The sequence below is a fragment of the Granulicella sp. S156 genome (genome assembly GCF_009766105.1).
Classification (GTDB): Bacteria; Acidobacteriota; Terriglobia; order Terriglobales; family Acidobacteriaceae; genus Granulicella.
Map to the genome: position 1 here is coordinate 191,999 of NZ_LMUH01000007.1, position 57,671 is coordinate 249,669.

General features: G+C 56.1%; 45 protein-coding genes (1 of these 45 cut by a window edge). 24 read left to right on the forward strand and 21 right to left on the reverse strand.

The window, feature by feature from the left end; genetic code table 11:
* From GSQ91_RS06575 to GSQ91_RS06585, 3 genes are all read right to left on the reverse strand, one after another.
* Positions 1-505, reverse strand: a 505-nt coding sequence (locus tag GSQ91_RS06575) for a TIGR03435 family protein (protein WP_158820460.1), incomplete at its 3' end; no start/stop codon positions are given.
* Between the two features lie 267 nt (positions 506-772).
* On the reverse strand, positions 773-1,714 hold the full coding sequence (locus tag GSQ91_RS06580) for a hypothetical protein (RefSeq protein ID WP_216845111.1): 942 nt from the start codon (positions 1,712-1,714) through the stop codon (positions 773-775).
* A 112-nt stretch (positions 1,715-1,826) separates the two neighbouring features.
* Positions 1,827-2,354, reverse strand: a complete 528-nt coding sequence (locus GSQ91_RS06585; protein ID WP_158820462.1) for an RNA polymerase sigma factor — start codon at positions 2,352-2,354, stop codon at positions 1,827-1,829.
* 351 nt (positions 2,355-2,705) lie between these two features.
* On the opposite strand from GSQ91_RS06585, the gene GSQ91_RS06590 reads away from it, so the two are divergent.
* Both GSQ91_RS06590 and GSQ91_RS06595 read left to right on the forward strand, forming a co-directional pair.
* Entirely contained in the window at positions 2,706-3,500 is a 795-nt protein-coding gene (locus GSQ91_RS06590; protein ID WP_158820463.1) for a helix-turn-helix domain-containing protein, read from the forward strand.
* A 192-nt stretch (positions 3,501-3,692) separates the two neighbouring features.
* Positions 3,693-4,040 carry a hypothetical protein gene (locus GSQ91_RS06595; protein WP_158820464.1) on the forward strand — a complete coding sequence of 116 codons (348 nt, stop codon included), beginning with the start codon at positions 3,693-3,695 and terminating at the stop codon, positions 4,038-4,040.
* Positions 4,041-4,130: 90 nt separating this feature from the next.
* On the opposite strand, the gene GSQ91_RS06600 is transcribed toward GSQ91_RS06595, so the two are convergent.
* The 5 genes from GSQ91_RS06600 to GSQ91_RS06620 form a co-directional block, all read right to left on the reverse strand.
* The gene (locus GSQ91_RS06600; RefSeq protein ID WP_158820465.1) at positions 4,131-7,793 is read right to left on the reverse strand and encodes a carboxypeptidase-like regulatory domain-containing protein; all 3,663 of its coding nucleotides are present in this window, start codon (positions 7,791-7,793) and stop codon (positions 4,131-4,133) included.
* 369 nt (positions 7,794-8,162) lie between these two features.
* A complete protein-coding gene (locus tag GSQ91_RS06605; protein WP_158820466.1) occupies positions 8,163-9,239 on the reverse strand; it encodes an Ig-like domain repeat protein in 1,077 nt (358 codons plus the stop codon).
* Positions 9,240-9,531: 292 nt separating this feature from the next.
* A complete protein-coding gene (locus tag GSQ91_RS06610; protein WP_158820467.1) occupies positions 9,532-12,897 on the reverse strand; it encodes a malectin domain-containing carbohydrate-binding protein in 3,366 nt (1,121 codons plus the stop codon).
* Positions 12,898-13,382: 485 nt separating this feature from the next.
* Complete coding sequence (locus tag GSQ91_RS06615; RefSeq protein ID WP_158820468.1) at positions 13,383-14,216, reverse strand: MIP/aquaporin family protein; 834 nt, start codon at positions 14,214-14,216, stop codon at positions 13,383-13,385.
* 61 nt (positions 14,217-14,277) lie between these two features.
* The gene (locus tag GSQ91_RS06620) at positions 14,278-15,732 is read right to left on the reverse strand and encodes a carbohydrate porin (RefSeq protein WP_158820469.1); all 1,455 of its coding nucleotides are present in this window, start codon (positions 15,730-15,732) and stop codon (positions 14,278-14,280) included.
* A 228-nt stretch (positions 15,733-15,960) separates the two neighbouring features.
* On the opposite strand from GSQ91_RS06620, the gene glpK reads away from it, so the two are divergent.
* The 7 genes from glpK (at position 15,961) to GSQ91_RS06655 (ending at position 24,418) form a co-directional block, all read left to right on the forward strand.
* On the forward strand, positions 15,961-17,451 hold the full coding sequence (glpK, locus tag GSQ91_RS06625; RefSeq protein ID WP_158820470.1) for a glycerol kinase GlpK: 1,491 nt from the start codon (positions 15,961-15,963) through the stop codon (positions 17,449-17,451).
* 8 nt (positions 17,452-17,459) lie between these two features.
* Positions 17,460-19,067, forward strand: a complete 1,608-nt coding sequence (locus GSQ91_RS06630; RefSeq protein ID WP_158820471.1) for a glycerol-3-phosphate dehydrogenase/oxidase — start codon at positions 17,460-17,462, stop codon at positions 19,065-19,067.
* Positions 19,068-19,115: 48 nt separating this feature from the next.
* Positions 19,116-19,862, forward strand: a complete 747-nt coding sequence (locus GSQ91_RS06635; RefSeq protein WP_158820472.1) for an SDR family oxidoreductase — start codon at positions 19,116-19,118, stop codon at positions 19,860-19,862.
* A 194-nt stretch (positions 19,863-20,056) separates the two neighbouring features.
* Positions 20,057-20,566, forward strand: a complete 510-nt coding sequence (locus GSQ91_RS06640) for a helix-turn-helix domain-containing protein (RefSeq protein ID WP_158820473.1) — start codon at positions 20,057-20,059, stop codon at positions 20,564-20,566.
* A 68-nt stretch (positions 20,567-20,634) separates the two neighbouring features.
* Positions 20,635-21,777: a S41 family peptidase gene (locus GSQ91_RS06645; protein WP_158820474.1), complete on the forward strand. Its 1,143-nt coding sequence runs from the start codon at positions 20,635-20,637 to the stop codon at positions 21,775-21,777.
* Between the two features lie 252 nt (positions 21,778-22,029).
* Positions 22,030-23,157, forward strand: coding sequence for an aspartyl protease family protein (locus GSQ91_RS06650; protein ID WP_158820475.1), 1,128 nt, complete (start codon positions 22,030-22,032; stop codon positions 23,155-23,157).
* Positions 23,158-23,722: 565 nt separating this feature from the next.
* Positions 23,723-24,418, forward strand: a complete 696-nt coding sequence (locus tag GSQ91_RS06655) for a hypothetical protein (RefSeq protein ID WP_158820476.1) — start codon at positions 23,723-23,725, stop codon at positions 24,416-24,418.
* A gap of 88 nt (positions 24,419-24,506) precedes the next feature.
* On the opposite strand, the gene GSQ91_RS06660 is transcribed toward GSQ91_RS06655, so the two are convergent.
* The 3 genes from GSQ91_RS06660 to GSQ91_RS06670 form a co-directional block, all read right to left on the reverse strand.
* Entirely contained in the window at positions 24,507-27,353 is a 2,847-nt protein-coding gene (locus tag GSQ91_RS06660) for an ABC transporter permease (RefSeq protein ID WP_158820477.1), read from the reverse strand.
* A 1-nt stretch (position 27,354) separates the two neighbouring features.
* The gene (locus tag GSQ91_RS06665; RefSeq protein ID WP_158820478.1) at positions 27,355-27,711 is read right to left on the reverse strand and encodes a PadR family transcriptional regulator; all 357 of its coding nucleotides are present in this window, start codon (positions 27,709-27,711) and stop codon (positions 27,355-27,357) included.
* Between the two features lie 156 nt (positions 27,712-27,867).
* Positions 27,868-28,392: a hypothetical protein gene (locus tag GSQ91_RS06670; RefSeq protein ID WP_158820479.1), complete on the reverse strand. Its 525-nt coding sequence runs from the start codon at positions 28,390-28,392 to the stop codon at positions 27,868-27,870.
* Between the two features lie 323 nt (positions 28,393-28,715).
* Between GSQ91_RS06670 and GSQ91_RS06675 the strand changes: the two genes are divergently transcribed.
* The 3 genes from GSQ91_RS06675 (at position 28,716) to GSQ91_RS06685 (ending at position 31,746) form a co-directional block, all read left to right on the forward strand.
* Positions 28,716-29,615: a VWA domain-containing protein gene (locus GSQ91_RS06675; protein WP_158820480.1), complete on the forward strand. Its 900-nt coding sequence runs from the start codon at positions 28,716-28,718 to the stop codon at positions 29,613-29,615.
* Between the two features lie 350 nt (positions 29,616-29,965).
* Positions 29,966-30,361 (forward strand): BlaI/MecI/CopY family transcriptional regulator, encoded by a 396-nt coding sequence (locus GSQ91_RS06680; protein WP_158820481.1) that lies wholly within the window; start codon positions 29,966-29,968, stop codon positions 30,359-30,361.
* On the forward strand, positions 30,358-31,746 hold the full coding sequence (locus tag GSQ91_RS06685) for a M56 family metallopeptidase (protein WP_158820482.1): 1,389 nt from the start codon (positions 30,358-30,360) through the stop codon (positions 31,744-31,746). The genes GSQ91_RS06680 and GSQ91_RS06685 overlap by 4 nt, the downstream gene beginning before the upstream one ends.
* A 344-nt stretch (positions 31,747-32,090) precedes the next feature.
* Here GSQ91_RS06685 and GSQ91_RS06690 read toward each other — a convergent pair whose 3' ends face one another.
* Positions 32,091-33,140 carry a glycosyl hydrolase family 18 protein gene (locus GSQ91_RS06690; RefSeq protein ID WP_158820483.1) on the reverse strand — a complete coding sequence of 350 codons (1,050 nt, stop codon included), beginning with the start codon at positions 33,138-33,140 and terminating at the stop codon, positions 32,091-32,093.
* Positions 33,141-33,289: 149 nt separating this feature from the next.
* Entirely contained in the window at positions 33,290-33,757 is a 468-nt protein-coding gene (locus GSQ91_RS06695; RefSeq protein WP_158820484.1) for an MEKHLA domain-containing protein, read from the reverse strand.
* A 247-nt stretch (positions 33,758-34,004) separates the two neighbouring features.
* On the opposite strand from GSQ91_RS06695, the gene GSQ91_RS06700 reads away from it, so the two are divergent.
* The gene (locus tag GSQ91_RS06700) at positions 34,005-35,771 is read left to right on the forward strand and encodes a thiamine pyrophosphate-dependent enzyme (protein ID WP_158820485.1); all 1,767 of its coding nucleotides are present in this window, start codon (positions 34,005-34,007) and stop codon (positions 35,769-35,771) included.
* 122 nt (positions 35,772-35,893) lie between these two features.
* Here GSQ91_RS06700 and GSQ91_RS06705 read toward each other — a convergent pair whose 3' ends face one another.
* A complete protein-coding gene (locus tag GSQ91_RS06705; RefSeq protein ID WP_158820486.1) occupies positions 35,894-37,033 on the reverse strand; it encodes a serine hydrolase in 1,140 nt (379 codons plus the stop codon).
* A 155-nt stretch (positions 37,034-37,188) separates the two neighbouring features.
* Positions 37,189-37,629 carry a MarR family winged helix-turn-helix transcriptional regulator gene (locus GSQ91_RS06710; protein ID WP_158820487.1) on the reverse strand — a complete coding sequence of 147 codons (441 nt, stop codon included), beginning with the start codon at positions 37,627-37,629 and terminating at the stop codon, positions 37,189-37,191.
* A gap of 174 nt (positions 37,630-37,803) precedes the next feature.
* Here GSQ91_RS06710 and GSQ91_RS06715 point away from each other — a divergent pair, with 174 nt between their 5' ends.
* From GSQ91_RS06715 to GSQ91_RS06730, 4 genes are all read left to right on the forward strand, one after another.
* Complete coding sequence (locus GSQ91_RS06715; protein WP_158820488.1) at positions 37,804-38,607, forward strand: class I SAM-dependent methyltransferase; 804 nt, start codon at positions 37,804-37,806, stop codon at positions 38,605-38,607.
* A gap of 80 nt (positions 38,608-38,687) precedes the next feature.
* Complete coding sequence (locus GSQ91_RS06720; protein ID WP_158820489.1) at positions 38,688-39,602, forward strand: carotenoid biosynthesis protein; 915 nt, start codon at positions 38,688-38,690, stop codon at positions 39,600-39,602.
* A 377-nt stretch (positions 39,603-39,979) separates the two neighbouring features.
* Positions 39,980-41,113 carry a hypothetical protein gene (locus GSQ91_RS06725; RefSeq protein ID WP_158820490.1) on the forward strand — a complete coding sequence of 378 codons (1,134 nt, stop codon included), beginning with the start codon at positions 39,980-39,982 and terminating at the stop codon, positions 41,111-41,113.
* 119 nt (positions 41,114-41,232) lie between these two features.
* Positions 41,233-42,594 (forward strand): cytochrome-c peroxidase, encoded by a 1,362-nt coding sequence (locus tag GSQ91_RS06730; protein ID WP_158820491.1) that lies wholly within the window; start codon positions 41,233-41,235, stop codon positions 42,592-42,594.
* Positions 42,595-42,693: 99 nt separating this feature from the next.
* Here the strand turns inward: GSQ91_RS06730 and GSQ91_RS06735 are convergent, their stop codons facing one another.
* Entirely contained in the window at positions 42,694-43,617 is a 924-nt protein-coding gene (locus tag GSQ91_RS06735; RefSeq protein WP_158820492.1) for a LysR family transcriptional regulator, read from the reverse strand.
* An 83-nt stretch (positions 43,618-43,700) separates the two neighbouring features.
* Here GSQ91_RS06735 and GSQ91_RS06740 point away from each other — a divergent pair, with 83 nt between their 5' ends.
* The 6 genes from GSQ91_RS06740 to GSQ91_RS06765 all read left to right on the forward strand — a co-directional run bounded on the left by GSQ91_RS06740 (position 43,701) and on the right by GSQ91_RS06765 (position 49,650).
* A complete protein-coding gene (locus GSQ91_RS06740; RefSeq protein ID WP_158820493.1) occupies positions 43,701-44,888 on the forward strand; it encodes an MFS transporter in 1,188 nt (395 codons plus the stop codon).
* A 46-nt stretch (positions 44,889-44,934) separates the two neighbouring features.
* Positions 44,935-45,543, forward strand: coding sequence for a 5'-3'-deoxyribonucleotidase (locus GSQ91_RS06745; protein WP_158820494.1), 609 nt, complete (start codon positions 44,935-44,937; stop codon positions 45,541-45,543).
* A 79-nt stretch (positions 45,544-45,622) separates the two neighbouring features.
* The gene (locus GSQ91_RS06750; protein WP_158820495.1) at positions 45,623-46,000 is read left to right on the forward strand and encodes a cupin domain-containing protein; all 378 of its coding nucleotides are present in this window, start codon (positions 45,623-45,625) and stop codon (positions 45,998-46,000) included.
* 226 nt (positions 46,001-46,226) lie between these two features.
* Entirely contained in the window at positions 46,227-48,266 is a 2,040-nt protein-coding gene (locus GSQ91_RS06755; protein ID WP_158820496.1) for a glycosyltransferase family 39 protein, read from the forward strand.
* 89 nt (positions 48,267-48,355) lie between these two features.
* Entirely contained in the window at positions 48,356-48,907 is a 552-nt protein-coding gene (locus GSQ91_RS06760; RefSeq protein ID WP_254064391.1) for a cupin domain-containing protein, read from the forward strand.
* A 122-nt stretch (positions 48,908-49,029) separates the two neighbouring features.
* Positions 49,030-49,650, forward strand: a complete 621-nt coding sequence (locus tag GSQ91_RS06765) for an NAD(P)-dependent oxidoreductase (protein ID WP_158820497.1) — start codon at positions 49,030-49,032, stop codon at positions 49,648-49,650.
* A 53-nt stretch (positions 49,651-49,703) separates the two neighbouring features.
* On the opposite strand, the gene GSQ91_RS06770 is transcribed toward GSQ91_RS06765, so the two are convergent.
* Together GSQ91_RS06770 and GSQ91_RS06775 are read right to left on the reverse strand one after the other, a co-directional pair.
* On the reverse strand, positions 49,704-50,474 hold the full coding sequence (locus GSQ91_RS06770; RefSeq protein ID WP_158820498.1) for a LytTR family DNA-binding domain-containing protein: 771 nt from the start codon (positions 50,472-50,474) through the stop codon (positions 49,704-49,706).
* Positions 50,471-51,613: a sensor histidine kinase gene (locus tag GSQ91_RS06775; protein ID WP_158820499.1), complete on the reverse strand. Its 1,143-nt coding sequence runs from the start codon at positions 51,611-51,613 to the stop codon at positions 50,471-50,473. The genes GSQ91_RS06770 and GSQ91_RS06775 overlap by 4 nt, the downstream gene beginning before the upstream one ends.
* A 190-nt stretch (positions 51,614-51,803) precedes the next feature.
* Between GSQ91_RS06775 and GSQ91_RS06780 the strand changes: the two genes are divergently transcribed.
* Positions 51,804-54,590, forward strand: a complete 2,787-nt coding sequence (locus tag GSQ91_RS06780) for a TonB-dependent receptor (RefSeq protein ID WP_158820500.1) — start codon at positions 51,804-51,806, stop codon at positions 54,588-54,590.
* A gap of 309 nt (positions 54,591-54,899) precedes the next feature.
* Here the strand turns inward: GSQ91_RS06780 and GSQ91_RS06785 are convergent, their stop codons facing one another.
* From GSQ91_RS06785 to GSQ91_RS06795, 3 genes are all read right to left on the reverse strand, one after another.
* Complete coding sequence (locus GSQ91_RS06785; protein WP_158820501.1) at positions 54,900-55,280, reverse strand: hypothetical protein; 381 nt, start codon at positions 55,278-55,280, stop codon at positions 54,900-54,902.
* A 96-nt stretch (positions 55,281-55,376) separates the two neighbouring features.
* Positions 55,377-56,210, reverse strand: coding sequence for a hypothetical protein (locus GSQ91_RS06790; RefSeq protein WP_254064392.1), 834 nt, complete (start codon positions 56,208-56,210; stop codon positions 55,377-55,379).
* Between the two features lie 234 nt (positions 56,211-56,444).
* On the reverse strand, positions 56,445-57,671 hold the 3' portion of the coding sequence (locus GSQ91_RS06795; protein ID WP_216845113.1) for an MATE family efflux transporter. 102 nt of this gene lie beyond the right edge of the window; only the last 1,227 of its 1,329 coding nucleotides appear in the window; the start codon falls outside the window, past its right edge; its stop codon occupies positions 56,445-56,447.

Here is a 57,671-nt window from a genome sequence, read left to right on the forward strand (position 1 = left end):
GACGGGAGGGATCGTCGATGGCGGGCTTCGAGGTGGTGTCGCGCGGGCACTTGAGACCGCTCTTCGCGATCTCGAGGTTGTAGACGGGAAGGTCCCGCGTCTCAAAGTGGTACGTAAGGTGGAAGCGCTCGATGAGCATGGATTGCACCATCAGGCGCATCTGCTCCTCGCGATCGTCGCGGCTTAGCTGGCGAAAGCTGGCAACCTGCCCGTCATCGATCTTGCCCTGGATGTCGAAGTGGTCATTGGTAACCCATGAAGGTGCATTGATAAGCTCGTGTTCGTAGCCAAGGCCGAAGGCGTAGGAGAGAACATCCTTGATGGTGGTACGCTCGGCGCGATAACTGTCGGGGCTAACGCCGCCGTGCGAGAGCTCCTCGCTGGGATCGGTGGGGCGCACACTTGCGACAGCGAAACTGGGCATGGGAGACGCCGGATGCAGAAGCTGCGCGGAGGCCACGCTACACAGGAGGATACCGGGGAGAAGAAGTCTGCTCAGAGTCATGGCCGAAGGGCCTCCGCACAGATAAAGCTAGATGGACGAAGAGCAGCGTGCAAGCTGGGCAATCCAGAAAGTTGACTGCAACATGACCTCAACTGCCGTTGTCACGGGGCCCGGTAACAGTTGTGTGGCTCCGATCGGTCTAGACAGAATGAAGGGCCTCATCGTGCTGAGGCCCTTCATGCGTGCAGAACGACCTGAGGAGGAAGCTCCATTTGGCAGGAAGCGAAGAAGAGGAAGTCAGCACTTCCTCCATTCGCTTTCGCCCAATTAGAGAAGCTTTTTGACGGGTCCGGCGGAGATGCTTGCACCTTGCCCAGGATCTGGTAATGGGTTATGTCCGGCATCGTGAAGGACCCAGATCTGCTCTGAACGGCTTACAGGCATCCCGGTGACGATGATGTACTTTTGGCCCTCACTCTCAAAGGAGATACGATTTTCCTGGACCTTCGCCGGCACCGCGCCGGTAACCTCGGTTGCCGAGAGCAGGAAACGCCCCTCGCCGGGTACGAAGAGGAGAACACCCTCACCAGGCTGGTCGGTATCTGCGCTGAGGTGGGTCAGATCCCCTGCTACCTTACTGTTTTTTAACAGTAAGGGTGAGTTAAGCCTGATTTCATTTGGCCCTGGGTCAAGTAGCTGACTATCAGCAAACTTCACTGGAATGTGGTCAGACCAATCTCCGGTGAGCGCAAGTTTGAGTTCTCCCGTATTGGGCAGCGAAAGAGACTGTCCTGGCGTAAACCAGACCTGCGTCTCAGGCAAACTGGCTTCTACATCGGGACCCCAACTGGCTGGTCCCAGTGGTGAGACCTTCGCCCTGACCGATAGCAGCGCGCGGTTACCGTCTTTACGCAACGCCTTCAGGGCAAACATCAGGTTTGTTTTATCGATCTGTGTAAGTCCTCCGCAGCCATTGTGGTTGGGGTCAGACATCGATATGTCACAAGAGATGGTGTCGCCCTGTGCAGGTGTGAGCTTCAACAGCAGCACCGAGCCATCATCATGTGCGCGAACTTCGACTACCGCCAGCCGTGAGCCTAAAACAACAAGCAATAGGACCAGACAAGCGAACGCAATTCTTGGGATACGCATCATTTCCAACCCTTTCTTCCATAGCGTGATTCTGTCTTGCTTTGTTGTGAGCCATGTGCGATCCGGGACCGGTTCTGCGATCAGGACGCCGCCATAACTACGCAATGCGGCTCCCATCTGGGCATACTCCTTCAACAACTCCTGGCAATGCGCACAGCAGGCCGTGTGTTCTGCCGCTTCAAACGGCATCGTTTCTCCGTCATACAATGCCGATACATACTCCTGGACCTCATCGCACCTCATGCAAATCTCCTTTGGCTGCTCCGAGCCAGATCTCCCGCAATCCCTGCCGCGCCATGAATAATCTCGACCGCACTGTCCCTACCGGGATGTCGAAGATGACTGCAAGCTCGGCGTACGATTGGCCCTCGACTTCCCGCAACCAGAGCAACGTCCGTTGCTCTTCAGGAAGACGTCGCAAAGCGTCCGCGATCAGAGATTCACCCTCTGGATCGGAAGCCGCACACCTGTCGTCCGCCAACGGGGATTGGGGTTTACTCCGCCGCCACCACTCCGCAGCCCGATGCCGTCCTATGCCGAAGAGGTAGGCACGAACGGTTCCGCGTGCGGGATCGAACCCGTCCGGATGGCTCCAAAGATGCGTAAAGATCTCCTGTGTCAGGTCTTCAGCGGCTTCGGACGATCCGACCATCTGCCGCAGGAAGGCACGCAGCCTCGATGCGTTCTCGCGATACACCGCTGCGAAAGTGTCAGCTTCACGCGCCCACTCCTTCGCAGCCTTGGGTTCAAAGATCAATGTCCGTCTCCACCTTGATATTCGTGCCGAACGACCCAAAAGTTCATCGAGGAACGAAAGAAAATGATTCTCGCAGCAGTTGAGTCACTTCGCACAGAGGAAACTATGCCCCATCCGGCAAGGAGCTTCCCTAGGCCAGATGGCCCATTTTATAAGCGAAGATGTTCCTGATCGGCGTCCGTTGCCCTATGAAATCACCTCTAGCTGGGTCGGCATTGCTAGACACTTTTGTCGTCACGAAACTCCCTAATAACCAATAGTTCGGAAGTTAGAGTGAAACCCTCCTTCCGGGAATGAGCTGCCGAGAGTTCTTAGCGAATCTTCTGACGAAGCCGCTCATCCAAGATCGCAATGGGTTCCGTGCGCCATTTCGTTCACCAGCCAGGAGGCGACCTTCGCCGCTATGTGCGCGAGATTCTATGGGTCCGTTCGGAGCATTCCCGGGTACAGGTATTGCTGCCCGAGACTACACTCACCCTTGTGCTGCGGCAGTCTGGCTCGGCATCGTTGCACCAGGAGACTCTTCCCAACGCAGTCGTCTCCGGCTTGCAACAGCGAACCCGCAGAGTTGAGCACGCGCCGGGATCCTCGATCGTGATTGTTCGGTTCACTGAGGTCGGAGCTCCCGCCATACTGCACGACCGTGCGGACCTGCTCTACAACCGGACGCTGCCACTCGACAATCTCCTGCCATGCCAGGAGATCGACCGCATACAGAATGTGCTCGTCGATAACAGCGACATGCCACAACAGGTTCTTGCGATGGAACGCTTTCTCACTCGCCGGATTCAGGCATCGAATGAAATCTCTCCGCAGATTGAGGCGGCTGTACAGATGATCCGAAGCTCCAAGGGCCAGTCTTCCATTGCAGCGATTGCGCGTCATTCCGCTATGAGCCAAAGCGCCCTGGAAAGACACTTTCGCTCCGCAGTGGGCGCGACGCCGAAAAGCCTCTCGCGTTTAACCAGACTGCAGCATGTTTGCCGTCTATGGGATACCGGAAAGACCCTTACGGAGATCGCCTTTGAGGCCGGCTACAGCGATCAACCGCATATGGTGCACGACTTCCGGCTCTTCACGGATACCTCTCCTGAAGAGTTCTTTCGCAGTGCCGGCCCTCGCAATCTGCCGACTTTTTACAAGTAGCCTTTGCGTTGCGTTCGCTACCTTGGGGGCATGAGAGATCCCCTTCGCAGCATCCGCCTCTCCACTCCACGCAAACTCCCACGGCACCACTCGAGCAGGTTGTTCGTTTTCATGCTGCTCGTCTGCTTCGTTGTCCTTTGCCAGCCCATCCAGGCCAAGACCATCATTTCCCAAGACAAAAAGGAACAAGCCATGAAGCACTACATCCTGATCTTCCATTCCACACGCACGCTCAGTCCCGAAGAAGTAAAACAGCGTGGGGTTGATATTGCCGCCTGGGTCAAACAGGTCACGGAGATGGGAGTCGCGCTCGATCCGCGAGCTCTTGGGGAGACGCTGGCGAATTTCTCCGCGGACGGAAACCAGATTGTCTCCCGTGAAGGATCAAGCGATCCCACATTCCGCAACCTCGTCTTCTTCGACTCCCCAAGCAGTGAACAAGCCGTGACGATTGCGCGAATACATCCTGGTCTTCGTTATGGCGCCACTGTCGAGGTGCACGAGTGGACCTCTCCTCGGGGCCTCGCGGCCACTCGATAATCAGTATCTGACTTTCTAGAGGCAAGATGAGCTGAGTCACTCGCGCTGGAACCCCTGCCACAAAAGGCCAGAGATTCCAGCGCATGAGCTTTAGAACGTTAGTTTGAGAGCCAGTTGAATAAGGCGAGGATTGTTGACAGTGGAATTGACCGCGCCGAACGGAGACGTATTGGGTATTGAAGCACCGGCAGCTAATGCAGAACCAGCGCTAATATCGTTCACCGGCATACCGTACTGCGGATGGTTGAAGAGATTGAAGAACTCGGCGCGGAATTGCAAACCCATATCTCTACGAGGCAGCGCGAACTGCTTGATAAGGGAGAAGTCCGAGTTGACGAAATCTGGTCCTGAAACCGGAACTCGTGCAGCATTCCCCAGCTCGTCAAGTTTGGGAGAAGTAAAGCAGGCCTGGTTGAGCCACTGATGCTTGCTATGGTCCGCGCTATAGACATTGCAACCCGCAACCTCGTCAGGACGGTTCCAGTTGTTACTATTGCCGCCATTGTTGAAGTAGACGCCTGAGTTGTTCGAGCTGTCGATCAAGGGGACGGGGAATCCCGAAGAGATTCTTTCGATCAGCGTCACCTGGAAGCCGCCCAGAACAGTATTGGTCAAGGGACTCCAATTGGTGCCGGACTGCTTTCCGCGTCCGAAGGGCAGATCGTAAATAACGCTGGCCGTGAAGCTGTTATCGAGGTTGATCTGCGACAGGGACCAATCCAGGTTTTGCCAGTTGGGGAGCGGGAAGTAGGGGGCGCTCAGGACGGAACCCAGGCCATCGGTCAGCCCGTTGTCATAAGTGCGGGAGTAGGTATAAGCCACCAGAGCGTAGAGACCGTACTTCGGGGTCTTGGTCTCTGCCTTGATCTGAAGCGAGTCATAGTTGGTCTTGCCTACATCGCCTATCAGCAAAATAGCATTGCTCGTCTTGTAGGACGGGATGTAGGGCGCTCCGCTGGAAAGACAACCAAGCGTGTAGCCAGTTATGGTGCCGCATCCGGACGGACTGGATGTATTGAGATCGTTGCCGAGCACCAGGATGTGGGTACCGCGGGAACCGGCATAGCCGGCGGTCAGCACAAGGTTGCCGATCAACTGGCGCTCAACGTTGACGTTGAATTGCTGGACGCGGCCCAGCTTGAGGTTGGTGGGCTCATAGTTGAACGAACCCTGATAGTTGGAGACGGTGGGCGGTGTAGGAAGGAGCTGAAATCCGCTGGAGAGACTGATTCCAGAGGGGGTTTGGCTTCCTCCTGCCGCAGAGGCGCAGTAGGAAGTTGCAAAGGCGCAGCCAGCGCCCGTGAAGTTGTCAGATTCACCCAGGAAGGGCGGGTTCTGCCAAAGCCCCTGTGCACCCTGGCTCCAGGCAGAGTCGTGGTAGAGCGAGTAGCCCGCACGAAGCACCGTCTTCTCGCTGCCAAGAACCTTCCAAGCGGCGCCGATGCGCGGCTCGAGCGCCGTCCAATCCATGTTGATGCCAGCCGACGAGCTCACGCCATTCTGATTGGCGACGAGCAGTTGGCCTGTGGAGGGAATATAGTCGGCCATGCGCCCATGCTCTTCGGTGATCGGAGTGGTCATCTCCCAAGCCAGGCTGAGGTTGAGCGTGAGAGACGGAATGATCCTCCAATCGTCCGCGACGAAGGGGCGATACATCTTCCAACGACGGCCAGTGACGGCTCCATCGTATGTCTGATCATGAATGCCCCCGCCCGTGAGACCGAGCAGGAAGTCGGCCTCCGAATTGCCAGGGATGGTGACATTACCGCTGCTAACGCCGGTGAAGTTGCCGCCGTTGCCGATAAGCCAGAAGCCATCCTGGAAGGCCTCCGAGCCGATGTTCATCTGATTGGCGCGGAAATCGATGCCCATTCTCAGTTCATGCTTGTGCAGGATGAGATCGAACGAGTCTTTGAACGAGAAGATGTTCGTCCCACCCTGGAAGGGCGAGTAGCCGCGATCGCCGAGAGCCCAATAACCGCCGTTTGTGAACTCTGTTGAGACCAGACCGCAGCTATAGGCACCGGCAGCACAGGTGGAACCGCTGCCGCATCCCAGATTGGCGCCCGGAATGCCGCCGGGGACGATGGTGTTTGAGGCGCAGGTTCCAGTGCCTTGCGACTTGATGTAGTCGAAGATGCGGTTGTAGCCGAAGCTGACCTGGTTGAACATCGTGGACGAGAACACATGCGTCGCACCGAGAGCGACGTTGCGGGCGTGATTAGCGATGAACTGATTGCTGCCGAAGGCACCTGCTTCGGCAAAAGATCCCGTCGGCCCACCGCCCGGCACATAAGAGGCCGCCTGGTCGTAGCTGAAACGACCGAAGAGGTTGTCCTTGGGGGTGAGCGTATGGTCCAAACGGACGTCGAACTTGGTTTCGTTCAGGCTGCGTACAGGCTCGTTAACATAGTTGATGTTTTCACCGGCGTTGTTGGCATTCGGTGTGGGATACAGGTTGATCATTGCCTGCCCAATATTGTTGAACAGGCCGGCTGGAATCTTGCCACAGGGAACGCCCTGGCCCTGACTTCCATTGGCAGCAACCGGAAGAGGGGCCCCAGCGGTATTGCACTGGAAATAAACATTGGGGAAAATGTTCGGATTTGTGGATGCGCCTATCATGTTCGGGTTGATGATCCCAGGAACGGGGTTTGTTATCCCAGGAATGGTGACGGTTGCGGGGTTGCCAAAAGCATCGTTGGAGAAATCGCCGGAGCGCATAGCCAGCGAAGGCACCAGGCCTGTAAAGATGATGCCGTGGCGCTGATATTTTTGTTCGCCATCGACGAAGAAGAAGGTCTTGTCCTTGTGAATAGGACCGCCAACGGAACCGCCGAACTGGTTCAGGTTGAACTTCTCTGTGGAGGTGGCAAAGTAGCTCCTGGCATCGAGATCGGTATTGCGCACAAACTCGAAGAGCGACCCGTGAAAGTTGTTGGTACCGGACTTTGTGGTCACGAGCACGGTCGGGCCCGCCCGAGTACCGTATTCGGCGGAGTAGGTGTAAGTCAGTACCTTAAACTCCTGGATGTCGTCGATCGAGGAGTAGATGCCGATGCCGCCTGAGGTCAGTTCGTTATTGTCGACACCATCCAGAAGCCAGTCCGTGCTGTTGGGGCGGGAGCCGCCGACGGAGAGCGAGAGGGGACCGCGTGCCGCCACTTCGCTGTCAGCGCCAGAGGTGAAAAAGCTGTTGGGGTTCGTCTCGGACGTAGCCCCGGCGGTTAGTGTAGCGAGTTGAACGAAGTTGCGGCCATTCAAGGGGAGCTGCGACACCTCTTGCCCGGTGATGACCTGGCCAAGAGAGGGGTTGCCGGTCTCGACGGCGACTGCATCACCGGTGACAACCACCGTAGTGTTTACAGTAGCGGGCGCGAGAGAAAAATTGAGTTCGCGGGCTTCCTGAACCTGGAGAATCAGATCTTTGGAGGCAGCACTTTGAAAGCCCGCCGCATCGATGCGCACGGTGTAGGTTCCGGCAGAGAGCAGCGGAATCAGGTAGTGTCCGACACTGTCCGTCTTGCTGTCTCGAGTCAGGCCGGTTGCCTGCGCGACAACGGTGACAGTGGCTCCAGGGATGCTTGACCCCGATTTATCGAGAACATTGCCTGAGAAACTTCCGGCGGCTTGTCCGTGCATGGCCGCGGAGGTCATAAGCGCGAGAACGCAGAGGATCAGGGAAAGCAGTACTTTGTGGGATTTGGTACCGGCTGAGTGTTCCATCGATCCCGGACACTTAAAATCAAACATGATACGTTTCATAATCAAAACCCCTTTTCAGCAAATCGGCGAAGGTGGCTCTTGTATCGACTGCACTGTGCTGGACCCAGTTGGATAGATAGACTGTATGAATTGGCGGGTCGAAAGTCAACGCAAGTTTTGATCAACCCAGATACAACGGGATTTCGAGAGCTTCTGCCGTAAAGACCTCGCTGAACTGGCCGGTTGGACCGAATTCTGAATCGCTATCACTCCTGGGCGCATCTTTAAACTCTCGCTCGTAGCTGCAAATACTCCGCTGTGACAACGAACCGTAATCCTTCCGGCTCGTTGTCACAGCGGAGTATTTGTACGCTGCGTTCCTATAGTTGACGACACTTCCGAGGCTAATCGAAAGGATTACGCGATTGGGAGGTATACCTTGGCCGTAGCAGTATATCCAGCGGACGTACTGCCCGAGAGAGTCATCAGAGTTGTACCGTCCTCCTCCCCCGTATAGACGTGATCCGAAGCGTTCGTTGTTGGGTTGGTCCCTTCACTCGAGTACGGGCTGACGGACGTAGCCAACGTATCAATCAGCGTCTGGTCGAAGAAGAATTGCATCGTGTTCGTTCCACCCGTGCTGGAAGAGTCATACGTAGAACGGAGCCGGAGATGGATGTGAGTAGTCCGGCCTGCATACCAACCGGGAATGATCGTGACGAACTGCACCATGCCATTCAAGTCGGTCAACTGATATCCACGCAGCCAACTCTCGCTGCTGGTCGATTCAACGCTTTCGGCAGAATAGATACCACTCGCATTGCAGTGCCAGATGTCTACCTGAACCCCCTGCATCGCAGCGCAGCTGTTCTTGGTGTCGTACACATAGAGCGTCACAGTGAAGGCCACGCCTGTCTGTGTGTCGGTGCCATCCAGATTCGAAAGAATGTTGCTGCGGTTATAGCCTGTGGCGCTGTCGTCCACGAAGTAAGGTCCTTCTTCGCCTTCCAGCGTTTCACTGCATGCGGTGGTTGAGCCGGTCACGGTCACAGTAACTGCGCTCGATGTACTTCCGGCGTAGGTACTACTTCCCCCATACACCGCCGTCAGCGATTCGGTGCCAGCGCTGCTGAAGCTCACAGAGAGGCTGGCCGTTCCCGAACTTAAGGTGGCACTGCCCAGTGATGTCGTACCGTTATAGAAGGTTACCGTTCCAGTTGCGGCAGAGGGCGAGACAGTCGCAACGAGAGTAATGCTGGTTCCCGTGGTCGTAGAGGTTGCAGATGGCGTGAGAGTAGTCGTAGTCGCTGTTGTTCCAGTTGAGCTGGTTGAAGTAGTTCCTGATTTGTTCACACAACCCACAGCGGCAGCAATCGCACTCATGCCCAGCATGCGTACTGCGGCACGCCGATCGAGCGGTGGAAACCAATCGTGAGGATCGAACTCGTCATCACGATCTACGATTAACTTAAAGAAATGTTTCCCTTCACTCACCCCGTGCACCCCCTCAGCTTCACTTACTCAGGCAAGTAGACGCGCACGATTTTTTTTGAGGTTACAGAGCAGCTAGTCTCATTTCTGATGAGTGTAAGTCTCTGTCCACACTGCGCACGCAAGGGATCTCATGATCACGAAGCGAACGTAGCAAGCTGCTTGGAATGGCGGTAACGGGTCCTTTCCGGACCTACCTAAAATCTGTCATCTCGACCAGAGCATGGTGGTTCTATCGTCATGACACGGTATGGGTGGGATCGAAAGAGGCATGTCGCACTATTCGTGAAATGCCCTAGTTCGTTCCAACTTCAATTCCGTTGATCTGCGGATTATCCGCAGCGCCCACTACGAACTGAATCGTGATGGTTCCTGTGCTGTCCGCAGTCACTGCGAACGACTGCACCGCAGCGATGAACTCACCATTAGCCGACGCGAAGATGTCGTAGTTCGTCAGCACCTGATTGCCATTGATGAGAACGTTGAACTGCCGTTGCCCTGGCGCTGTCCAGTAGGTCTCGGCGAAGTGCAGGTCCACAATGTACTTCCCTCCTGGAGTGAACCCAGGAATCGTGTACGTCATCGGACCATAGCGATTCGTCTGATAGACCGCCTCGGGCGCAGGATTGGGAATCTTCGAGGTGTTGACCGAGGCGCTGGTGCTTGTCGCTGTGCCGCCAGAGAAATCTTCATCGGCAACCCAGGCACCTGCTGCAGCGCCACCGGCGTTGATATCCAGAACGTCCGAGGCAATTGCGCCACCTGCAGTTGGAGTCGTGATGCTGGCCTCATTCGTAGCTGCCGAAAGACCTGCATTGTTCAGGGCCGCGACGGCGTAGTAGTAGGTTGTCGCCGGGTTCGCACTCGTATCCGAGTAGGTCGTGCCCGTTATTCCTGAGACCAGCTCAGTGGCAGCCGTAGTGGCAAATCCAGCCTGCTGGCTGCGGAACACGCTGTAGGTAACTCCCGGAGTCGCACTTGCGGTCCACGCCAGGTTGACCTGGTTCGTCGACACTTCGGTTGCGGTCAGCTTCTTCGGAGCGCCAGGAATCGCCGGGCAGTTCGTCGTGCACGCAAGTCCGATCTCGATGCCGTTGATCTGCGGATTATCCGCCGCCCCCACGGTGAACTGGATCGTAATAGTGCCAGTGGAGTCGGCAATCGCAGACAACGACTGGACGACCGCGGCGTCGATCTTGCCGGCGTACGCGATGATATCGAAGTTCTTGAGCACTTCCTTGCCGTTGATGAGCACGTTGAATTCGCGCTGCCCCGGCGAGGTCCAGTAGCTCTCTGCAAAGTGCAGGTCCACGATGTACTTCCCATTCGGCGTGAGACCCGGAATCGTATACGTCATTGGACCGTAACGATTGCTCTGATACACAGCCTGTGGCGCTGGGTTCGGGACGAGCGAGGTGTTGATCGCTGCTCCGGTGCTGGTCGCTGTGCCGCCGGTAAAGTCTTCGTCCGCAACCCAGCTTCCTGTGGCGTTGCCGCCGGCGTTGATGTCGATAACGTCCTGGCTGACGGGTCCTCCGGTGCCCGGTATCGTGGCGTTCGCCTCGTTGGAGACGCCCGACGCGGCACTATCGTTCACCGCCTCGACCACGTAGTAATAAGTTGTTCCAGGATTCACCTCGTTATCCGAGTACGACGTTCCAATCACGCCCGAGTACACCAGATCGCTGGGCGAAGGCGCGAAGCCCGAAGCCATACTGCGGAAGACACTGTAACGAACACCCGGGCTGAAGCTCGGTCTCCAGGACAGATTGATCTGATTGGAAGATTCCACGACCGCCTTCAGATCAGTGGGCGCTGCGGGAGCCTCCGGGCAACCGTAGACGCACGGCGCGCCTTGATAGAACGGCAGAAAGCTCGTCTGGATTCCACTCTCGACCGGTCCACCGGCATCGTCCACCACATGCGTGATGGAGCCGCTTCCGCTCAGGAAGACGGAGACGGCATGCGTCACCGAAACGCCGGGCGTGTTCGGGACTGAGATCGCGCTGTCTTCGACGATGGGAACTCCCTGGTCGAAGTACGAGTAAACGCCCATGCCATAGGCTGCATGATTTGTGACCTGCGGGGCCACAACGTACGAGGGATAACCATTGGCGCTGCCATCCATCCATGCGCTCTGACTAGGCGGATCATAAGGCAGCTCGCTCTGATAGAAGATCGTCTCGCCGCGTTCACCGTTCCACTGAACCTGGGTCTGCTCGTAGTGTTCTACTGCAAGGCCCAACGCGGTGACGTTGTCGCCGTTGACGATCAGGCCGTGCTCGGCCACGTTGTCGGTCCAGCCAACTCCGTTTCCGTGGTCCGCGCGCCAGGCCCAGATGTTGTCCAGGATGACATCGTTGCTATCGATCTGGAGGGTGGTGGTCGCAGTACCGGGAGTGCCTCCACCGATGCGGAAGAAGACGTCGTTGAGCGATGTTGGATTCCCATGGTGAGAGAGTCTCCAGCCGTTCTGATTGCCAAACCAGTTATGCGAGCCACCAATCTGCACGAGCACAGGCGAGTTCACTGGGCCTGCATCAATCAACAGACCCGCAAGCTGTACACCATCGACATCCTCAACCGTGATGGCGGAAGTTCCCGTCTGCGGAACCAGCGTGGCGTAGCCCAGACCAAGCACGATCGTGTTTGGCCGGATGACGTTGATCGATCCTTTGAGTGGATAGATGCCGGGCGTCAGGATCAGATTCTTGCCCTCTGCCAACGCGATGTTGATCTGCGCAACCGGAGTGGAAGGCTGCGCGATGAAGAAGTCATCGATCGAGAGTGAGTATCCATGACCAAGCCCGTGTGACCACGTAATGCCGGACGAGCCTTCCTGCACCGTCGGCACGAAGACCTTGAATCTGTTCTGCTTGTCCACGTAGAGGAACGGCTTCTCACGACTTACCGGAGTCGTTGGCAGAACCGTGAACGCATTGCTCGGGTAGTTCGAAAACGGCGCACCCTCCACACCCGCAAAGACCTGGTTCCAGACACTGCCGCTCCAGCTCCCAATCTTGCTATTGCGAGTGAACCACTGCTGCTGCGAGCAGGAGTTGAGCGTGCCAGTAACGACGGTATCCGAGATGAAGCCGCCGCTTGAATAGTTGCAGGCAGCGTTGGTCAACTCCAGTGCGCCATTGACCTGCATACGCCGGAAGGAAATGCCCTGCGAGACGCCCCACTGCAGCGTTGACGGCGAGTTCTCTGTCATGTTCTCAATCGAACGCCAGAAGATGGTGGTCAGCGCTCCATACTGGTCCACCTCATTCTGTTCGATGTATCCGTTGATGTTTACATCGTTCGGCGACTCTCCCAGACCGGCGACGGACTCGTAGTAGCCCACCTGTGCCTGGACATCGTAGGTTCCTGGCATGAACAGCACCGCATGACGGTTGGTACTGAACTGGGCCTCTTGCGACAGCGAAGCCAGCTTGGCCTGAATCGTCGCGCTCGACATGCTGGGATCGACGATATAGACGTTCGGCCCAAAGTCCGGCGTCGTCTGCGACCGGGCTTGGTTCACCGCAGGAACAAACAACCCGAGAAGAAGCGCTGAGGTGTAACTCCAACGCTTTCCAAGCTTGAAGTTCGTCACGTTTACAAAGGAAGAGCGAGAAGCCTTGCGAGGAGTGTGCGTGCGATCCAGGTCTGCCATGAGAGTCCCCAGTGAATCGAATCGTGTGACTTGTTTGCCATCGTTTGCGATTCCTCAAGAGGGCCTGACAGTCTTCAGACCAGAGCTTCTGATCGTGAACTTTCGGCATCATGCGGGAGATCGGGAAAACGACGTACACAAGATCGCACGATCACGCTTTGGCTGTCCAGTACGATCCATTTAGAAGAGATAAACGATAATCTCGAGGCCAAATAGCGTCTGACTGGTCGGTGTATTTGTCTTCGTTGTTGCTTCTGAGATAGGCCCAGGCTGAAGCCTGGGCATTATGAACATAATCTGAACGGGCCTCAGCCCCTGGGACATGCTTTCTTTTCCTGCGGCATATGTGCCTAGTGAAGAGAAAACATGTCCCAGGGGCTGAAGCCCGTTCTGTGGCTGCCCTTTTATGTCCGGACTAAAAGTCCGGACCTATCTCAGAAGCAACGGCAGATATCCCACGTCTCTGGAAGTCGCAGCTATAAAAACTATAGTCGCGATGGTTGTGACGGCGTTTGTGCGTCGAGAGCGCGCAGCCTGGCTGGCAGGAAGGGATGAATAAGCAACTGATAGGCCAGGCCACCCACAACGCCGCCAATCAGTGGAGCGACGATGGGGATCCACCAGTAATTGTCTGGCGAAGGAAGTGCTGAAGATCCCCATCCGGTAAAGAAGCAGAACAGCCGAGGGCCGAAGTCGCGGGCGGGATTGATGGCCCACGCTTCGAGGTATCCCATGGAGGCGCCGATGACAGCGACGATGAGACCGATGATGACGGCGCCAAAGTTCGCGCCGGGAGCTTGCTCGTTGTACTGCTCGGTAACGGCAAAGATGCCGAAGATGAGGAAGGCCGTAAGAATGATCTGATCGCTAAACGCGTGCATGGGTGTGATGGCAAGACCCGGATGCGTGAAGAAGACACCGGCAGCGCCGCCGCCAGCGCGCGTGAGGTGATTGATGTCATTGAAGTGATCGATGACCGGGGAGTAGAGAAGATAGACGACGCCTGCGCCGAAAAATCCTCCGACGGTCTGCGCGATGCAATAGGGCACAACCTTCTTCCAGGAGAACTTGCGGTAGATGGCCAGTGCCAGAGTCACCGCAGGGTTGGCGTGGCATCCGCTGACGGACGCCGTGGTGTAGATGGCGATAGTAACCGCCAACCCCCACGCGATACAGACGCCCCAATATGCCTGCTGATACGGGCTCGGGGCGTAGAGGGTATACATCGCAGCGACCGAATCGCCAAACGCAATAATGATGAATACCGCGACGGCCTCGGATACCAGCTCGCCTATCGACACAAAGAGTGGTAATTTCATAAAGCGGTCCTCACTGAAGAGCACGATTCTATGCAACGGGAGAAGAAAGACGCAACCAGCCTCAAAAGGTGACCTTTGTTCTGAAGCCAATGACGAAGACATCAGGGCGTGTCGCGTCTCCCTGAGGTTTGACGAACCACTGCATAACCGGCTGGAAGACCAGCCAGGGCGTGACGTTCGCGAGGTAATTGACTTCGACCAGGTTCTCCGCGCCGAGGTTCTTGCCGGTCTTGGCAAGCATCATCTCCCGGTAGTGGCTTCCGTTCGTAGTCCGAACGTAGCCGAGCCCGATCATATCCTTACTCCAGCGTCCTCCGGCAGGGCCGATCCAACGGGCGCCCGCCGCGATCTGGTCGCTATATTGCGTTACATTGCCCGGCGCGTAGTCCTGCGAATAGGTGAGGTCGAGACCGCGGTTCTTGTCAGGACCGGTGTTGCTGAGGCGGTAGACGGCCTGGTCGATCTGTCCGTAGATCACGTAGTTGCCGGAGACCGTGGCATTGGTAAGGAGATCGGTGAAGTTGTGCGGATCGTAACCGGCGCCGAACCGATAGATGCCGGGATGGTTACCGGTCTCGCTGTCGGTAATAAAAGGCTCAGCTCCCATGGTGTTGGTCGCATTGGCAGGCTTGGGAGGATCGACCATGTAGCCGGTCTCACCGGCGAATACTGGGCCGCCCAGATGAAAGCTGAAGCCGCTGGGATCCTGCACATAGGGGTTGCGCTCTTCGGAGAGAACCATCGCTTTCACGTAGAAGTGATCTGTGGGCAGTACCTTTACCTCAAGCGCGGGCACGCCTGCCGGGTTGAACGAGAGATACGCCGCTGAATTGAGATTGGTGTGCGCATACCCGAGCGCAAGGTTGATAAACGAAGCGCCGTACTCCGCGTCGCCATAGGTGTCATAGGCGGCAATCTGGCCGGTGCGAATCGCGAGCTTGTGGTCGAAGAGGTATTGCTGGAGGTAATAGGAGTCGAGACGAAGAGTATGAGCACTGGGCAGGTCGGAGGAGGTGACCGCAGTGTTCGTGTACTGGGAAGTTATGTTGGTGCCGTACTGCCATAGGCCGGTGGCGTGGAAGGTGAGCCCTTTGTCCGGTGTGAATTTACTGAAGTCCACGTCCATGCTGGCTCGAATGCGCCCCCACACACCGAAGTCCTCCGGAGCTCCATAGGGATCATCGAGAGCATCGGCGATGTAATAGAGATCGAAGGTGAGTCCTTTAGCCTCAAGCTTGCTACGAACGCCGCCCTCATCCCCTAACAGGTACTTTCGCTTCCAGAGGTTTCCGGATTCCTGAGTAGCCGGAGAGGCATCCAGTTTGACCGGAGGATTTGCGGGATTGGAGGAGGTCTGCGAGTTGCTTTGCGTCTGCCCTGAATCCTGTTCCGCAACCGTGCTGGTATCTGTTTGAGCCAGGGCAGCCTGACTGGCCAGCAGACAGACAAGCAAGAACGGAAGTAAGGCTGGAAATATTACGGAATGAACGCGATCGATGGTCTTGAGTGGACTCACAGCATGGCCCCTGCTACACCACGCCGAAAGATGCTCTGCAAGAGATGCTAGAGCTCGGGCAGATGGCATAGAATTGCTAGTCTGCTGCGACATGCATGCAGATACCTCAATGGATGCAGCCTATCCCCAAAAGGAAGCATCACTATTGCGTTGGCCATCGTCACATGGATAACCAGACGCTCCGATAGAGCATCTGGATAACTTGTAAGTAGGCAATGGAAGGCGATCATGAAATATGTTCTCGCTCTAGACCAAGGCACGACAAGCTCCAGGGCAATTCTCTTCGGGCATGATGGCGGTATCGTCGGGGTAGCGCAACATGAATTCGAGCAGCACTATCCGGATGTAGGCTGGGTTGAGCACGATCCCTATGACATTCTGACCTCGCAGTTAACCTCCGCGGTTGAGGTCCTCGGAAAAGCGCAGGTCAGGCCGCGCGATGTCGTCGCGCTTGGCATCACCAACCAGCGCGAAACCACCATCGTCTGGGACCGCGAGTCGGGAAAGCCGATCCACAACGCTATCGTCTGGCAAGACCGACGCGGTGCGCCTCTCTGCAAGAAGCTTGCCGATGACGGCGCGGAAGATACGATCCGCCAGAAGACCGGGCTGCTGATCGATCCTTACTTCTCGGCCACCAAGATCGCGTGGATTCTGGACAACGTGAAGGGAGCCCGCGCGCAGGCAGAAAAGGGCAAGCTCGCCTTCGGCACCGTCGACTCGTGGCTGGTCTGGAATCTCACCAGCGGCAAGCGGCACATCACCGACCGCACCAACGCCAGCCGGACCATGCTGTACAACATCGTTGAAGATCGCTGGGATCAGGACCTGCTGAAGCTGCTCAAGATACCCGAGAGCATGATGCCGGAGGTTTGCTGGTCCAGTGAGACGGTGGGGCATGTGACCACCTCACTAGGACTCGGCGATGTCGAGATCGCAGGTATCGCAGGCGATCAACAATCCGCGCTCTTCGGTCAACTCTGCGTCGCCCCTGGAGATGCGAAGAACACCTACGGCACGGGTTGTTTCCTGCTGCAAAACATCGGCAACAAATTCACACTCTCCGATCATCGGCTTATCACTACGCTGACCTGCAGTCTTACGAAGAAGCTCGAGTACGCGCTGGAAGGCAGCATCTTTGTCGGCGGTGCGGTGGTGCAATGGCTGCGCGACAATATGCATTTCTTCCCGACATCGTCCGATGTAGAACATGTCGCGGCCTCGGTCAAGGACTCTGGCAGCGTCGTCTTCGTACCGGCCTTCACCGGCCTCGGTGCACCGCATTGGGACCCCTATGCCAGCGGCCTCATCATTGGCCTTCAGCGCAGTACAGAGATCGGCCACATCTCGCGCGCTGCGCTGGAAAGCATCGCCTTCCAGGTCACCGATGTTATCCAGGCTATGAATAAAGATACCAAGCAGCCATTCCGCGAGTTGCGTGTGGATGGCGGCGCCGCCGCCAACGATCTGCTGATGCAGTTCCAGGCTGACCTCCTGCAACTCCCCGTGCGACGTCCTGCAGTCCTTGAAACCACGGCTCTTGGCGCGGCGTATCTCGCCGGTCTCGCCGTGAACTTCTGGAGCAGCCCCGAAGAGATCGCAAAACTCCGTGGGGCCGACACTGTCTTCGAGCCCAAGGCCGACAAAAAAGAGATGGACGCTCGGCAAGCAAAGTGGCAGGACGCTGTGAAGCGCGCCGGCGGCTGGAATAAAGGATAAGAAAAGATATGAACCGCGAACAGATGCTCGCACGCATTCACGAAAAACAGGGTCCCTGGGACGTCATCGTCATCGGTGGCGGTGCTACCGGGGCAGGCGTAGCTGTCGACGCTGCAACGCGCGGCTTTTCCGTCTTATTGCTGGAACGCGAAGACTTTGCCAAGGGTACCTCCAGCCGCAGCACCAAGCTGGTGCATGGCGGTGTTCGTTACCTGGAACAAGGCAATGTCTCGCTGGTGATGGAGGCGCTCAAGGAGCGCGGCATCCTTCGCCAGAATGCTCCGCACCTGGTTCACGACCTGCGCTTCGTCGTCCCCAACTACTCCTGGTGGGAGGCGCCGTTCTACGGTATCGGGCTCAAGATCTACGACGTGCTCGCCGGCAAATATGGCTTTGGCAAGTCGAAGGTTCTGTCCCGCGAGGAGACGCTCGAACAGCTGCCCACGCTGAAGCCGGAAGAACTGCGTGGCGGCGTCATCTATCACGATGGCCAGTTCGACGATTCGCGTCTGCTGATTCATCTTATGCAGACGGCCGTCGATCACGGTGCTACCGTGCTCAACTATGCTCCAGCCGTTGAACTCCTCAAAGACGATGAGGGTTTCATCAACGGCGTCGTTGCCGTCGACAGCGAAACAGGCGAGCGGCTTCCGCTCAAGGCCAGCGTCGTCGTCAACGCCACCGGAATCTTCACCGATGAGATTCGGCATCTGGATGACGCCAACGCCAGCACGATGGTCGCGCCTAGCCAGGGTATTCACCTGGTGCTCGATCGCTCCTTCCTGCGCGGAGACACCGCCGTCATGGTGCCACATACCAGCGACGGCCGCGTACTCTTCGCTATCCCGTGGCACGAACACACCGTTATCGGCACCACCGATACTCCCATCGAACAGCCTTCCTACGAACCGCTTCCCTACGAAGAAGAGATCGCCTTCATCCTCGAGACCGCAAGTGAGTACCTCAGTCACCCGCCTACACGAGCGGATGTTCTGAGTGTCTACGTTGGTATACGACCGCTGGTAAAGGCTGCGCACGCAGAGGCAGGAAAGACGTCTTCCCTCTCGCGCGACCATACGATTCACATCGATCAGTCGGGTCTGTTGACCATCGTCGGCGGCAAGTGGACGACCTATCGGCATATGGCGGAAGACACCATGAACCATGCCATCACGATCGGCAAACTGGAAGATCGTCCCTGCGTGACGCACGACCTCCACATCCACGGATACCTTGAGAATGTCGATCCCCATGGAGACCTCTGGGTCTACGGTTCGGACGCGGAGAAGATCAAGGCTCTGGCTGCAGCGTCCCCAGAGCTGGCCAAGCAACTGCATCCCGATCTGCCCTATATCGCAGCGGAGGTAGTCTGGGCCGCTCGTGAAGAGATGGCTCGCAGCATCGAAGATGTACTGGCACGCCGCACCCGCGCGCTCTTTCTCAACGCGCACGCTGCGATCCAGATGGCTCCCGAAGCAGGACGGCTCCTGGGTCGTGAGTTGGGTAAGGATCAGGCCTGGGTGACAGCACAGATCGCAGCATTCAATGAACTAGCTAGACAGTACACACTGGAGAAGATCGCTCCCGGGAGTCCTCCGGACTTGAAAAACGAATAAGAGAAGATCCAGGTGCTCTGCAGATTCAGTCATTCGTACAATAGACGAATGACTGAACCTACATCGACTCCTCTACTTGGCAAAACGGCTCTTGTGACGGGAGCTTCACGCGGGATTGGAGCGAGTGTTGCTCGCCAACTGGCTCAGATTGGCGCGGATGTTGCCATTAACTACCGCAGCAAAGGCCCCAGAGCGGAAGACGTAGCAGGCGAAGTCGAAGCTCTGGGACGGCGTTCCCTGCTGTTGCAGGCAGACATCACGGACCCGAAAGATATTGCATCGACGTTCGACCAGATAAAGACGGCGTGGACTCAACTCGATATATTGGTGCTCAATGCGAGCGGTGGCCTTGAAAAAGATAAGGCCGCCGATTATGCGATGACTCTGAACCTCGATGCTCAGATCAACCTCGTCAACGGCGCCCTGCCCCTTATGGGACGTGGGGGCAGGATCGTCTTTGTCACAAGCCACCTGGCACACTTTTCAGAGACAAAGCCGGTCTATGACTACTATGCCCCTGTCGCGAAGAGTAAGAAGGCTGGAGAAGATGCCATTCGCGGCATGATGCCAAAGTTTGCTGCGCTTGGGATTCGACTCGTTGTCGTCAGTGGCGATTTGATTGAGGGGACGATTACTCCCAAGCTCTTGCAACGACAGAGTCCAGGCCTTATCGAGGCGCGCCGGATAGAGGCAGGTTCTCTGCCGGATATAGAAGAGTTTGCCGCCGCAATCGTCGATGCCGCCAGCTCGGAACATGAGAGCGGAGCCACGCTCTATGTCGGAAGCACCGAATAGTGGCTGTCTTCCCAGGTGTTGGGAAGTGACGTAAAACTGAATTTTCCAGCTAGCCAAAAGGCCTGAACGATATTGTTATCAGTTGTTTGCGTTTCAAAGACGATCTTTCGGGCAGACCTATGTCTCTTTACAGCAAGTTTCTTGACTAAGGCTTACATGTATGTTTTATTTAACATGTAACACGAGGGGGACATATGGCAAATCGCGTCGCCGAACTTCGTAACTTGCAGGGCTGGTCTCAGGCACAGCTTGCGGAACGACTCTCCATTACTCGTCAGACAGTGATTGCGATCGAGCAAGCGAAGACAGATCCAAGCCTTTCAACGGCCATGCGCGTGAGCTGGCTTTTTCGCAAGCCGGTGGAGAGTATCTTCCTCTCTGACATCGACGAACAGATGACAGCTCTCAATGAGACATGGGAGTACAAGAAGAGGATCGCAACCGCGTTCGACGAGATGGGTGTCCTCCAGCAGATGGGCGAAGACGGCTGGGAGATGGTCGGCTTCGGTGCGGCCGCACTGCACTTCCGCCGTCCCGAGAACACCGAGCTGCATCGCAAATGGGAGTACGAGCGCGTCAATGGATTGCTGACGCACGCCTACCGCACGGAACTCGAGAAGCAGTCCTGGAGTTACCTCGGCAACTGGATGTTCACCTTCTACTACTTCAAGCGTGAGGTTCGCCCTCAATTCCCCACGGATTAGTTTTCGCTAAAACACCGTAGTGATCCTGCATTATGTTTCATAGACCCCGATCGGAGGGGGATGAAGAGATGCTTCTGACACTGGTTCTTACGTCAACGCTATGGCAGGCCCCACAACCGCACCAGAGATCTCTCGCGCCTGATGTCGTAGAAGCCATCGACAACAACTATCTGTATGCCGAGAAAGATTCCTGGAAGCAGTTGCGTCCCAAACTGCTGGCAGAGAGACAAGCGACTGTCGCATCGCTGGATCGGCAGCTAGCCTCTCTGAATGACGGGGACCTTCGCATTGTCACTTCGGAGCAGATGAAGACGATGCAGGCTGAGACTGCCGGGCACGAACGAGGCATTGGCCTGGTCGATTTTGCGGTTACCGTCGAACCGGCTACAGACGAAGCCAAAGTCGTAACGGCACTCGTGGACTCCCCTGCCTTTCAATCCGGCTTGTTGCCCGGGGATGTGATCGTAGCCGTCAATGGAAGACCGACGCGCGGACTGATTCATGAAGAGGTACTTTCTCTGCTGCGAGGAGATGCCAGAACCTTGCGACTTATGATCCGCCGTAACGGCAAACAGCTTCAAATAGCAGTGCCCAAGAGAGCGTGGAATGAACCAGACGTAGTGTTCCATCGCATCGAAGGCCATCCGCATCTGGGGTACTTAGCCATTCACCTCTTCACTCCAGAAGCAGGAAACAAAGTGCGCGAAGCCGTTACCCAGTTAGCCGCGAATGAGGTTACTGGGTGCATCGTAGACCTCCGCAATAACCCTGGTGGATATCTCGATGCGATGGCAGTTGCAGGAAGTGCCTTTACGAAGGAAGCCCTGGGATGGAAGGTACGTCGGAATGGGACAAGAGAGGCGATTGATTCCAAAGCAGCCCCCTCCACAAAGATGCGGCTTGTTGTACTGGTCAATGAAGGCACTGCAAGTGCCGCAGAGGAACTTGCGGCGGCGCTCCGAGATACTACAGGGGCTCCTCTCGTTGGAAGAAAGACCTATGGGCGAGGTCAGATACAGACCTACGTGAAGCTGAACGATACGGCAGGAGTTGTTATACCAGCAGCCAATATCGAGAGTCCGCATGGTTTCCACTTCAACGGCAGGACTGGACTCTCACCGGATGTCGTTGTTTCTATGCCAGCAGCAGCCAACGCGAAAGAGGGCGACGCGATCTATCGAGCGGGCCTGGCGTTGCTGACGCATGGGTGACCGGAGACTCGAAACCAGTGGTAGAGTCATTACCGGCTGATTTCCAGACGGGTCACGAACATGCGGGAGGAAGGGCGTCGAAGCGTCCCGCCGGGTGGGAGCTCTTGTTCTTGTCTGGCCGAGCGAAGATACTTGGAAATACTCATTGCTACACGATCCTTGGCAGTATGTGCCGGCAGGGCGAGGTCCTTATCATTGCGATTTGATGTGTTTCTGCTCATCTTTCTAACGAGCTGTCCTGTTGTAGCCGGAATGGCACAAACGCCAGCGAAACAGCCCCTTTACAGCGATTACACGATGCCGCCCTCAGGCCAAGTCACGGTACCGGCTGAGGGTGGGTTGACCTTTCAAATGAAGGTCAACGGCAATGGGCCGTTCTCCACGGTTTTCGATACTGGCGCAGTGAACGTAATCAGTGCTGACTTTGCGAAGCAGCTTGGATTGAAGGTCGAGGAGAAGTCTACCGATTTTGGAGCGATTGGCGGTGCGATTAAGGTACGCACCACACTGGTGGACAAGCTGACCATCGGCGATCTCGTGGTCAGAAACCAAATGTTTTATGTGTTGGATATCCCTGCGGACGCGGGCACTCCCCAGATGCTTGTGGGCTGGGAGCTTATGCAGCGCTTCGCAGTGCGAATGGACTTCAAACACAATCAGCTAACCTTTTTCAACGGGCAGACCTTTCATTATGTGGGACGCGGCACTTCACTACCACTGCTTCTGCACAAGAACGGCAATGGCATAGACGTCGAGGCAAAGGTCGACGGCATCCCCGGCCGTTTTCTGCTCGACTCAGGAAACCAGACCGGGCTTTTCCTGAACTCAGGATTCGTCAACAATAACCACTTGGTAGAGTCGCTAGGGGCACGCTATCGAGGTTATAACGGCAGGGGTCTCGGCGGCCCATCGCCTGAAGCGTGGTTTGTGCGTCTGCACACGTTCCAGCTTGGACATCTGAAGATCAGTGGGCCGATCGCGCGGCTACAGACGGCGAATGACAGCTTCAACGAAGTACTCGCCGGCAACATTGGGCAGGACATCCTGAGTCGCTTTGTCGTAACCGTGGATTGCTCGCGTGCCGTAATGTACCTCGAAAAGACTGCTGCCTGGAATAAGCCCCAGCCGTTCAATCGCACCGGCATGCTCGTCGATTACAACGAGGGATCCGACGAGGTGAAAACCGTCTTTCCGGGAAGTCCGGCAGAGGCTGCTGGGCTCAAGGTGGGCGATCGAATCGTCGGGATAAACGGGAATAAGCCGTCTGATGATCCGAATGATCCAATCTTCATGCAGCCGATTGGAACGGTGCTCCACCTACAAGTCCAGCGTAACGACACATCGCAGAGCTACGAAGTGAAGCTGCGCGACGTGCTCTGAGTGCCACTTAGTTTTTGGCGCATACTCTGCGCGATACATCATGAATTGATCTATTAGTAGCGAGAAATGCGCTAGTAGTCAGAGGAACAGCCGATGGCCCACGTCTGGGTACAAACAAAAGTGGGTGAGCGGATTCAAAGACCAAGTGCAACAACGCAACATCAATGACAACTTAGAGATGAGTGGAAGTAGCCATGGAAAAGATGGAAAACAAAGAGCGTTTCCCACTTCCCACGGCACGACTACGACGATCTATATCAATCCATTGAACATATTTGGGTAACAAAGTACTTAACTCAGCAGCTTTGACCTTGCCAAGGATTCTCTGAGGTCTCCAAACCACCAAGGAAACCAAAATGGCCATAGAAAATAGTGCATATCAATGTTCTTTTGACTGTATAGCGGACAACCTGCGACCATTTGGTTCATGTGGAGAGTTGCTCGTTACAGTTCGGCTATCGGCGCCTTCGTGCTAGCCGCCTTCATAGGGGTTGGTTCGTCAGCGTGGCCGGAGTACATCCGTCCGCATCCCTACGCTGTTATGAGTCTTGGGCTACTAGGAGTAATGCTGTTGCTTCTTCCACTCTTCATGAGAGATGCAAAGGCAGATGGCGCTGTTCATTCCTTTGCACCAAGTCTGAATACAGCGGTCAGCCCCGTAATCACTAACTCACCTGTCTTTACAAACAATCCGACGATTAATGTTCATGTGGAAGCAACGCCTTCCGTACCTTATCCGGCTGCTAATGCACTTGAACAGGCCACTAAGAGGGATCTTGATTTAACCCTCACTCCTCACGGGAAGAACAGTCCAGAGTTGTTCTTGGAGGCATTGAACTCGAACGGCGGAATGAAAGTAGTTGTGCAATTAACGGTTGTGGCAGCAAGTCCGGGTGTTGCGTTCAAAACGTTTTCTTATGACGGCTTGTGGGTAGATTCGCTGTCTTGGTCGGCTTTCAGGCAGGGCGTTACCAAAAAGTCCAAGAGGTCGGTATTTCTTGCATCTCATATTCCCCAAAGACTACGCATAGCAAGTGTGGAGATGCCGGAGAAACCGGAAGGTATGGGGTATATGTACCTTGAAGGCTCCGATGATCACGTTTCATGGGACATAGAGAAAACAAAATTGAGCGATCTGCCCTACTTTGAATTAAAACTCATGTTTGTAGCAAACGAGCATTATGAGCCGATTACTCGCTTATATAGAGTGGGGCCGGAAACACCGCTAGGGCCACTACAAATGACTCAGCTGATGGCATGACAGAGAAGCCCTCACCTGAGCTCGAGAAGTTCGACAAGGCTATGGACAAGATCATGTCCGTGCTAAGGCTTGTCTCATCCCTGTCAGCTTATTCACTGCGCAGCGCTTGCATTGGATCTACAGATGCTGCGCGCCGGGCGGGCAAGTAGCTTGCTATCGTGGCCACTCCAACCATCAGTACACACGCTGCCAAAAGCGTGACAGGATCGCCAGGCTTTAATCCGAAGAGCTGATTTGCGATCAGACGCGATGCGAAGGCGGCTGCGGGAACGCCGACCAGGAGGCCACAAAGAACCAGCAACAACGACTCACGCAATACCATACCCGCGATTCGGCTACGTTCCGCACCGAGCGCCATGCGAATGCCTATCTCACTGGTTCTTCGAGTCACGGTGTAGGACATCAAGCCGTAGAGACCTATACACGCCAGCAACAGAGCCAGAAGCGCAAAGAAGCTCGACAGGCGTGAGGTAATGCGCTCCCGAAAGAGCGTTTGCTCGATCTGCTCGGTTTGAGTGCGCACATCGAAGAGAGGTAATTTGTTGTCGATGGCGGAGACGATGCCGCGCACAGGTTTGACGAGTTCGTTGGGGTCTATAGCAGATCGCAACTCGAAGTGCGCGCTGTTGCCGACGAGCGGCAGAAACATCATGGGCCGAACTTCACCGCGCAGGTCGCGATATTTGGTGTCGCCGACGATGCCCACAATGAGAAATCCCGGTTGGGGTCCCTTCGCGGGTTCATCCTCCTGGGCGTCGCCAATGTGAAGCCCAAGAGGATTCCGGTTGGGGAAGAAACGGAGCGCGAAGGCTTGATTGATCATCACCGGCACAGGCGCAAGCTGTAGCGGGTGAGCGGAGACTGGAGCAGTTGGGCTAATGAGATTGGCAGAACTGGCGGAGCCTACAGGCAGTTTGCGAGCCGACTCTTCGGCTGCGGTGACGGCGGCATTGGTCGCGAAAGCTGAGGAAAAATCGGCAGACGAAAATACGCGGCCTGAGAGCACGGGAATGTGCATGGTGGAGAAGAAGCCGGGACCGACTGCAAGAGAGTACGTATTGATATTCGATTTGGGCGCAGCGCCGTCCAGGTGGACGTCAAGGCCTGAAATACTTTGGCTCACTAAGGCATCCTCGGAGTAGCTTGCCGATACGACGCCGGGCAATGCAGCCAGGCGCTGCTGTACGTTGCGATAGAGCTCGACCGTCTGTGCATCCGTGTATCCCGCAATCTTTGGATTGAGGCCGAAGAGCAGAACGTTCTGCGTGTCGAAGCCTGGGTGCAGTTGGTGAAGATTGGTCAAGGTGCGGACCAGCAATCCCGCTCCGGCCAGTACAACAAGGGAGAGCGCGACCTGTACGATGACAAACGTGTCACCGAGACGAATGCCTCGCCCACGCTGAGGTCCGCCGAGAGTGGAGGACGCACTCTCTTTGAGGAAAGGCGTCAGGTCTACTCGAGCGTCACGGAAGATGGGTGCAAGGCCCGAGAGAACTCCCGTGGCGAGAGTGACTGCAGTTGTGAAAGCCAACACACGCCAGTCCGGTGCGATAACAAAGGCGAAGGGCTGGGTAGTTCCCTGCGATAAGAGTTGAACGAGAGCGTGTACTCCCCAGATGGAAACCAACACGCCGGAGACACCGCCAGCCAACGACAGCACAACGCTTTCCGTGAGAAGTTGGCGTGCGATGCGAGCGCGGCTTGCGCCGAGCGCCTGGCGCGTTGCCATCTCCTTCTGCCTGCGCGCAGAGCGTGCGAGCATAAGGCCCGCGACATTTGCGCAGGCAACGAGCAGGACAAGGCCTACAGCCACCATGATCAGGTTCAGCATGGGTCCATACTCAACGCTCTCGCCGTTGAGGCCTTGCCGTGCGGGTAGAAGCCGGATAGCTGGACTATCCGCCGGAGAAGACAAGGGAGTGGCTCCATGGAGCACCTGATTGCGGAATATGTTCGATACCTCAACCTGGGCTTGGCCGATGGAGACCTCCGGCTTGAGCCTGCCAACCATGCTGACCCAGAAAATAGCGGGATCGGAGAGCCTGTCCCGGTCATTCCACCACTCGTTCCGCACACGGTCTACGAGCGATAACGGCATGAAGAAGTCCTGGGTTTTGCCGGGGGTTAGATGTCTAAAGCGCGGGCCGACGACACCGACGATAGCGACTTGTGTGCTGTTTACGCGGACAACACGGCCAACGACCGAGGGGTCCGCGCCAAAGGCGCGCTGCCAATAGCCGTAGTCCAGAACGATGACTGGAGGTGCAGAGGGCGAGTCATCGGAGAGACCGAGCTGCCGGCCAAGAATTGTCTTGATACCCAGGGTTGAGAAAAAATCGCCGGAGACATATTCGCCGTGCGCAATGACAGCGGAGCCCTCGCCCAGGAAGTTGACTTCAAGTGGACCTGCAAACGCCGCGACACTGGAGAAGGAGTTAGCCTGGGCCCTCACCGCACGAAAGAAAGGTACGGAGAGAGAACAGTCCGAACTGGTCGAGTCGCAATCACCGAAGTCGCTGTGACCGTGGAGTTTAAGTTGCTGACGGGACGTCCAGGTGAAGAGCACCAGTTGTTGCGGATTCTCAACCGGCAACGCACGGAACATTACGGCATCGATGACGCTAAAGATCGCAGTATTGGCGCCAATACCAAGCGCAAGAATCAGAACGATGGTCAGCGCAAACCCTGGGAACCTTCGGAGCTGCCGCAGAGCATAACGAAAGTCCTGCAGGAAACGTTCGACCGGCCCCCAGCCCCATGCCTCGTGGGTCTGTTCTTTGATCAGTGTCGTATTACCGAAGGCACGTCGAGCGGCGGAACGAGCCTCTTCCGGCGGCAGACCGCGTTCCTGTTGCTCTTCTTCTTCCAGCTCCAGATCGGAGAGAAGCTCTCGCTCGAGGTCGGCGCGTCTTTTCTTTATCTGCCACCATTTCATCTCAGCTCTCCTCAGCGGTGGGCCACATCACGCGCGCTACAGCTTCGGACATCTGCTTCCACTGCGACTCTTCGACGACCAACTGTTTCTTGCCTTTGTCCGTCAATCGGTAGTACTTGAATTCCCTGTTTCGGTCGGGAGCTGTCTCCCATTTGGCACTTACCCATCCTCTTTCCTCCAGACGATGCAATGCGGGATAGAGCGAACCGTGCTGCATCTGCAGGAAGTCGTTCGTGGTCCGCTGAATATGCTTTCCGATCTGGTGGCCATGGGCAGGACCATAAAGAAGCGTCCGTAAGATGAGCATGTCAAGCGTGCCCTGGAGAAGGCCTGTCCGTTGTTGTGCCGGTTTATCCATAGAAGACAATCTACCCTCAACTTGAGGCTGATGGTAGACATTCGACTATCGAATGTCAAGGGACGCAGGAAATTGGTAGTGTCTCCGTTTGATCTTGGTCCCGAGTGGGATTGTCAAAGGTTCTGGCTAGCAGAATGGAACTCTCGTGGCCCGAGCCTAGCGACTATGAGCGCGCACGAAACTTGCGGCCGGACGGCCTAACCACTGAGGAATCATCATCACTCTGGGAAAGCCAATCAATGGACCCGTTGCAAGGTTGGTGAGCATGCTCTCACTGAAGCCTGGCAGCTCATCGGCAACCTGCTTCCACTTCATTCCACGCTTGAGACGTTCCGCGTCGAGTGCAGCGTGCATGGCTCGCGTGTCGAAGCGAAGGATACGAGCCGGTCCGGGCTCAGGCAGGAGTTCGCTCGGCTGCGAAGGAGTGTCGATTTCAGACAGGAAGCTCTCGGGTGCCCGGCCCATCCATCTGAGAATCTGAAGTACGACCGCACTCGTTACAGAACGTTTGTCCTGCATCCCCCTCACCGTGGAGAGGCTGATTGGGATGGAGGGCGTACCTTCAAAAGGTTTGTTGATCTCGGACACTAATGCGGCCCAGCTTAACTCCTGAGCACGCCGCGCAGCATCCAAAGCTGCATACAGTCCTTGCATGTCAAAGTTGCGGAGCGGCATCTTCACCCACCAATCCTAGTGCAGACATGTTATGAAAACCGGGGTAGAAGTTCAAACTGAGATACTACCCATTTTTCGCTATTCGAATCTATGGCTCGTTATAATCTTCGCGGACTAAAATCTATTGATTCTTAATGGTCCAAGTCGCGCGCCACCTGGCGAAGATCAAGCTATAGAGGCCCAGGCAAGATATGTTTACGCAACGCCGTCTATCCATAGTTCTATTTTTTCTCTTTTGCGGAATCTACGCTGACGCCCTCTTTGCTCAACAGAACACATCGCTGTCTGACGACCCGAAACTGTTACGCCGCCCGGACTCGTTACAAATCATGCTTGATGTAGTCGCCGCTAATGCCGACGGTCCGGTCAATAATCTGGCACAGCAGAATTTCACGGTTCTTATCGACAAAAAGCCAGTTCCGATCTCCGACTTTCATTCCGTAACGCTCCAGACCGAACAGGCGGAGCCGGTAGAGATAGTGCTTGTAGTCGACGAGGTTAACACCCCTTTCGCTAGCTTGAACTATGCGCGAGGCCAGATTCGGCGCTTCCTGGAACAAAATGCCGGTAAGCTCAAACATCCCGTGCGGTTGGCATTCTTGTCCCGGAGCGGATGCGAGATTCAGGCAGATTCCTCCAGCGATGGCAACGCAGTACTTGCAGCCTTCGATCAACACGCACCCGGCCTCCAGACCATTCACAGCTCATCGGTCCATCTCACCCTGGTCTCGCTACGAAAGATCGCCGCTGAAGAGGCGAAGAGACCTGGCAGAAAGCTGGTGGTCTGGATCGGCTCTGGATGGCCCATATCCGCTGACGTTGGTGGCGTTGAAATATCCGCCAAGGAGCGCCATCGCGTCTTTGAGGGGATCATCTTTATCTCCACGGCTTTGCGGCAGGCGCGCATCACGCTGTACTGCGTCAGCGCCGGGGGCGCCGATTCCAGTGGAACGCACTATGAAGCTTTTCTAAAGCCCGTTACTACCGTGGGCGATACCGAGGAAGGGAATGTGAACATGCAGGTGCTGGCGGTGCAGAGTGGAGGGCTTGTCTTGAAGGCCTCGAACGATGTCTCTGCCATGCTTGAGCAATGTATGGCAGACGCTGACTCTTTTTATACTTTGACGATCATGGCACCACTCACTGGCCCCGAGAAGTTTCACAAGATCGAAGTCAAGACGAATACCTCGGGGACGCAGGTACGGACCCGTTACGGGTATTACGGTTAAGGGTGATGTCTTGATAGCGTGCTTGTTTCGCCGTCACCAAAGAAGACAATTCAGTCGTTGCGCCCTTCGGGCTTCACTCCGGCCTGCGGCAGAGAGGTGTGGTTTGGGGGGGATGCGGCCTTTTACGGCAGGGTTGAAACCCTGCCCTTCCGTTCCGTGCCTCAACAATTTGTTTGTACGGTTCGACCTGCCGCCAAGAGCAGTTTGATCACAAACTTCAGGACAACACAGTCTCTGCAGCCACGCTGCAGAAGCGACGTGCAGCCGCCACCAAAATTATCTCCTATACATATAGTTGACAAAAACAGAATTCGCGAGATAGTCTCCTATGCGTATAGGAGGAGTTGTCAATGCCTAAACCTGTTAAGGTCCTGACGCCGCTGGAGCGGCGAATCATGCGCGTGCTCTGGGAGGATGGCGCGGGGAATGTCCAGAAGGTTCTGCAGGGACTGGAGGGGGAGCCTCCACTTGCCTACACGACCATACAGACGACGCTGAATGTCCTGCATCGCAAAGGAAGAGTGAAGAGGAAGCTCGTTGGGCGGGCTTATGAGTACAGTGCCGCCGTCTCTCAGGAGGCAGCCGACTCCCACGCGATCAAGGACGTTCTGCGCAAGGTATTTCAGGGGTCAGTGGATGACCTCCTCCTTTCTCTGGTGAAGTCCAAACACCTCAACGCGCAAAAACTTGCTGAACTACAGGCGAAGCTGGAAGCCGCCGGGGACGCCGAGGAGGAAGCGAAATGAGCACGATTCGAGAGCTTGTATTCGACTGGCTGTTCAATGCGTCGGTGCAGATTGGAGTGTTTGCGATTTTGGCGCTGGTACTCTCACCCTTCATCGCGAAAGCCAAAGCGAAGTATCAACATTACTTTTATCTCGCCATATTCGCCCTCTGTATGGCTGCACCTGCTTGCAATACCTTCTGGCAAACCCGTCCGAGTGTGGTCGTAAAGAGATCTCAGCAGCAGCTGATACAGGGGACGGAGGCCCCTGCCCATCCCTTCTGGATCTGGAACGGGCACTCCCAGGTGCACGAACCGACCCTCCTGGTTCCAGGTGCGAAGACTGCGCTCCTTGTTATCTGGCAGGTGCTTTTTCTTTATCAGTTGATCCAATTTGGCCGCGGCATCTATCGAGTTCATCGCCTGCGCAGGAACGCTTCGTTGATCTCTCTCGGCCAAATAGGAATGGCTGATTCCGGAATGACTGGCTTAGGGATCGAGCCTCCGCAGCGTGTTGCCCTTCTTCAATCGACAGCCATTGACGATCCGGTCACGGTTGGCGTGTTTCATCCCGCGATCATTTTGCCCAGCAAAGTGATCCCAGCTCTTGACGGGCAGGATCTCACGGCGATCCTTGCGCACGAATACGGACACATTCGCAGGAAAGACTTTCTGGTGCTCCTTTTGTGTCAGTTGATCACGCTGCCTGTGGCCTGGCACCCCGGCATTCGGTACCTGATGTCGAAGATTTCGCAGACGCGTGAACTTGCCTGCGATGAGTACGCCGCGGTTCGCCTTGGACAGCGAATCGTATATGCCCGCACACTCTTACGCCTGGCGTCATTGTGCTTGCAACTACCTCGTAGCAACGCAGTGGGGCTAGGTATTTTCGATGGTGACAACCTGGAGGATCGAATCATGATGCTGACTGAGAAGAGAACTTCGCTATCCCGCGCCGGTCTGATTGGACTGGCTTTGGCAACAAGCTTTCTATTTGGCTCGAGCACGGTACTCGCGCGCGCAGTGAGCCTGCAAGAAGCTTCTGCATCCACCAATAACGCGAAGATCTTCGCCGGAACCTGGCACTGGATGTTCCAGGGGCGAAGTTTCTCCACGATGGTTCTGGTTCAGAATGGCTCAGTGATCACCGGAACACTTACTTCATCGAGGATTGCGCTGGACGATGATGGAGAACTGAGCATGGCGGACCCCGGCGAAGACACCACGCCCTCACCGATTACAACGAAGCTGGAGGGCAATGTGCTACGCGTCACACTTGGGGATGGGGGTGGGGACCATCCCTTCGGGTTCCTTGTAACCCTGAAGGACGCTACCCATGCGGAGATACTTCCTATCGCCCCCCCAGCAAAAAATATGAAGCCAATACAGGCTGTGAGGGTTAACTAGAAGCCACCTAACCTGCGAAGGGGCCCTTGGCCCTAAAGATCAAGGGCCCGTTCACATCCAGCGATTTTCTTTTCATCTTCCCCAAGTGAATGGCGTTGGCATTGGCCTCGGGCTTTTTTGCGTGCATTGGCAAACAGCCCGGGGCTAAAGCCCAGTTCTTGCGTGGCTTTATTCCGTAGCCTAAAGGCTACGGCTCCCTCCGTCTCCCTGACGCTGAAGCGTCAGGGAACGCGCTTCGCACTGTAGTGAACGGGCCATCATTATTCAATGAGCTAACGACCCAGGACCCTAGACGTTGAGAAGGGAGGCGAACGTGAGTTCCCTCCCTTCTGCAGTCACAGCGATCATCGCTTGGTGGGAATGGCTGCCCAAATTGTTGGGTCCTCTTCACCAAGCACCCAGGAGCAAACGCCTTGAATCCCTGACTGCTTCGCCAGATCGTAGCGATCCATGAACGCTCGCTTGTCGGTATAGAAGACCCACTCGCGCATCTGGTCGCGGTTGAAATAGAACCATGGCGTGTGCTCTTCCTCGTCCCACTGCGTCTTGCCGCCGTAGGTATCGCGCAGGTAGATGGCGTTGGGTTCGGAGATATATTCTGCTGTCGGGTTCGGTGTCTTCTCTGCCTTATTCAAGCCAGGATCGCCCGTGTACCAGTGGTATCCATAGACGGCAATTCCAAGCGACAGTTTTTCTTTGGGCACGACCTTTAGCGCGTAGTCCAGATTCTGCTTCGTCCATACCCATCCGCCCACGGGTCCGGGCATGGTCCAGTGGGTGTTCTGGTCGTAGGTCATCAGGCAGATCAGATCCACCGATTCACTCAGTGCCTTCAGGTCGAATGCGCCTCTCCACTCCTGAAAGATCCACTTTCCAAAGGCTGTCTCGCCTGCGTGTCCCGGTGCGTTGGGCACAACATCGATCTGTACCTGTAGATGTTCTCTATGCAATACGTCGGACGTTTTCTTTACCAGTGCCGATAGGCCATCGCGGTCGGTCCACATGACATCTTCAATATCCAGGTTGACGCCGTCGTACCCATTCTCTTTACACTCGCGCACGAAGGCCTGGTTCATCTCATCCTGCGCCTTCTGGTCTCCGATGAGAGTGTGAATCTTCTCGTGGTTGAAGAGCGCAAACAACGGGATGATCGTCAGGTGCGCGTCATGCGCGGCCTTGAGGACCGTGGGTTGAGGCTCACCTGTCACCATGCCCGCTTCATCGAACTGATACCACGTGGGAGAGATGATATCGATCTTGTCTTTGTGCTGCAGAAACGAGTTCACCGATGCGGCGCCATTGCCCATCCAGAACTCGACCTTTTGTGCCTGCGCTACTATACCGCCAAACAGCGTGGCCGCTGCCACAATCGACACTGAAACAAATCTCGTCATCTCAATCCTCATCTTTGAATCTTTATAGAAAAGGCCGGAAATTCTTCTCCGGCCTTCCTGCTACTGTTGCGCTTCACAGATTCAAATTGTAGCGTCCGGAACGATAGGACATGCGAAGAAGTTACGCAACAAAGGACTTCAACTCCTCCTCAACCAGCAAGAGCCTGGTCTTGCCAGTTTCGAAATACGACTGCCTGGCCATGCAGGATGCCCTCAGCGTCGGTCACTTGCCACACTGTCCCGTCCTCTATCCAGAATCGCCGTCCTGACTTGGCCACACGCAGGCCGCGATAATCCTTCACAAAACCCTGACGTGCAACCGTGTCCAGAAAACGCTGGCGCTCCTCCTGCTGCGGCGCCTCGGCGCTCAGTCGCGAGTGCAGCGAGGTCACCTCCTCCCAGGAGTATTCGAAGCAGGCCTGTGCGGCTTTATTGGCATACACAAAGCGCGGATCCGGCTCTGTGTTATGCGCGAGCACACAGAACGGCGCTTCCTCGTAGAGCCAAAGAGCTGCCTCTCGATAGTTCTTTGTGCCCGGGACCAAAGCCTCCCCCACCAGTCGCGAGTAGCTGCTGGACAGAAGCTCGAAGAATTTGGAATCAACAGTTACGCTCATGAAGACCGCCACCTTGCGAAAGACTTTAATCAGCTTGCACTAGCTCCGACACACTTTCGCAACCCTGAAAATGGAATCGCAACCATAAAAATGATATATAGTACTTTCAACAAGCAGCGCAAGCCTGCAACGATTCACCACAGGCTTGTTCCTGTAACACCCTTCTCATCACACCCTTCTAATCTGACAACCGTACTGCAAAAAAATTGATGTCGGCAATATACGTATCAAACTAAGGAGGCCCCCTATGGAGGGACTGATTCAGTTTCCTACGAATGCAGAGTACGCCGGACCTTATCTGGATGGTTTTCAGTACATTGTCGATACGCTCGGCCAATGGGGCCTGACCCTTTGTGCCGGCGTAACAGGCGGCGGCCTCATTCATTTCCTCAAGTATCTGGCACCTCTTGGCACTTCGACGCCGGACTCCCTCACCTCCGAGAACATCGAGTTCTTCACCATCGGGGAATACATCGCGGGCTTCGTTCCTCTCGGCTATTTTCTTGCGACGGGACGCATTGCGAGCGCTGCCGCCACGACAGGAGCTGCTACCAAGCTGCTCACCTGTGGCGCCACCGATGCCAAGCTGCACAATATTCCTGCGGTCTATATCGTGCCCATCTCCGCACCCAGCGCGGCAGGATACAGCCCGCTGCAGGACAGCTCACGACACGGACTCAACATCGTCGGTCAACTGGAAGCCGAACTGCCTGGGTCGGTCTTTCTGCTCGAGGGCAAGAGTGATATCGATCTAAAGCTGGCTGCCGCAGCACGCGTGCTGGCAGATCACAAGCCCATCGTTCTTGTGCTCGACCCCGAAGGACTCTCGAACAACAGCTTCACGCATGGACACATCACCCAACCGAAGCGGGGCACCGCTGCGCTTGCTCGACGCATCCATCTGATCGATACGCTGCCCGGCCGCCTGCATCAGAAGAAAGTCGTTCTTCTTGTCGGCGAAGAGATGGCACGATGCCGCAATAGCCGCGCACTGACAACAGAACTCTCTGAGGTGCTCGGTGCTGCTGTGGTCTACAGCATCAATGGGGCCAACGCAGTCGACCGCGAAAACCCACGTTGCTACGGATACATCTCATTCGGCGGCAACGAAGTGGCAACTGACGTGTGGAATGCGGTCGACGACAAGACCATCATCCTATCGCTCGGCTGCGACTTCGACGAATACACCACCGGGACCAAACCCATCCTCTCCGGCGACATATGGATCTTCACCAATGGGATCGAAGGCTATGGCCCAGTCAATGGGACCTACAGTCATCGCTTCAAAGGCGGCTGCATCGAGGTTCTCGGGGAGATGGAGGAGAGTCTCAACTACTTCCTCCAACGTCTTCGCGAAGTCAAACCCGACACCGTACGATATCCCCCTGCGCCAGCCAACCTCAACACCAGAAAATCTCCCAGCGCACGTAAGGGATTCGTCGATCTATACGACTTCTACAAAAAGATCGACGACCTGTGGAGACAGGACAGCATCGGGTTCGACGACATCTGCATCTCGTATAAGGATCGGCAGTATGTCACTCAGCGGCCCAATCAGCTCTGCCCCTTCTACTCTCTCTACAGGGGATCGGCGATGGGCGGCGCGCTCGGGCTCGGCGTCGGTGCAAAGCTCGGAGATCCCACGCGAACCGTCTTCGTCTTCACCGGGGATGGCTGCTTCCGGCTTATCTCAGGCGGACTCTCCGAGATGAGTCGCCTCGGTCTGAATGTCTTTGTTCTGGATAATCAAACCTACGGCATCGTGCACCATGGCCTTACGAAGATCCTCTCCGATACTCCGTCGGAACGCTACCACTCCGATCTCTGTAACCTCGACTATGCTTCGATCGCAGCCGGTCATGGGTGGGATCATCGACGTATCGCAGAGGACCTCAGCAACATCGAGGAAGTGATGGAACGTTGTTACCAACCTGCGCACAGGTCGGTTCTCATCGAACTCCGTATCGACCCAATGCAGGATCTGGGACAGAACCCACGCCTCGCGAATCTCTAAAAAAGCAGAACCGGAACTCATTTCGAAGTATCCGTGGCGCGAGTTGCAGCCGCGCTGCCGCTGCTGGGTTGCAAACCGTCGATGAAGGTTTTCATTTCGAGGAGACATCCTATCGATACCTATTACTTGCAGGCTCCTGAGCAGCGGGCGTCGAGAAGCATGTCCAGAACTGCCTGATAGCCAAGCTGTGACATATTCGCGGCAGCATCGACGTCGATATCGACCTTATGGACTACGACAAGATCCATCATGGGAAAGACAGTGATGAACTGGCCGCCGGTCCCCATAGCCGAGTAAGCACCTTGATAGGGACCGATAGAAACATTGCCGGGATAAACGGGGGCATCCCAAACCCACCAGAGACGGCCATAGCCCCAGCGTGCAGGTAGTGCGGCGTTATGCATGAAGATGGGGTTAAGCTCGGAAAACGGTGTGACGAGCGAGGTGCTCCAGGCAAGAAAGTTTCCGTCTGCCAGGTTCTTTCCGCCCCATCTGCCGCCAGAGATCATGAGCACTCCGATGCGAGCCATGTCACGGGTGGAGAGCCACATGGGATAGCCAGGATGAACATGATTTGGGTCAACGGGTTTCTTTTGGCGCGCGCGGTCGAAATCCTGCATCTGGAGTGGAATAGCAAGATCGTCGCGCAGAGCGTCATAGATGTTCTTCCCCGTGAGCTTTTCGAAGAGAGTTCCGAGGGCATTGAAGTCCCAGTTGTTGTAGAAGAAATGAGTGCCGGGGAACTCAGACCCACGACGCGGTGCAATGTTGTCCTGATCGCCGTCTCCGTTCGGTATGTAAATACCAGAGCGGGAGGTGATGAGCTGCTCAAAGTTGGCAGTCTCTTCGGGATGGATAAAAGGCACCTTGTCCTGCAAGCCGAGCTGCACTACGGTGGAGTAGTTAAGACCCTCTTTGATGTTCTTAAGTTCAGCGGCATAGAGAATATCCAGAACGCTCTTGCGTACGGAGGCGACGTTGGTAGCTCGGGTAGTGTCGCCATACTCGAAGAGAACCTTGCCCTTGTAGACAGCCATCATCGCCGTAGAAGGATGTGTTTTCAGCCAGGCACGGAGTACTTCAAGACGTTCGCTGGAAAAGCCTGCAGCTTCCGGTGTGACGTGCTCCCAGCTAGCGCCTGGGACAACGTACCCGTTTCCCATATCGATGGAGCCGGACGGGTTGGCCTGTGGTGCCGCCTCGGGAACAACTCCTACCGCGATGAAGGAAAACAGGATGAGCGCGAGACGGGACCTTAACATGCCCCGAAGTATAGCAACCGAATATGACCGCTATACAGCGAATCCCGTATAGGCACCAAGCGGCGTTTTACAGGAAGCGACGCCGTAGAGAACTGCGTCCGGTTGGTCGTGACTCACCCTCTATCCCTATTCGTGGACCTGAAGGGCTTGCCGCCTCAGGGTTCTTCGCCGAGAAGATTGCTGATGCGCACGATCGTTGCGGTCTGCTCAGGGCTAATGCGGCTCAGAAGGTTTTTGCGCACGGAATGCGCATGAATGGGCCGCGCGCGATCTAACTTCTCTCGCCCTGATTTTGTGAGGACGACCAGCACCACTTTGCCTCCACCGGGGCGACGCTCGACGAGGGATCGTCTCTCCATTCGGTTCAATTGATGGGAGAGACGGCTCTTGTCCCATCCCATTACTCGGGCGAGTTCCTGCTGGCGCATTTCGCCATGGCCGAAGGCCTCGAGCCGGGACAACACACCAAATTCGGGGCCCGATAGGCCGGTCGCCTGAGCGATATCCTGCCCTACGCGCGCAAGCACATCCTCGTTCATGAGCCGGAACGCATGCCAGACACGGAGCTCATGCGGAGAGAGAGGTTTCGTCGCCATCGTTGATTCCAGCATAGCGTCGAATGGTTGACGCATCAACTATCTATGGCTAGTATGGTTGACGTGTCAACTATACTCAACCCGGAAGGCTCCAGCGAGGTCTCTCCTCCTGAACGCTTGAGATTTCTGCTTCAAAGGCTGGAGGGTAATTCTCTTCTCTTTCAACAGAACTCTTTGAGCGAACGCCTTCTTGCAATGGATGAGATTGACGCCCTGGCCGGAGGCACTGCCTCGACGATGTCCGAGGCCGCAGCCTTTGCGGAGATCGAGCGGCGTGCGCTTACCCTGCAGCACCGGCTCGAATCAGCCAACGCGGAACTCTACCAGTTCATTCGTACCGAGATCATTGGTGGACACATGCAGACGATTCTTCGATGGCTTGACGACCTGAATCCTGAAGCACAAAACGCTCTTCCGCGCCCCGGCCTGGGCTTCGATGCTCGGGACGACTTCATGGCCAGCCTCTTTCAGCACAGCGATCCGGGGGATGTGTCTTCTCTGGGATCACGGGAGATGATCGCCTACCAGCCGACGCCCGTTCGTCATGTGCTTCATTTGCTGAAGACCGTAACGCTATCGGATGACGATCTCTTCGTCGATCTCGGTTCCGGCATGGGACACGTGCCACTCATGATGTCGATGCTGGCTGGAGTTAGAAGTCTCGGCATAGAGATAGAGCCGGCCTATGTTGCCAATGCCGAAAGATGCGCCAGAACCCTGCAACTGGAAAATGCTTCGTTCGTTGCCGCAGATGCACGGGATGCAGACTTTTCTGTAGGCACGATTTTCTATCTATACTCACCCTTCACCGGTTCGATTCTGAAGCAGGTGCTGAGACGATTACGGGAGCAGAGTCTAAAGCGCCCGATCAAAGTGTGTTCGCTCGGACCTTGCACCTGCGATCTCGCAAAGGAACGATGGTTGAAGACGAGCGGACCTTTGGATCCGAATCGCATCACTGTCTTTGAGTCTCAGTGAGCACCTCTGACCATTCTGCCCTTTAATGACAGGACGATTTGCCGTTTCGCAGCCTGGGGTTGCGGCATACACTCTAACCAATGGCAATGAATCCCGTCACGGCCAAATGGCAGACTCATCTTCTATGGACGATGCTGCTCTTGTATGTGCTGGCACGCGTCTGCCAACTCTACGCAGACAGACTCCCGGCCTTGTTGATCGTGATTCTGCATGTTGTACCCCCTGCGGTGTTTGCAGCGGTTCATGGGAGCATCCTCTATCGAGTGAGAGGCATGTTGGCCTTCACTACGTTTTGTGTTGGAGTGGCAGGTCTGTGTGAAAGCCTCAGTCTCCGTACAGGCTTTCCGTTTGGGCATTACTACTTCACGAATGTGATGGGGCCGAAGATCCTTAACGTGCCCATTCTGCTGATCCTCGCGTACCTCGGAATCGGCTATTGCTCCTGGGTGCTGAGCCTTTTGATCCTCGGATATCGCAATAAACCTCTCGTGGGGGTGCGCGTTGTTGCTCTTCCGATGCTGGCTAGTTTCATCATGCTTGCATGGGATCTTTCGATGGAGCCGGACTGGGCTACCGTGGACCGGGCCTGGATCTGGCGGGATGGTGGTTCCTTTTACGGCGTTCCTATTAGTAACTTCCTGGGTTGGTATCTGACCGCCTATCTCTTCTATCAAGCCTTCGCTCTCTATTGCAGAGCAAGGCCGGTCCAACCACCACCCACCTCTCGGAGCTACTGGCGTGCGCCCATTCTCTTCTACGGAATCTGCGCCTTCGGGAATCTGCTGCTTCTCAGGCTGCCGATGGCCCCACCTGTCGTAATGGACGCAACGGGCAAGCCATGGATCACGATGGATATTCTCAGAACAGATGCGCTGATGTCGCTGCTTGTGATGGGTCCGATGGCGCTGCTGGCCTGGCTTAGGTTAAGAGAGAAAGAGTCTGATCCCAATGAGGCTCATCAAGTTTCCGTAGTCCGAACTATGCAGCCAGAATAGATTGCTTTTAGGCCACTCGTAACGGCTTATGTTGCCAATGCCGAGAGATGTGCCAGGACCCTGCAACTGGAAGACGCTTCGTTCGTTGCCGCAGATGCACGCGATGCAGACTTCTCAAAAGGCGCGATCTTCTATCTGTACTCACCCTTCACCGGCTCGATTCTGAATCAGGTGCTGGAACGATTACGGAAGCAGAGTCTAAAGCGGCCGATCAAAGTGTGTTCGCTCAGACCCTATACCTGCGATCTCGCAAAGGAACGATGGTTGAAGACGAGCGGACCTTTGGCCCCGAATAGCATCACTCTCTTTGAGTCCAATTCACGAGACCGTTACATGGGACAACTAGCATGTACGCAACTCTGATCAGGAATTCGACAATGATACTTCGTGCCTGTGCCGTATTGATGGTTCTGTCCATAGCTGTTCTGGGTTGCTCCAGCAGCCCTTCCAGCAGCTCTTCTACGCCGGCCACCATCCCCGTGCCAACGTCAGTGGCGGGCACACAGGGCAACGCTTATACGATATCCGTGTTTGCGAAAGCGCCGGGTACGCTAGTTCCAGACGACATGGTGCAGATGGGCAGTTCGGTCTTCGTTATCTGCCAGGACCCGAATGTCAATCCTGACGGCACCCTGGCTGCTGGCGTGACCTCCGCGCAGGCGGAAGTGATTGAGTATGACGAGAAGGGCAATGTGCTGCAAACCTTCAACGTGCCGGGGCATCCCGATGGCATGACGGTCTACAACTCCAATACGGTGTGGGTCAGCAGCAACGAAGACGCGAATCCGGTTATTACGGTCATCAACACCACCAGCAACACGCTCCAGTCGTATACTTCCGACGTCGCGCAGTTGCCGCACGGCGGCGGTCTTGACGACATGAAGATCATCAACGGGGTTGTGTATGCCAGCGCATCCAACCCCACGACCACGGCGAACCCCAGTCCGAATCTGGCGCCATACTCGACCGACTCCAGTGGCGCCACAGCGGAATACGGCGTAAACGCAGGGCCCGCGCTTTACACTATTGCGCTCAACAGCGATGGCAAAACCTTTCACTCGACGCCCATCCTAATGTCCAGCACAGCGACTACCGCGATCATTGGCAACACGCCAGTTACCCTGAACATGACCGACACGGACTCCTCGATGATCGACCCGTCCGGAGATCTGGTTGTCGCGAGCCAACAGGACTCGGAGATGGTGTTTGTCAAGAACATCGGTACCGCGACGCAGTCGACCAGCGTGCTGAACGTGACGCTCTACGGCAACCCGTGGCCATTGGATGATACCCGCTGGTCGCCGGCTAGCGGGACTTCCTTCATGCTGGTCTCCGACACGCCTGCACAGTTGATCTATCGCATCGATGCGACGAACGGTTTTACAGCCAGCACGGCGTATAGCTCCGGTCAAGGTACGGTTTTACAGACCAACACTACTACCGGCGCGCTAACGCCTATCTATATCGGCATGAATAATCCGCATGGCCTGATATTCGTGACAACGAATTAGGCCCCGTCCGGATTTTGTGCGACGCCGGAAGACTGCATCGCGATCAACGTTTTTTACGGTGCCAGCTTCAGTTGCCCGGGATCGAGCGGCGCTCCCAGGCACGAGCGATTGACTACGCCATGCGACTGACCTCACTACTTGCCGCGATACTGATAGCCGGGAGTTGCTGGCTTACACAGACGCGGCTGGACGCGGCCAGGCAAAGGAATTCAACCGGCACGTCGGCTGTCGAACAGGCGGCGGCGGCACGCCTCGATGCGCGCGCGGTTCCATTGAGTCCGATGGCCCGATTGGGGCAGAAGATGTTTTTCGACCCCAGCCTTTCGGGCTCGGGCAAGATATCGTGCGCGTCCTGCCATGATCCCGGCCACTCCTATGCGCCAGCTAATTCGTTGGCGGTGCAATTGGGCGGAAGTGATTTGCGATTGCAGGGAGTTCGCGCCGTACCGTCCCTGACCTACCTGGAGCGCACGCCACGATTTGTAGTCCGCCTGGATACGGCTTTTGATCCCGACGAACGGAAGCTGCCAAAGGCCTCCAGACCCACATCGAACTCTTTGCCGAATCACGAGACCCCACCGGTAGATACCCTGAATGCGCTGCAAGGCGAACAGGTGGTGCCCGAGGGTGGCATGGATTGGGACGGTCGGGCGTCAACCCTCGCCGATCAGGCCAGCGGCCCACTCCTCGACCCTAGAGAGATGGCCAATAAGGATGGTCCAAAATTGCTGGCCAAGCTCAAGGCGTCGCCCTATGCCGACGAACTTATCTCCATCTTCGGTCCAGAAGTATTCAAGTCGCCGAACGTCGGTTTAACCGACATCTACCTCGCGTTGGCACGCTTCCAGACAGAGGACAGCAGTTTCCATGCCTATAACAGTAAATTTGACTACTATCTGGCTGGCCGCGCGCAACTGACAGCAGAGGAGTTGCGAGGTCTCAAGCTGTTTGACGATCCGAATAAAGGCAATTGCGCCGCATGCCATCTTGACAAGCCAACCAAGAACCGCCTTGCGCCCGCATTCACCGACTATGAGTTCGAGGCCCTGGCCGTGCCGCGCAATAGACACCTCAGCGCCAATCGCGACACAACGTTCTTTGACGAAGGCCTATGCGGCCCGCTCCGCAAGGACGTTACCAAGGAGGGCTATTGCGGGCTGTTCAAGACACCCACGCTGCGTAATGTCGCGACGCGGCGAGTTTTCTTTCACAACGGAGCAGTCCATTCGCTGGAGGACGCGGTTCGCTTCTATGTGGAGCGAGAGACGCGGCCGGAGAGATGGTATCCGCGTAGAACCGCTGGCACGATTGTGATGTACGACGATTTGCCGGCCGCTCATCGGGCCAATGTGGATGTCAAGGATGCACCCTTCAACCGCCATCGCGGTGAAAAACCAGCCCTGAGTGAAGAAGAAACTAAGGATGTTGTGGCCTTTCTAAATACACTGACCGACGACTATCACCAGACAAGTCGACGGTAGGGCCAGATACGTTGGCCGGAAGGCGGTAACGGCAAAGAGATATTCGACAAACAGAGCGCTGCGCATTCCTTGAAGAAAACAACCTGCGCGATACAGATTTCACTCGCTCTTTGCGAGGCGTTGCGGAAGACCTTTTTTCGCAGTTGCGGCGAAAGGCCTGCGCACCATATGGACGAAGTTGCGAACCAGAGGGTCAGTGGAATCCTCTTTTCTCCAGACCAATCCGATCTTCCACTTGGCCTCGTTCAAACCGGTCTCCAGCAGACGAACCTGCGAGACACGCATTTGACTGGAGGAGCGCGGCACCAGACTGACACCAACGCCAGCCGCGACCAGTGTTAGAACGGTGAAGAGTTCGTTGACCTCCTGGACGATACGAGGTGTGAATCCCGCGGCTCTGCATGTCTGTACCAGGTGATCGAAATGGCTGGCGGATCCGGCGCGGGAGACCACCACAAAAGGCTGTTCGCGAAGGCAGGCGAGCCCATTGCGATACGGCATGCCGCGAGGGACCGCAGCTACCAGCCGTTCTTCAAGAATCGGCACAGTGACTAACCCAGGATCGTCCACGGGAAGCCGAACAAAACCAACGGTAAGGTCTCCGCGAAGAAGCGCTTCAATCTGATTCGGGGTGGACATATCGCGCATGACCACCTGCACCTGCGGGTTCTGCTGCCGGAACCGTGTCAGGATATCGGGCAGTCCCGCGCCCAGAGAGGCGATGCCGAAGCCTATCTTCAGCAGCCCTGCTTTACCGTTCACCGCCAAACGAGCGGCCTCTTCTACGATGTCAGCCTCGCGAAGCAGGCTTCGTGCGCGAAGCCGCAGGACCTCCCCTGCTGCGGTAAGCGATACCTGTCGATAGGCACGAATCAGTAAGGGGCCGCCCACTTTCTCTTCCAGGCGCTGAATCTGCTTGGTGAGTGCGGGCTGGGTGAGGTGGAGTGCTTCCGAGGCTCGGCCGAAATGCATGTGGTCCGTGAGCACCAGGAAAGAACGAAGCTCTGTGAATTCGAGCGCCATTCCCAAAAGTTATCGCATATGACAACTTAATCTATTGGACAGAATGGTTGAAGGGACCCATTCTGTGTTCAGGGAGAAAGAACGTGAGTGGAGATCTCAGATTGCCGAAGGGTATGTGGCCGAGGCGGGCCCTGGCGACGCTCTACGTCGTGGATGGCCTGGGATTCGGGGCCTGGGCGGCCCATGTACCGGCGTTCAAGCAGTTTCTTCGGCTGGATAATGGGTCGCTCACGCTCGTTCTCGTTAGCGTCGTAGCGGGCTCGCTCGTCGCAACGCCTTTGACAGGCCATTGCATTGCGCGCTTCGGAAGCAGGCCCGTGGTTCGGACAGTGGCGATAGCTTATTGCCTTGCGCTCGCGCTGCTGGCGCAGACGTCGAGCTTTGCCGCACTCATCGTCTTCGCCTGCTTGTTTGGAGCGTCCAAGGGAGGGTTCGATGTCTCCGTCAACGCGCAGGCGTTTGCCGTCGAACAACATTATGGACGTTCGAGTATGGGCTTTCTGCAGGGCTGCTGGAGCATAGGGAGCCTGTTGGGTGCAGGAGCTGCGGGGCTGATGCTTCATCACCAGGGCACGCTGCGCTTCGATCTCTCGCTGACCGCAGTCGTTCTGGCGATCTGCAGCATCGCGGCATCACCACTGCTTGTTGGAGAACAGACTCTGCCTCAACAAGGCGCGAAGTTTGTGTGGCCAGACGCTGCCATGCTGAAGCTCGCCGTTATCGCCTTCTTCGGCCTGCTCGCTGAAGGAGCGATCGCAGATTGGGCGTCGGTCTATCTACACTCTAACCTGGGTGCTACCTTGTCGCTCGCAGCAGCCGGCTATACAGCGTATGCGGTCTCGATGACGGCAACACGGTTCTCAGGCGACTGGCTCGCGCGACGGCTCAGTGCTCAACGGATCCTTCAGGCAAGTGGTCTTTTGATAGCTATAGGCATGAGCTGCACGCTCCTTTCTCATTCTTTTGTGCTGGCCGCTGTGGGCCTGATGTTTACCGGTGCCGGGATCGCCAATATCGTTCCGGTCATTCTGAGTGCGGCGGGCCGCGACACCAGAATGGGACCAGGACCAGCTATCTCCGCGATTTCGACGGTCGGGTACTGCGGCCTGTTGACAGGGCCGCCGGTGATCGGATCGCTCGCAGTGCTTGTCGGGTTGAGAGTAGCCATGGGTGTGATTGCCCTTGCCGGGATTGTCGTCGCGGCTGGACCGATGTTCTTGTCGCGGGAGCCGGTATCTCAACCGGTGAAGGCGAGCTCTGTAGCAGCGTGATTCTCCAACAGACACCCTTTTGAGAGGGGAAGTAGAAAAAGGAGTTATGAGCAAGACACACGAAACGCTTCGCATTGCCGTGGACATGGATGAGGTGATTACCGATACGCTGGGCAAACAACTGCGCCTCTACAACCAGCGCTGCGGGACAAGCGCGAGTCGCAGCGACCTTCACGGGAATAATCTAGTGGACATTGCGCCAACATCGCACAAAGAGTGGCTCGTGAGCATGCTCTATGAACCAGGGTTCTTTGCCGACCTGGAGCCGATGCCCGGCTCGCTGGGAGGCATGGAGAGACTCTGCGCGCAACATGATGTTTTCATTGCGAGTGCCGCCACACAGTTTCCGAACTCGTTCAACGAAAAAATCGCGTGGCTCAAGCTTTATCTGCCGCAGATTCCGTTGGACCACATCATCTTTTGCGGGGATAAGTCGATCCTCAATGTGGACTATCTCATCGACGATTCGGCCTACCACTTCAAAGGCCTGCGCGGTGTGGGGCTGCTATTCGATGCTCCGCATAACCGAAAGAATCATGAGCACTTTCGCGTATACGGATGGGCAGAGGTAGAGAACGCGATTGCATTGCACGAGGCGAGAAAGAGCGGAGATCGCCTCGGGTTATACGAAGAACTAGAGCTAAGTGCCCAATGAAGATCCGAAATAGAATGGGGTTGAACGATTCGCGGTGATACAGATTCTCCCCACCGCAAATGCAGACGGAGAGGCTCTTATGCAAGGCACAACCTCAGTGAACTTTCTTCAGGCTCTGGAACAGATTACGGAGCACTGGTCCCCGCGCGTTGTTGGGAGAGTCAACGATCAGTATGTAAAGGTCGCGAAGGTGCAAGGGCAGCTCGCCTGGCATAAGCATGATTCCGAAGATGAGATGTTCCTTGTCGTTTATGGCCGCCTGATCCTTCAGTTCGAAGACAAGGAAGTTGTTCTCAATCCTGGAGATTTTTATGTGGTGCCTAAAGGCACACTGCACAATCCTGTGGCGGAAGAGGAGTGTGGGATCGTGCTTATCGAAACAGTCACGACACGGCACACGGGGGACGTGGATACTCCGTTGACGAAATCTATTGAGGAGCAGCTCTCCGGAGCATAGTACTACGGTGGCCCTTACAAGCCTCTCCCCCATGCCTGTCATTTCGACCGACCAACGGGAGCGGAGAAATGACAGGCTTTTGGGGTAGGTTTGTAAGGGCAACTGGCGTACTAGGAATCGGTCTGTGGCAGTTATTCCAGAGCGATAATATTTTCCCTCGATGCACACGACGGAACTAGATCCACTTTGCCCCAAAGAGCCTAAGGGATATAGAGTTCCTGATAGTATGCTGCTGCCACCCGAGAAAGCTCAGACAGACCTTCCGCTTCCATGGACCAACCGGCGACAACTTCTGGCTGTCGCAGCGCTGCTTCTGGTCTTTGCCTTTGAACTCATCCATGTGGCGCGCGTGTACTCGGCGAACTGGGACGAAGCGCATCACTTGTATGACGGCTATAACATCTGGACGAAGCATGATTACCGGCTGAATGCCGAGGTGCCGCCGGTGGTGAAGCTCACGGCTGCGCTTCCTCTGCTGCCTCTGCACGTATCTGTTCCACCCAATGCAGGAAAGTCTCAGTCACTGGAAGCCTTCGTCGATGGGCGGGCGTTTGTCTTCGGGAATGGAGGCGATCGCCTGCTGTTTCCGGCGCGCATGGCCTGCATGCTTTTTACACTACTGCTGGCAGGGCTGCTTTATGTGGCGACTCGAGAGATGTTCGGCGGCTTCGTCGCGCTCGCCGCGCTGGCGATGTTTGTCTTCGATCCGAACATTCTCGCGCATGGGACCCTGGTCTCGACGGACCTTGGCAGTGCATGCTTCTTCTTCGCCACCGTGTATGCGTTCTATCGCTATGCCAAGGTGCAGAGTCCGGGACGACTGGCCGTCGTTGGACTTGCAGCTGGGCTGGCGATGTGCGCGAAGTTCACTGGCATCTTTGTCTTTCCGATGCTGGTACTTCTGGCCGGAGCCGAGGCGCTGCGTGCGCGGAGCTCAGCCGTGCTGTGGAAACGGCTCGGAGCCTGTGCTGTCGTCCTGGTCTGCGCCTGGGGAGTGATCTGGGCTTTCTATGGATTCCGCTACGCGCCAGCTCCGAATGGTCTGGAGCTCTCGCCGACGCTTGAGCCCTACATCGCCTCGATGCCGAGCAAGACCAATGCCGCAGAGCTTGCGGTTGTCGCCAAGTTCCATCTGCTGCCGAAGGCCTACATCTGGGGACTCGCCAATACCAAGAAGACGGAGTGGGAGTACACGAGCTACTTCTTCGGCAGGATGTATCGGCATGGACCATGGCAGTACTTTCCTGCTGCCTTTCTGATTAAGTCCACTCTTCCGCTCCTGATTGCTCTTGCGATGCTTCCCTTCCTCTGGTTTCGGCGAGAGAATCGCCACACGCGGGAACTGTATTTTCTGCTCATCCCTGTCGTCTTCTACTTTGCGCTGGTGACTACGTCTCACATGGATATTGGGGCTCGGCATCTGATGCCTGTCTATCCTTTTCTGTATGCGCTGGCAGGGGTCGCTATCGGTCACGCCTTCTTTCGCAACCGCGCCTGGGTGATCGCGGCGGCGGCTTTGTTGGTGTGGCAGGTGGCGACATCGGTGCGGATTGCACCGGCATATATGGCTTACGGAAATGAGGCCTGGGGCGGCCCGTCGCAAGTGCATCGCTATCTGAGCGACGCCAACGTCGACTGGGGACAGCAGCTTAAGTCGGTGAAACAGTACCTGGACGAAAACCACATCACGAACTGCTGGTTCGCGTACTTTCCGGATGGCGCGGTTGATCCTTCCGACTACGGTGTGTCCTGCAAGCGGCTACCCACGGGAAGCTCGCTCTCGTGGTTTAGATTGCCGATGGATGTGCCACCCGTGATCGATGGAACGGTTCTGATCAGCGATAGCGACCTTGAGGGTGTAGAGTCTGGCGACGGTCCGCTGAACTGGTTCGAGCCTTTTCGCGAACTGAAGCCGGTGGCGACTATTCAGCACGGGGTGTACGTCTATCAGGGCCGGTTTGCGGTGCCTCTGATGTCTGCGCTGGTGGACGTGCGAAAGACTGGGGATCTTTCCCAGGCCAATCAACCTGCAGCAGCTCTGGCGATGGCCGAGCAGGCTGTCGCACTGGCACCGGGCTCTGCACTTACGCAGATCAACCTGGCGGATACGCTTGCGGCGCAGAAGCAATGGAGCGAGGCTATCGTGCACTATCAACTGGCAGACGAATTGGCACGCACGGTTCGGCCTGAGTTGGAGGACGAAGATCTGATCCCAAGGTGCAAGGCTGGAATAGAGCTGGCGAAGAACCAGCTTCATCAGCCTTGATGCGGGTACGGCGACGAATATTGCTCTAAAGAGTGGCCACGCGAGTAGAAGTACATTATTCTTCGCACAGTTGCCTATCCAGGAGAAGCATGATGAACAGCACTTCCGACACAGGTATCCAGTCCGATTTTTCCCTTCCACCGGATGATCTAAGCCGAAGTCTGGTTGTCACAAGATCAAACGACCAGGGCTTACCGCATATCGGATTAGTGGGAGACACGTACACGGTCCTGCTCTCGGGGAAGGATACGGCTGGGCAGTTTTGCCTGATCGATATGCATATTCCACCGGGCGGTGGACCGCCTCCTCACCGGCATGATTTTGAAGAGTCCTTCATCATCCTGGAGGGCGAGCTCGAGGCTACCTTTCGAGGCCAGAAGTCGGTGGTAAAGGCAGGCGAGACGGCCCACATCCCGGCCAACGCGCCTCATCAGTTTCACAATACAAGCGACCAGCCTGTGCGACTGTTATGCATCTGCTCTCCTGCAGGGCAGGAAGAGCTCTTCGCCGAAGTTGGTGTGCCGGTTGCAACGCGAACGACCGCACCGCCGAAGCTGGACCCTGCGGCTCAGGCAGCGTTTATAGCGAAGGTTGAAGCCCTGGCGCCAAAGTATCGGACAGAGCTGCTGCGGCACGCTTAGCACCATTCCCTCCGCGGCTAAAGCCGCGCTAATCCCAAAGATTTACGGCGGGACTGAAGTCCCGCCCCTCCAAAGCAAGACGCGTGTTCAGAGGTTTCTTAAAGGAAGCTTAGGAGTTCGAGATGAAAGTTCTGGTATTTGGAGCAACCGGTAAAACGGGTGGCCTGATTGTGGACCGAGCACTTGCGAAGGGCCATGAGGTCACGGTGCTTGTCCGCGATGCGAGCAAGTTTACCCGGAAGGACGTACGTGTTCTCTCCGGAGACGCGACTAAGCCAGACGATGTGATGCAAGTAGTGCGAGGACAAGAGGCCGTGATCGACGCCATCGGCGGCACGACTCCGTACAAGACGACACGACTCGAGAGTACGTCGGTGCGCAACATCATCGAGGCCATGCAGACCGAAGACGTTCAGAGACTGATCGTGATCTCGATGATGGGCCTCGGCGAGAGCAGGGCCCAAGCGCCGTTCTGGTACAAGTATCTGCTGATGACAACCTTCCTTCATGGATCGACGGCAGACAAAGCCCTGATGGAAGGCGAGGTAACTACAAGCGGGCTGGACTACCTGATTGCGCGCCCACCCATCCTCAAGGATGACCTGCCAACCGGCAGTGTGACCGTGCTGGGCAGCGGCGCAACCGGCCATTCGATCACACGCGCAGATCTGGCGAACTTCCTGGTCGATCAACTCGAGGTGAATGACCACCTCGGCCGCGCCGTCACAGTGGTCAACAGCTAAAGCGCTTGTTCCAGTGCGCGCTTCATCATGATGCCTAAGATGTTTCTCTCAGTCTATTGGGATAGAGATCCCAGAAGGAGCTTGGCGCTTTCACTCTGATAGCGGCTCATCCGCAACTCCTTTCCATCGTGCAAAATTACTTTGTGGTGCCCGTGGAACCAGGGATGAATCTCCTTGACCTTAGAGATATTCACCAGCGTTGAACGATGGATACGCACGAACTGTTTCGGATTTAATCTGGATTCCAAACCAGATAACGTATTTCGCAGTTCGTAGACGAGCTTCCCAACATGCAGTTGAACGCAGTTTCTCTCCGCTTCGATCCAATCGATGTCTTTGGTGTCAACAAGGAGGATGCGTCCGCTCACGGGAACGGCAATCCTCTCCTGGTATTGTTGTTGCTTCTGAACGGCGGCCAGTGCCTGCAGCAGCCTGGTGGTGTAACTGTCATCCAGAGAGCTGGCAAGACGCACCTTCGCGCGAGCAACGGCTCTCTCGACCCGGTCGCTGCCGAAGGGCTTGAGAATGTAGTCCACCGCATTGGCCTCGAAGGCCTCGATCGCGTAGTCCTTGTGTGCGGTGACGAATATGGTGACCGGCATCTTCACGCCGTTTAACTCGTCCAAGATCTCCAGTCCGGTTAGTCCGGGCATATGCATGTCGAGAAATATCAGGTCGGGATGTTCCCTGCTTATAGCGTCGAGTGCCGATACTCCATCTCCGCATTCGCGAATCACGTCGATATCTTCATCCTGCCGGAGGGCTCTCAGGATGCTGCTTCGCACCAAAGGCTCGTCGTCGATGATGATCGTTTTGATTCTCATAGGGCGAGCAGCTCCTCTTCTGAGGAGCTTACGGAGGCGCTCTTCTCGAAGGGTATAGCGATGCTGCATACCACGCCTCGCGGTGATAGCGCCTGAAGAGAGAGACTCGAAGAACCGTTATAGACCTGCGTGAGCCGCTGTGATGTGTTCGATAGCCCAACTCCCCATCCGCCATGATCCAAGCTCATCTCAGAGGGAAGCGAGCTATTGGAGTTACTAATCTCCACGACCAACCGGCCCGACTGCCGGAAGCTTTTGATCTCGATCGTATCGTCGCCCGGATTTTTCGCGATGCCGTGCACGATGGCGTTCTCCACCAGAGGCTGAAGGATCAAACTCGGTATGGAACAGTCGAGCGTTGCAGGATCGATGAGCGAGCGCACAGTCAGGCGGTCCCTGAATCTGATCTTCTGAATGCTCAGATAGAGATCTACCAGATGCAGCTCTCGCCGCAACGAGATCTGCTGCGAAGATTCATGTTCTAAGAACACTCGCAGCAGCGAACTCAGATCAAGCAGCATCTTCTCCGCGGATTCGGGATCTTCGTGAATCAGCGTTCCAATCGCGTGAAGAGTATTGAAGAGGAAGTGCGGGTGCAACTGCATCTGCAGAACCTGCAGCTGGGCCTGCGCCAGCTGCCTCTCCAATTGTGATTCACGGACCTGCCTATTGCTGTTTTCCTTGTAGAAATGCAGGGTCTGGGCTAATCCGGTTAATGCCCAATAGGTGATGATGCCCATCGCGACGTCCTTCCGGAGAAGGAACCTGAAGTTATCGAGGAGAGCCCTAAAGATGTTTCGCGGAGCTGGAGAGCCTAATTCAAGTAAATACGCGATGACCGATTGTACAAATAATGCAAGAAGAGCGAATAACACACTTGCCAGCAGATGCAGCGCAAGAGCTCGTTGAGGGTGCCGGGGATCGACAGGGCGTTTCGCTGCCAACTGTAGTACCAACGGTGCGACGAAGAGCCACGCATACCACTGCTCCATATTCCAGCGAACATACGCAAACACTGGATGGGGATGTCCGTACATCACGTCGTAGCTATACCACTGAGCCGCGAACAGAAAGGCGATCCCCGTCCACAGCAGAAAGAGTTGCGCGAAGCGGCGGGCGAACTTTTTTATAGAAACCATCTGACGTTCCCTTAGGCAGCCACTAATCCTGTCTTCTTCTGAGATATTAAGTCCGACCCGTCACGATGGGAAGCTTGTTTCCCATTGCGACTACGATCCAGCAGCCGCCCATTACGACTCGTCCCGATTGCTTTTGAAAAATCTTCCTTTGTTCCTACGGTGGAGGTGCACCGAAGCTCTGGAGGACGAGATGGAGCATTACCGGATCGGAGTTGCTTGCAGGACCTACTGGAAACTCGCGGCTCTCCTAATGGGCTCTTTGAACACTGTACTCATATTCTCCCAACAGCCCTGTACGCAAGGATTTTCGGTTGAAGGTATCATTCGCGACACCACGGGCGCTGTCATCCCCAACGCTCAGGTACAGACCCCTGACGGCAAATCGGCTTCGACCGATTCGGCTGGACATTTTTTATTGTCCTGTGTACCGGAGACTTCGACGACGATCACGGCGCAGGCAGATGGCTTTGCGCCTGGAACAGCCACTACGATCAGGCAGTCAAATGCTGTCGCTCACGTGGACATTCAACTGCGGGTTGCGGGCGAAGAGACTGATGTCGAGGTGGGTGATGATGCCACGGCGATGGATGCCGATCACGGTGCAGGGACGCGCAACCTGAATACCCAGGATGTGCAGCAGCTCTCCGATGACCCGGACGATTTTCTCCGAGAGTTACAGTCGCTCGCGGCCAGTGGCGGCGGCATGCCCGGCCTGGCTCTCGTCACTGTCGATGGCTTTCAGAACACGAGTGCCTTGCCACCCAAAGGTTCTATCGCTTCCATTCGCATCAATCCGGATATGTTTTCAGCGGAATATGAGAGGGCTCCCTATTTAGGCGGCCGCATCGAGATCTTTACGAAGCCTGGTGCGGACCCCTTTCACGGAGCGCTGTTCCTTACAGACAGCGACGGCAGCTTCAATGCGACGGATCCCTTCTCCGTAACAGCAACACCGGCAGGAAAGCGGAGATACGGCTTCGAACTGAGCGGGCCGGTTGTCCCAAAGAAAATCGACTTCTCCCTCGCCCTCGAAAAGCGCGACATCGATGAGTTCAACGTCGTCAACGCGGTAACACTGAATGCGAATGGCGATCAGGAGCCGCTGCAACAGACAGTGGCAGCTCCGCAGCGGCTATGGATCGCTTCGGAGCGTAACGACTGGCAGATCAGCCCGAAAGATACAGCGACACTTTCCTTTTCGGCCAATGTCAACAACCTCGGCAATCAGGGCGTGGGTGGCCTTACGCTTGCCGAAGCCGGCTATTCGAGTCTGGTGAACGAGTACGATCTGCGGCTAAATAATACGTTGACGCTCAGCCCCAATCAGTTGCACGAAACTCGGATCGGCTATACATGGAAACGCACCGAGCAGACGCCTCTCTCGACCGCGCCATCACTTGGGGTAGCCGGATACTTCACAGGAGGAGGAGCGACAAGTCAGAACCTGAACGATCGTGAACGCGACCTTGAAGTGGATGATGACCTGATGGTCACCCAGGGCAAACACTCGTGGAAGATTGGCGCTCAATCGCTCGGCAGCTTTGTGCATGACGATGACCCAAACACCTTCAACGGAGCCTATCTGTTCGGCGGAGGCAGTGCTCCCATTCTCGATGCAAATAATAATTCAACCGGACAGACCACCACGATCAGTGGCATCGAGCAGTACCGGCGCGCCTTGTTGAATCTTCCAGGCGGCTCACCCACCACCTATCAGGTCACTACCGGCACGCCGCTGGTTCCCTTTACGCAGTGGCGCGTAGGCCTGTTCGGACAGGATGCCATCAAACTAACCCCTCACCTCAGCGTGATCGGAGGACTTCGCTACCAGCTGCAGACCGCTCCGAGTAGCTTTGCCAACTTCTCGCCGCGCGTTGGCCTGGCGTGGGCGCCGGATAAGAAATCGGCCTGGGTAGTTCACATGCGTGCAGGGGTCTTCCGTGCTCCCAACTACCCGAACCTTGCCACAGAGGTCTACCGCCTGAATGGTATCCGGCAACAGCAGACAACAGTCTATTCGCCAAGCTACAACCATCCGCTGACGCTCATTCCTGGAGCCATTCAGGTGAGCACGGTGAATCAATTTCCGCAGTCTCTCCATCAGGTCTCATCGCTCCAAACGCACCTCGGTATCGAGCGCACGTTCCACAACGGCTTGCACCTGGCGACCACCCTCTATTGGTTTTCTAACTGGGGAGAGATACAGACCAGGAATATCAATGCTCCTCTCATCGGCAGCAGCGTTGGAACCCCACCCGATCCGACTGCTGCTCTGCTCGCTCCAAGACCCTATGCACCGAACGAAAATATGGTGCAGTATCAGAACTCCGGTCATATGAACGGCAACATCTTTGTCTTCGGTGGTGACCGAAACACCGGAAAACGATTCAGCCTCTCCATTTACTACATTCACGCCAACGCAAAAACTGACGCGACGAGTGCTGTCGGCAGCCCGCAATCCAGCTATAGCAACCAAGGTGAGACCTCCCGCCCCGACTGGTTGGCGGGAGATGCGGTCTATGTTTCGGGCATCATCCACCTGCCCCGCAAATTGGAGTTCTCTTCGGTGCTTGATGCTAGAAATGGCCAGCCCTACAACATCACCACCGGTACCGATGCGAACGGGGATGGAGATTTCAACGACCGTCCTTCCTATGCATCGGCCCCAGGCCCAGGTGTGTACAGCACGCGTTTCGGATTGCTGACTACAAATACCGTGAATGGCAATGTTCCGCGCAACCTGGGAAGTACGCCAGCCGCGCTACATCTTGATGGAAACCTGAGCCGTGTTTTCACGTTGAATCCGAGAGACAAAGACCATCCGCGCACTCTCACCTTCAATGCGCGCAGTGCGAATCTGGTGAATCACACCAACGTCACAGCGGTGAATACGATCCTCTCGTCATCCACGTTGGGACAACCCCTCACCGCGGAGACCGCCAGACGCATAGAACTCGGAGTGCGCTTCGCCTTCTAGAGTGGAATCAAGATAGCTGTACCCGTGGGAGGTATTTACTCCTACCCCACCACAAATCTGTCATCCTGAGCGCAGTCGAAGGACCGCGAGAGTTTTGGTCTTACCTATATAGTTCACACCTTTCAACCAAAGCAGCCGAGGCGGGGTGTTCGAGGTGGAAAAGGTGCAGAATGTAGCGGCGAGATATAGGGTTTCGGGGTCCTTCGACTGCGCTCAGGATGACAGATTTGTGGTGACATGAAAACACGACAGATCGGGTACAGCCACCTTGATTCTGCACTGAGCAAGCGCCCGTTGTGCTCTGTCCGATCAGAAGATGTGTTTGATTCCCTTGCCTACACCTTTGACGATTTTGCCGGTTCCCTTCACCGAACCGACGGCCACGTCTTTGCCTGCGGAGACGCCACCCTTGCCGACAGAGGCGGCCGCATCAATAGGATGAAGCGTGACGAGGTCTACAGCACCCTTGCCTGTACCTTCGGCCAAGTTGCCTGCACCCTTGGCGGCGCCTTTGCCGATGTCTCCGCTTCCGCTGCCGATATCACCACCGGCGCTGCGGCCTTTTTTCTTGGTCTTTACGGTCTTCTGGCTCGTCGGTGCGACCTGATCGGAGTTGGACTGGCCCTGGGCGGTCACAACAACGGCGAATGCGAGTAGCAGTAATACGGTGAGTCCCAATTTGGTTTTCACGGTTACGCTCCGCTCTCTTCCCTGCTTAATATGATGCCCCCAATCGGGATCAAATAAAACAAGAATCTCAGGCTAGAGCCTCTTTCAGATATCCATTCACTTTGCGGCAGATGCGGTTTGCTGCTGGACTGCCTGCGGCTGATTCATGACGATATCGGCAGCCTTCTCGAGGGTGACGGTTGAAGGCTCGGACTCGAACCTTGAGCGTTCGTCGTCCTGCTGGAGAGAGATGTTCTTGAAAAGAAGAGCGTTGCCTTCGAGCTGAACGTGGAACTCTGTCAATTGCCAGAGCGAGGGGCCAACCTCCTCCTGCTTCAGAGAGAAGGCGCTGCCCTCCTTGAGCCTGCCGAGGATGCCTCCGCCAAAAGTGACCTCGCGCATGAGATGGCCGCGCATGCTGCGGACACGGTGTTGTTGATTATCCGCGACGAGATCGCCGGCCATGCTGCTGAAGACGCGGGCCTCGCGTGTAGGCGGATGGAAGTTAGGATCAGGCTCGAAGTGCAGTGTGGTGGTGGCTGCGTTTGAGCCTGTCACTGTCCAGAGAAAGGCGTTAGGGAGAAGCTGGAGAAGATCGTCAATCTGCTGATTGTCGTGGTTGGTCTCGGAGACCTGCTTCTTCTGCGCGTGGGGATCGTGCATAAACTGCTGAATGAGCTCGCGCTGCTGCAGCGGGTAGAACTCCTGGCCGTCTTTCTCCAGGATGCGCTGGGCATCTCCTTGTGGTGAATTGGCCACCCACTGGAGAACGTGCTCCTTCGGCTTATGAATCTCTTCGAGGTAAATCCACTTGGAATGGTCGTTCAGGTCCGCCTGATGCTCGGCATTGACGACCTGCTGAATGATCTGCTGCGGGCTTTGAGCATGCGCAACGGTAAACGAGAGCGCGAGTGCTCCTAGCCAAAGGTAGCTTGTCTTTTTTTGAGCCATATCATCCGCCTATGCCTACAAAAAGTTACTTTTTTTTGATGCAGCAGATTTACGAACGTTTCGGCAAAATGTTAGCCGCCATCACCAGCAGGCATGTCGAAAAGTGGCCTTTCAGCCATCAATCGGCGAACGATGAAACGCCACTTTTATTTTCACTCAGATTCGGGCCACCCGGCTTATAAAAGTGAACGGACCGTAGGGCTAGGATCCGTTCACCTGATCTCCTGATGCGAGCTAGGCTTCGACCAGATCTTCAGCTACGGCAAAGGATTTTCGTTCGATCCCGGGCAGGTGCAAGGCCAGCGTAATCGCTCGCAGCGCCATGAAGGCCAGCATGGCGCACCACAAGCCGTGATTGCCATAGCGTGCCCTTAGAACGACGGCCAGGACTAAGAATCCAACGAGGGAGATCAGCATGCTGTCGCGTAGCTCGCTGGCGCGCGTGGCGCCGATGAAGACGCCATCGAGCAGGAAGCTCCAAACGGCCACCAGAGGCAAGACGATTAGCCAGGGCAGAAACTGCCCGGCGAGCGAGCGAATCGATTCCTGGTTCGTAAAGATGGCGATGATCTGACGGCCGAAGATGAGATACAGGAGAGAGATCACCGCAGCAACCGTGAACGCTGAAACAGAGCTGGCCTTGAGCACGGAGCGGAAGTCCTCCACGCGCCGTGCGCCGATCGCTTCACCGACAAGCGCCTCTGTAGCGTTGGCAAAGCCGTCGAGTCCGTAGCCGGCGATCCAGAGAAAATTGATGAGCACTGCGTTCGCTGCGAGGACTGCATCTCCGGAACGGGCTCCCGTGCGAGTGAACCAGGCATACGCTGCGACCAGGCTCAACGTGCGCAGGAGAATATCGCGATTGAGGGAGAAGAGCCGACGCAGGCTGCCGCCGTCGATCAACTCGCTCCAGCGCACATGGCTAATACGAGCGCCCTTGGCCAGCATGAGCGCAACGCCAAGGAAGCATCCCACCCATTCTGCGGTCATCGTCGCCGTGGCGATGCCAGCGACACCCCAGTGCCAACGCAGGACCAGCGTGAGAGCTACGGCCACGTTGACTACGTTAATCACGACCTGCAGGAGCAACGCAGTACGGGCATACTGCCGGCCCAGAAGATAGCCGAGGATGGTGTAGTTCGCCAACGCCGCCGGCGCCGACCAGATGCGGATACTGCAGTAGGTCAACGCGTTTTGATGTGTCTCCGCAGTGGCACCCAATAGCGTTAGCACGCCGGAGATGAGCGGCTTCTGGATGAGGAGGATCACAGCCCCAATCAGCAGCGCGGTGAGCAGGGCGCGGCCGAAGTGGTGCATGACTTCGTCCTGGTCTCCAGCTCCATGCGACTGCGCCACCAGACCGGTCGTCGTCATGCGCAGGAAACCGAAGGTCCAGTAGATGGAGTTGAAGAGGATGCCACCTACAGCAACGCCGCCCAGCGCTGCCGCGCTAGGCAGATG

Bases quoted from the DNA above. Each gene is read 5' to 3' on its own strand.
- GSQ91_RS06745 (WP_158820494.1), top strand. From the start codon at position 44,935: ATGAGCAAGACACACGAAACGCTTCGCATTGCCGTGGACATGGATGAG.
- GSQ91_RS06775 (WP_158820499.1), bottom strand. From the start codon at position 51,613: ATGGTTTCTATAAAAAAGTTCGCCCGCCGCTTCGCGCAACTCTTTCTG.
- GSQ91_RS06630 (WP_158820471.1), top strand. From the start codon at position 17,460: ATGAACCGCGAACAGATGCTCGCACGCATTCACGAAAAACAGGGTCCC.
- GSQ91_RS06710 (WP_158820487.1), bottom strand. From the start codon at position 37,629: ATGGCGACGAAACCTCTCTCTCCGCATGAGCTCCGTGTCTGGCATGCG.
- GSQ91_RS06615 (WP_158820468.1), bottom strand. From the start codon at position 14,216: ATGAAATTACCACTCTTTGTGTCGATAGGCGAGCTGGTATCCGAGGCC.
- GSQ91_RS06680 (WP_158820481.1), top strand. From the start codon at position 29,966: ATGCCTAAACCTGTTAAGGTCCTGACGCCGCTGGAGCGGCGAATCATG.
- GSQ91_RS06610 (WP_158820467.1), bottom strand. From the start codon at position 12,897: ATGGCAGACCTGGATCGCACGCACACTCCTCGCAAGGCTTCTCGCTCT.
- GSQ91_RS06645 (WP_158820474.1), top strand. From the start codon at position 20,635: ATGCTTCTGACACTGGTTCTTACGTCAACGCTATGGCAGGCCCCACAA.
- GSQ91_RS06750 (WP_158820495.1), top strand. From the start codon at position 45,623: ATGCAAGGCACAACCTCAGTGAACTTTCTTCAGGCTCTGGAACAGATT.
- GSQ91_RS06690 (WP_158820483.1), bottom strand. From the start codon at position 33,140: ATGACGAGATTTGTTTCAGTGTCGATTGTGGCAGCGGCCACGCTGTTT.
- GSQ91_RS06695 (WP_158820484.1), bottom strand. From the start codon at position 33,757: ATGAGCGTAACTGTTGATTCCAAATTCTTCGAGCTTCTGTCCAGCAGC.
- GSQ91_RS06640 (WP_158820473.1), top strand. From the start codon at position 20,057: ATGGCAAATCGCGTCGCCGAACTTCGTAACTTGCAGGGCTGGTCTCAG.
- glpK (WP_158820470.1), top strand. From the start codon at position 15,961: ATGAAATATGTTCTCGCTCTAGACCAAGGCACGACAAGCTCCAGGGCA.
- GSQ91_RS06735 (WP_158820492.1), bottom strand. From the start codon at position 43,617: ATGGCGCTCGAATTCACAGAGCTTCGTTCTTTCCTGGTGCTCACGGAC.
- GSQ91_RS06770 (WP_158820498.1), bottom strand. From the start codon at position 50,474: ATGAGAATCAAAACGATCATCATCGACGACGAGCCTTTGGTGCGAAGC.
- GSQ91_RS06660 (WP_158820477.1), bottom strand. From the start codon at position 27,353: ATGAAATGGTGGCAGATAAAGAAAAGACGCGCCGACCTCGAGCGAGAG.
- GSQ91_RS06790 (WP_254064392.1), bottom strand. From the start codon at position 56,210: ATGGCTCAAAAAAAGACAAGCTACCTTTGGCTAGGAGCACTCGCGCTC.
- GSQ91_RS06760 (WP_254064391.1), top strand. From the start codon at position 48,356: ATGATGAACAGCACTTCCGACACAGGTATCCAGTCCGATTTTTCCCTT.
- GSQ91_RS06590 (WP_158820463.1), top strand. From the start codon at position 2,706: ATGGGTTCCGTGCGCCATTTCGTTCACCAGCCAGGAGGCGACCTTCGC.
- GSQ91_RS06700 (WP_158820485.1), top strand. From the start codon at position 34,005: ATGGAGGGACTGATTCAGTTTCCTACGAATGCAGAGTACGCCGGACCT.
- GSQ91_RS06600 (WP_158820465.1), bottom strand. From the start codon at position 7,793: ATGTTTGATTTTAAGTGTCCGGGATCGATGGAACACTCAGCCGGTACC.
- GSQ91_RS06655 (WP_158820476.1), top strand. From the start codon at position 23,723: ATGCTGTTGCTTCTTCCACTCTTCATGAGAGATGCAAAGGCAGATGGC.
- GSQ91_RS06580 (WP_216845111.1), bottom strand. From the start codon at position 1,714: ATGGGAGCCGCATTGCGTAGTTATGGCGGCGTCCTGATCGCAGAACCG.
- GSQ91_RS06780 (WP_158820500.1), top strand. From the start codon at position 51,804: ATGGAGCATTACCGGATCGGAGTTGCTTGCAGGACCTACTGGAAACTC.
- GSQ91_RS06665 (WP_158820478.1), bottom strand. From the start codon at position 27,711: ATGGATAAACCGGCACAACAACGGACAGGCCTTCTCCAGGGCACGCTT.
- GSQ91_RS06720 (WP_158820489.1), top strand. From the start codon at position 38,688: ATGGCAATGAATCCCGTCACGGCCAAATGGCAGACTCATCTTCTATGG.
- GSQ91_RS06650 (WP_158820475.1), top strand. From the start codon at position 22,030: ATGGCACAAACGCCAGCGAAACAGCCCCTTTACAGCGATTACACGATG.
- GSQ91_RS06705 (WP_158820486.1), bottom strand. From the start codon at position 37,033: ATGTTAAGGTCCCGTCTCGCGCTCATCCTGTTTTCCTTCATCGCGGTA.
- GSQ91_RS06765 (WP_158820497.1), top strand. From the start codon at position 49,030: ATGAAAGTTCTGGTATTTGGAGCAACCGGTAAAACGGGTGGCCTGATT.
- GSQ91_RS06730 (WP_158820491.1), top strand. From the start codon at position 41,233: ATGCGACTGACCTCACTACTTGCCGCGATACTGATAGCCGGGAGTTGC.
- GSQ91_RS06685 (WP_158820482.1), top strand. From the start codon at position 30,358: ATGAGCACGATTCGAGAGCTTGTATTCGACTGGCTGTTCAATGCGTCG.
- GSQ91_RS06635 (WP_158820472.1), top strand. From the start codon at position 19,116: ATGACTGAACCTACATCGACTCCTCTACTTGGCAAAACGGCTCTTGTG.
- GSQ91_RS06675 (WP_158820480.1), top strand. From the start codon at position 28,716: ATGCTTGATGTAGTCGCCGCTAATGCCGACGGTCCGGTCAATAATCTG.
- GSQ91_RS06725 (WP_158820490.1), top strand. From the start codon at position 39,980: ATGATACTTCGTGCCTGTGCCGTATTGATGGTTCTGTCCATAGCTGTT.
- GSQ91_RS06755 (WP_158820496.1), top strand. From the start codon at position 46,227: ATGCTGCTGCCACCCGAGAAAGCTCAGACAGACCTTCCGCTTCCATGG.
- GSQ91_RS06595 (WP_158820464.1), top strand. From the start codon at position 3,693: ATGAAGCACTACATCCTGATCTTCCATTCCACACGCACGCTCAGTCCC.